Origin of the sequence: Streptomyces sp. H27-H1 (assembly GCF_026627445.1) — a bacterium.
Taxonomy (GTDB): Bacteria; Actinomycetota; Actinomycetes; order Streptomycetales; family Streptomycetaceae; genus Streptomyces.
In genome coordinates this window covers 1-53,467 of sequence record NZ_JAPNLJ010000025.1, presented here as the reverse complement: position 1 = coordinate 53,467, position 53,467 = coordinate 1, and the positions used below count along the sequence as shown (strand labels likewise).

The 53,467-nt window shown below is 68.9% G+C and carries 63 protein-coding genes, 1 tRNA gene and 2 pseudogenes (1 of these 66 cut by a window edge); 23 read left to right on the top strand and 43 right to left on the bottom strand.

Going from position 1 to position 53,467, the window contains the following annotated elements; translation table 11 throughout:
• Both OTB20_RS25275 and OTB20_RS25270 read left to right on the top strand, forming a co-directional pair.
• Window positions 1-1,391, top strand: the 3' portion of a protein-coding gene (locus OTB20_RS25275; RefSeq protein WP_267759038.1) for a GMC family oxidoreductase. It extends 310 nt beyond the left edge of the window; 1,391 of the gene's 1,701 nt are visible here — the last part of the coding sequence; the start codon falls outside the window, past its left edge; its stop codon occupies window positions 1,389-1,391.
• A 149-nt stretch (window positions 1,392-1,540) separates the two neighbouring features.
• Complete coding sequence (locus tag OTB20_RS25270; RefSeq protein WP_267759040.1) at window positions 1,541-2,197, top strand: histidine phosphatase family protein; 657 nt, start codon at window positions 1,541-1,543, stop codon at window positions 2,195-2,197.
• A 49-nt stretch (window positions 2,198-2,246) separates the two neighbouring features.
• Here the strand turns inward: OTB20_RS25270 and OTB20_RS25265 are convergent, their stop codons facing one another.
• The gene (locus tag OTB20_RS25265; RefSeq protein WP_267759042.1) at window positions 2,247-2,549 is read right to left on the bottom strand and encodes a hypothetical protein; all 303 of its coding nucleotides are present in this window, start codon (window positions 2,547-2,549) and stop codon (window positions 2,247-2,249) included.
• A 246-nt stretch (window positions 2,550-2,795) separates the two neighbouring features.
• Here OTB20_RS25265 and OTB20_RS25260 point away from each other — a divergent pair, with 246 nt between their 5' ends.
• Window positions 2,796-3,347, top strand: a complete 552-nt coding sequence (locus tag OTB20_RS25260) for a hypothetical protein (RefSeq protein ID WP_267759044.1) — start codon at window positions 2,796-2,798, stop codon at window positions 3,345-3,347.
• A 955-nt stretch (window positions 3,348-4,302) separates the two neighbouring features.
• On the top strand, window positions 4,303-5,217 hold the full coding sequence (locus OTB20_RS25255; RefSeq protein WP_267759046.1) for a hypothetical protein: 915 nt from the start codon (window positions 4,303-4,305) through the stop codon (window positions 5,215-5,217).
• 7 nt (window positions 5,218-5,224) lie between these two features.
• Here the strand turns inward: OTB20_RS25255 and OTB20_RS25250 are convergent, their stop codons facing one another.
• From OTB20_RS25250 to OTB20_RS25165, 18 genes are all read right to left on the bottom strand, one after another.
• Entirely contained in the window at window positions 5,225-7,198 is a 1,974-nt protein-coding gene (locus OTB20_RS25250) for an ABC transporter ATP-binding protein (protein WP_267759048.1), read from the bottom strand.
• 56 nt (window positions 7,199-7,254) lie between these two features.
• On the bottom strand, window positions 7,255-7,977 hold the full coding sequence (locus OTB20_RS25245) for a lasso peptide biosynthesis B2 protein (protein ID WP_267759049.1): 723 nt from the start codon (window positions 7,975-7,977) through the stop codon (window positions 7,255-7,257).
• The gene (locus OTB20_RS25240; protein ID WP_267820843.1) at window positions 7,974-9,833 is read right to left on the bottom strand and encodes an asparagine synthase-related protein; all 1,860 of its coding nucleotides are present in this window, start codon (window positions 9,831-9,833) and stop codon (window positions 7,974-7,976) included. The genes OTB20_RS25245 and OTB20_RS25240 overlap by 4 nt, the downstream gene beginning before the upstream one ends.
• A 123-nt stretch (window positions 9,834-9,956) precedes the next feature.
• Complete coding sequence (locus OTB20_RS25235; RefSeq protein ID WP_267759053.1) at window positions 9,957-10,079, bottom strand: hypothetical protein; 123 nt, start codon at window positions 10,077-10,079, stop codon at window positions 9,957-9,959.
• 189 nt (window positions 10,080-10,268) lie between these two features.
• The gene (locus OTB20_RS25230; RefSeq protein WP_267759055.1) at window positions 10,269-11,462 is read right to left on the bottom strand and encodes a M20 family metallopeptidase; all 1,194 of its coding nucleotides are present in this window, start codon (window positions 11,460-11,462) and stop codon (window positions 10,269-10,271) included.
• Window positions 11,463-11,473: 11 nt separating this feature from the next.
• Window positions 11,474-12,202, bottom strand: a complete 729-nt coding sequence (locus OTB20_RS25225; RefSeq protein WP_267759057.1) for an XRE family transcriptional regulator — start codon at window positions 12,200-12,202, stop codon at window positions 11,474-11,476.
• Between the two features lie 318 nt (window positions 12,203-12,520).
• Window positions 12,521-13,246: a hypothetical protein gene (locus OTB20_RS25220; protein ID WP_267759059.1), complete on the bottom strand. Its 726-nt coding sequence runs from the start codon at window positions 13,244-13,246 to the stop codon at window positions 12,521-12,523.
• Between the two features lie 238 nt (window positions 13,247-13,484).
• Window positions 13,485-13,736, bottom strand: coding sequence for a hypothetical protein (locus OTB20_RS25215; protein WP_267759061.1), 252 nt, complete (start codon window positions 13,734-13,736; stop codon window positions 13,485-13,487).
• Window positions 13,736-13,939: a hypothetical protein gene (locus OTB20_RS25210; protein ID WP_267759063.1), complete on the bottom strand. Its 204-nt coding sequence runs from the start codon at window positions 13,937-13,939 to the stop codon at window positions 13,736-13,738. The genes OTB20_RS25215 and OTB20_RS25210 overlap by 1 nt, the downstream gene beginning before the upstream one ends.
• A 132-nt stretch (window positions 13,940-14,071) precedes the next feature.
• Window positions 14,072-14,392, bottom strand: a complete 321-nt coding sequence (locus tag OTB20_RS25205) for a VRR-NUC domain-containing protein (protein WP_267759065.1) — start codon at window positions 14,390-14,392, stop codon at window positions 14,072-14,074.
• Window positions 14,389-14,643 carry a hypothetical protein gene (locus OTB20_RS25200; protein WP_267759067.1) on the bottom strand — a complete coding sequence of 85 codons (255 nt, stop codon included), beginning with the start codon at window positions 14,641-14,643 and terminating at the stop codon, window positions 14,389-14,391. The genes OTB20_RS25205 and OTB20_RS25200 overlap by 4 nt, the downstream gene beginning before the upstream one ends.
• A gap of 202 nt (window positions 14,644-14,845) precedes the next feature.
• Window positions 14,846-15,034 (bottom strand): hypothetical protein, encoded by a 189-nt coding sequence (locus tag OTB20_RS25195; RefSeq protein WP_267759069.1) that lies wholly within the window; start codon window positions 15,032-15,034, stop codon window positions 14,846-14,848.
• 3 nt (window positions 15,035-15,037) lie between these two features.
• Window positions 15,038-15,310: a hypothetical protein gene (locus OTB20_RS25190; RefSeq protein WP_267759070.1), complete on the bottom strand. Its 273-nt coding sequence runs from the start codon at window positions 15,308-15,310 to the stop codon at window positions 15,038-15,040.
• A 35-nt stretch (window positions 15,311-15,345) separates the two neighbouring features.
• The gene (locus OTB20_RS25185; protein WP_267759072.1) at window positions 15,346-15,588 is read right to left on the bottom strand and encodes a hypothetical protein; all 243 of its coding nucleotides are present in this window, start codon (window positions 15,586-15,588) and stop codon (window positions 15,346-15,348) included.
• Between the two features lie 98 nt (window positions 15,589-15,686).
• Window positions 15,687-16,550: a hypothetical protein gene (locus tag OTB20_RS25180; RefSeq protein WP_267759074.1), complete on the bottom strand. Its 864-nt coding sequence runs from the start codon at window positions 16,548-16,550 to the stop codon at window positions 15,687-15,689.
• Window positions 16,550-16,768, bottom strand: a complete 219-nt coding sequence (locus OTB20_RS25175) for a hypothetical protein (RefSeq protein WP_267759076.1) — start codon at window positions 16,766-16,768, stop codon at window positions 16,550-16,552. The genes OTB20_RS25180 and OTB20_RS25175 overlap by 1 nt, the downstream gene beginning before the upstream one ends.
• 74 nt (window positions 16,769-16,842) lie before the next feature.
• The gene (locus tag OTB20_RS25170; protein ID WP_267820842.1) at window positions 16,843-17,784 is read right to left on the bottom strand and encodes a ParB/RepB/Spo0J family partition protein; all 942 of its coding nucleotides are present in this window, start codon (window positions 17,782-17,784) and stop codon (window positions 16,843-16,845) included.
• A 193-nt stretch (window positions 17,785-17,977) separates the two neighbouring features.
• Window positions 17,978-18,301: a hypothetical protein gene (locus tag OTB20_RS25165; protein ID WP_267820841.1), complete on the bottom strand. Its 324-nt coding sequence runs from the start codon at window positions 18,299-18,301 to the stop codon at window positions 17,978-17,980.
• A gap of 404 nt (window positions 18,302-18,705) precedes the next feature.
• Between OTB20_RS25165 and OTB20_RS25160 the strand changes: the two genes are divergently transcribed.
• The 4 genes from OTB20_RS25160 (at window position 18,706) to OTB20_RS25145 (ending at window position 21,715) form a co-directional block, all read left to right on the top strand.
• Window positions 18,706-19,212, top strand: coding sequence for a helix-turn-helix domain-containing protein (locus tag OTB20_RS25160; protein ID WP_267759508.1), 507 nt, complete (start codon window positions 18,706-18,708; stop codon window positions 19,210-19,212).
• Between the two features lie 105 nt (window positions 19,213-19,317).
• On the top strand, window positions 19,318-19,977 hold the full coding sequence (locus OTB20_RS25155; protein ID WP_267759507.1) for a hypothetical protein: 660 nt from the start codon (window positions 19,318-19,320) through the stop codon (window positions 19,975-19,977).
• A gap of 5 nt (window positions 19,978-19,982) precedes the next feature.
• Window positions 19,983-21,116 carry an MAB_1171c family putative transporter gene (locus OTB20_RS25150; protein ID WP_267759505.1) on the top strand — a complete coding sequence of 378 codons (1,134 nt, stop codon included), beginning with the start codon at window positions 19,983-19,985 and terminating at the stop codon, window positions 21,114-21,116.
• Window positions 21,113-21,715 (top strand): hypothetical protein, encoded by a 603-nt coding sequence (locus OTB20_RS25145; protein ID WP_267759503.1) that lies wholly within the window; start codon window positions 21,113-21,115, stop codon window positions 21,713-21,715. Before OTB20_RS25150 ends, OTB20_RS25145 begins: the two co-directional genes overlap by 4 nt.
• Window positions 21,716-21,777: 62 nt before the next feature.
• Here OTB20_RS25145 and OTB20_RS25140 read toward each other — a convergent pair whose 3' ends face one another.
• On the bottom strand, window positions 21,778-22,911 hold the full coding sequence (locus OTB20_RS25140; protein ID WP_267759501.1) for an IS630 family transposase: 1,134 nt from the start codon (window positions 22,909-22,911) through the stop codon (window positions 21,778-21,780).
• 203 nt (window positions 22,912-23,114) lie between these two features.
• Here OTB20_RS25140 and OTB20_RS25135 point away from each other — a divergent pair, with 203 nt between their 5' ends.
• A complete protein-coding gene (locus OTB20_RS25135; protein ID WP_267759499.1) occupies window positions 23,115-23,303 on the top strand; it encodes a DUF6381 family protein in 189 nt (62 codons plus the stop codon).
• 117 nt (window positions 23,304-23,420) lie between these two features.
• Here OTB20_RS25135 and OTB20_RS25130 read toward each other — a convergent pair whose 3' ends face one another.
• The 4 genes from OTB20_RS25130 to OTB20_RS25115 all read right to left on the bottom strand — a co-directional run bounded on the left by OTB20_RS25130 (window position 23,421) and on the right by OTB20_RS25115 (window position 25,205).
• The gene (locus tag OTB20_RS25130; RefSeq protein ID WP_267759497.1) at window positions 23,421-23,930 is read right to left on the bottom strand and encodes a hypothetical protein; all 510 of its coding nucleotides are present in this window, start codon (window positions 23,928-23,930) and stop codon (window positions 23,421-23,423) included.
• Between the two features lie 49 nt (window positions 23,931-23,979).
• Window positions 23,980-24,531 (bottom strand): hypothetical protein, encoded by a 552-nt coding sequence (locus tag OTB20_RS25125; protein WP_267759495.1) that lies wholly within the window; start codon window positions 24,529-24,531, stop codon window positions 23,980-23,982.
• 211 nt (window positions 24,532-24,742) lie between these two features.
• Window positions 24,743-24,913, bottom strand: a complete 171-nt coding sequence (locus OTB20_RS25120) for a hypothetical protein (RefSeq protein WP_267759494.1) — start codon at window positions 24,911-24,913, stop codon at window positions 24,743-24,745.
• 136 nt (window positions 24,914-25,049) lie between these two features.
• Complete coding sequence (locus OTB20_RS25115; protein ID WP_267759492.1) at window positions 25,050-25,205, bottom strand: DUF6131 family protein; 156 nt, start codon at window positions 25,203-25,205, stop codon at window positions 25,050-25,052.
• 103 nt (window positions 25,206-25,308) lie between these two features.
• On the opposite strand from OTB20_RS25115, the gene OTB20_RS25110 reads away from it, so the two are divergent.
• The 4 genes and pseudogenes from OTB20_RS25110 to OTB20_RS42515 form a co-directional block, all read left to right on the top strand.
• A complete protein-coding gene (locus tag OTB20_RS25110) occupies window positions 25,309-25,752 on the top strand; it encodes a hypothetical protein (RefSeq protein ID WP_267759489.1) in 444 nt (147 codons plus the stop codon).
• A gap of 39 nt (window positions 25,753-25,791) precedes the next feature.
• Window positions 25,792-25,965, top strand: a complete 174-nt coding sequence (locus tag OTB20_RS25105; RefSeq protein ID WP_267759487.1) for a CsbD family protein — start codon at window positions 25,792-25,794, stop codon at window positions 25,963-25,965.
• A gap of 98 nt (window positions 25,966-26,063) precedes the next feature.
• Window positions 26,064-26,927, top strand: a complete 864-nt coding sequence (locus tag OTB20_RS25100; RefSeq protein WP_267759484.1) for a DUF1206 domain-containing protein — start codon at window positions 26,064-26,066, stop codon at window positions 26,925-26,927.
• A gap of 152 nt (window positions 26,928-27,079) precedes the next feature.
• A pseudogene (locus OTB20_RS42515) lies at window positions 27,080-27,199 on the top strand (Mobile element protein); the annotation flags it as partial.
• Window positions 27,200-27,206: 7 nt separating this feature from the next.
• Here OTB20_RS42515 and OTB20_RS25095 read toward each other — a convergent pair.
• Together OTB20_RS25095 and OTB20_RS25090 are read right to left on the bottom strand one after the other, a co-directional pair.
• Complete coding sequence (locus OTB20_RS25095; protein WP_267759482.1) at window positions 27,207-28,148, bottom strand: recombinase family protein; 942 nt, start codon at window positions 28,146-28,148, stop codon at window positions 27,207-27,209.
• Window positions 28,149-28,454: 306 nt separating this feature from the next.
• Window positions 28,455-28,643, bottom strand: coding sequence for a DNA-binding protein (locus tag OTB20_RS25090; RefSeq protein WP_267759480.1), 189 nt, complete (start codon window positions 28,641-28,643; stop codon window positions 28,455-28,457).
• Between the two features lie 187 nt (window positions 28,644-28,830).
• Here OTB20_RS25090 and OTB20_RS25085 point away from each other — a divergent pair, with 187 nt between their 5' ends.
• Complete coding sequence (locus OTB20_RS25085; RefSeq protein WP_267820839.1) at window positions 28,831-30,477, top strand: tyrosine-type recombinase/integrase; 1,647 nt, start codon at window positions 28,831-28,833, stop codon at window positions 30,475-30,477.
• A 104-nt stretch (window positions 30,478-30,581) separates the two neighbouring features.
• Here OTB20_RS25085 and OTB20_RS25080 read toward each other — a convergent pair.
• A tRNA-Arg gene (locus tag OTB20_RS25080) sits at window positions 30,582-30,654 on the bottom strand.
• Between the two features lie 469 nt (window positions 30,655-31,123).
• Between OTB20_RS25080 and OTB20_RS25075 the strand changes: the two genes are divergently transcribed.
• The 3 genes from OTB20_RS25075 to OTB20_RS25065 all read left to right on the top strand — a co-directional run bounded on the left by OTB20_RS25075 (window position 31,124) and on the right by OTB20_RS25065 (window position 32,437).
• Window positions 31,124-31,453, top strand: coding sequence for a hypothetical protein (locus OTB20_RS25075; RefSeq protein WP_267820837.1), 330 nt, complete (start codon window positions 31,124-31,126; stop codon window positions 31,451-31,453).
• A 177-nt stretch (window positions 31,454-31,630) separates the two neighbouring features.
• Complete coding sequence (locus OTB20_RS25070; protein ID WP_267820836.1) at window positions 31,631-32,143, top strand: hypothetical protein; 513 nt, start codon at window positions 31,631-31,633, stop codon at window positions 32,141-32,143.
• 102 nt (window positions 32,144-32,245) lie between these two features.
• Window positions 32,246-32,437: a hypothetical protein gene (locus OTB20_RS25065; protein WP_267820865.1), complete on the top strand. Its 192-nt coding sequence runs from the start codon at window positions 32,246-32,248 to the stop codon at window positions 32,435-32,437.
• A 220-nt stretch (window positions 32,438-32,657) separates the two neighbouring features.
• On the opposite strand, the gene OTB20_RS25060 is transcribed toward OTB20_RS25065, so the two are convergent.
• The 12 genes from OTB20_RS25060 to OTB20_RS25005 all read right to left on the bottom strand — a co-directional run bounded on the left by OTB20_RS25060 (window position 32,658) and on the right by OTB20_RS25005 (window position 41,696).
• A complete protein-coding gene (locus OTB20_RS25060; protein WP_267820863.1) occupies window positions 32,658-33,434 on the bottom strand; it encodes a sulfite exporter TauE/SafE family protein in 777 nt (258 codons plus the stop codon).
• A 50-nt stretch (window positions 33,435-33,484) separates the two neighbouring features.
• Window positions 33,485-33,652: a hypothetical protein gene (locus tag OTB20_RS25055; RefSeq protein WP_267820835.1), complete on the bottom strand. Its 168-nt coding sequence runs from the start codon at window positions 33,650-33,652 to the stop codon at window positions 33,485-33,487.
• Window positions 33,649-33,999 carry a hypothetical protein gene (locus OTB20_RS25050; RefSeq protein ID WP_267820834.1) on the bottom strand — a complete coding sequence of 117 codons (351 nt, stop codon included), beginning with the start codon at window positions 33,997-33,999 and terminating at the stop codon, window positions 33,649-33,651. Before OTB20_RS25050 ends, OTB20_RS25055 begins: the two co-directional genes overlap by 4 nt.
• A 116-nt stretch (window positions 34,000-34,115) precedes the next feature.
• Entirely contained in the window at window positions 34,116-34,844 is a 729-nt protein-coding gene (locus OTB20_RS25045; RefSeq protein ID WP_267820832.1) for a tyrosine-protein phosphatase, read from the bottom strand.
• Window positions 34,845-34,996: 152 nt separating this feature from the next.
• Window positions 34,997-35,197, bottom strand: a complete 201-nt coding sequence (locus OTB20_RS25040) for a hypothetical protein (RefSeq protein WP_420716483.1) — start codon at window positions 35,195-35,197, stop codon at window positions 34,997-34,999.
• A gap of 117 nt (window positions 35,198-35,314) precedes the next feature.
• Window positions 35,315-35,794 carry a RidA family protein gene (locus tag OTB20_RS25035; RefSeq protein ID WP_267820831.1) on the bottom strand — a complete coding sequence of 160 codons (480 nt, stop codon included), beginning with the start codon at window positions 35,792-35,794 and terminating at the stop codon, window positions 35,315-35,317.
• A gap of 136 nt (window positions 35,795-35,930) precedes the next feature.
• The gene (locus OTB20_RS25030) at window positions 35,931-37,097 is read right to left on the bottom strand and encodes a PLP-dependent cysteine synthase family protein (protein WP_267820830.1); all 1,167 of its coding nucleotides are present in this window, start codon (window positions 37,095-37,097) and stop codon (window positions 35,931-35,933) included.
• An 18-nt stretch (window positions 37,098-37,115) separates the two neighbouring features.
• Window positions 37,116-37,445 (bottom strand): AzlD domain-containing protein, encoded by a 330-nt coding sequence (locus OTB20_RS25025; RefSeq protein ID WP_267820828.1) that lies wholly within the window; start codon window positions 37,443-37,445, stop codon window positions 37,116-37,118.
• The gene (locus tag OTB20_RS25020) at window positions 37,442-38,206 is read right to left on the bottom strand and encodes an AzlC family ABC transporter permease (protein ID WP_267820827.1); all 765 of its coding nucleotides are present in this window, start codon (window positions 38,204-38,206) and stop codon (window positions 37,442-37,444) included. Before OTB20_RS25020 ends, OTB20_RS25025 begins: the two co-directional genes overlap by 4 nt.
• Before the next feature lie 173 nt (window positions 38,207-38,379).
• The gene (locus OTB20_RS25015; protein WP_267820826.1) at window positions 38,380-39,330 is read right to left on the bottom strand and encodes a LysR family transcriptional regulator; all 951 of its coding nucleotides are present in this window, start codon (window positions 39,328-39,330) and stop codon (window positions 38,380-38,382) included.
• The gene (locus tag OTB20_RS25010; RefSeq protein WP_267820825.1) at window positions 39,327-40,262 is read right to left on the bottom strand and encodes a zinc-binding dehydrogenase; all 936 of its coding nucleotides are present in this window, start codon (window positions 40,260-40,262) and stop codon (window positions 39,327-39,329) included. Before OTB20_RS25010 ends, OTB20_RS25015 begins: the two co-directional genes overlap by 4 nt.
• A gap of 153 nt (window positions 40,263-40,415) precedes the next feature.
• Window positions 40,416-41,696, bottom strand: coding sequence for a M6 family metalloprotease domain-containing protein (locus tag OTB20_RS25005; RefSeq protein WP_267820823.1), 1,281 nt, complete (start codon window positions 41,694-41,696; stop codon window positions 40,416-40,418).
• Window positions 41,697-41,964: 268 nt separating this feature from the next.
• Here OTB20_RS25005 and OTB20_RS25000 point away from each other — a divergent pair, with 268 nt between their 5' ends.
• The 3 genes from OTB20_RS25000 (at window position 41,965) to OTB20_RS24990 (ending at window position 45,314) form a co-directional block, all read left to right on the top strand.
• Entirely contained in the window at window positions 41,965-42,735 is a 771-nt protein-coding gene (locus tag OTB20_RS25000) for a TetR/AcrR family transcriptional regulator (RefSeq protein ID WP_267820822.1), read from the top strand.
• 84 nt (window positions 42,736-42,819) lie between these two features.
• Window positions 42,820-44,352 (top strand): MFS transporter, encoded by a 1,533-nt coding sequence (locus OTB20_RS24995; protein WP_267820820.1) that lies wholly within the window; start codon window positions 42,820-42,822, stop codon window positions 44,350-44,352.
• A gap of 200 nt (window positions 44,353-44,552) precedes the next feature.
• Window positions 44,553-45,314, top strand: a complete 762-nt coding sequence (locus OTB20_RS24990; protein WP_267820861.1) for a dioxygenase — start codon at window positions 44,553-44,555, stop codon at window positions 45,312-45,314.
• 73 nt (window positions 45,315-45,387) lie between these two features.
• On the opposite strand, the pseudogene OTB20_RS24985 reads toward OTB20_RS24990, so the two are convergent.
• Window positions 45,388-45,907, bottom strand: a pseudogene (locus OTB20_RS24985) (GNAT family N-acetyltransferase).
• Between the two features lie 177 nt (window positions 45,908-46,084).
• On the opposite strand from OTB20_RS24985, the gene OTB20_RS24980 reads away from it, so the two are divergent.
• The gene (locus OTB20_RS24980) at window positions 46,085-47,062 is read left to right on the top strand and encodes a sigma-70 family RNA polymerase sigma factor (protein ID WP_267759456.1); all 978 of its coding nucleotides are present in this window, start codon (window positions 46,085-46,087) and stop codon (window positions 47,060-47,062) included.
• Window positions 47,063-47,150: 88 nt separating this feature from the next.
• Here the strand turns inward: OTB20_RS24980 and OTB20_RS24975 are convergent, their stop codons facing one another.
• The 3 genes from OTB20_RS24975 to OTB20_RS24965 form a co-directional block, all read right to left on the bottom strand.
• Window positions 47,151-47,576 carry a hypothetical protein gene (locus OTB20_RS24975; RefSeq protein WP_267820818.1) on the bottom strand — a complete coding sequence of 142 codons (426 nt, stop codon included), beginning with the start codon at window positions 47,574-47,576 and terminating at the stop codon, window positions 47,151-47,153.
• Window positions 47,577-47,753: 177 nt separating this feature from the next.
• Window positions 47,754-48,266, bottom strand: coding sequence for a transposase family protein (locus tag OTB20_RS24970; protein WP_267820816.1), 513 nt, complete (start codon window positions 48,264-48,266; stop codon window positions 47,754-47,756).
• Between the two features lie 90 nt (window positions 48,267-48,356).
• Complete coding sequence (locus OTB20_RS24965) at window positions 48,357-48,485, bottom strand: hypothetical protein (protein ID WP_267820814.1); 129 nt, start codon at window positions 48,483-48,485, stop codon at window positions 48,357-48,359.
• Between the two features lie 707 nt (window positions 48,486-49,192).
• Between OTB20_RS24965 and OTB20_RS24960 the strand changes: the two genes are divergently transcribed.
• Both OTB20_RS24960 and OTB20_RS24955 read left to right on the top strand, forming a co-directional pair.
• Window positions 49,193-50,638 carry a non-reducing end alpha-L-arabinofuranosidase family hydrolase gene (locus tag OTB20_RS24960; RefSeq protein ID WP_267820812.1) on the top strand — a complete coding sequence of 482 codons (1,446 nt, stop codon included), beginning with the start codon at window positions 49,193-49,195 and terminating at the stop codon, window positions 50,636-50,638.
• Window positions 50,639-50,933: 295 nt separating this feature from the next.
• On the top strand, window positions 50,934-52,991 hold the full coding sequence (locus OTB20_RS24955; protein WP_267820809.1) for a family 43 glycosylhydrolase: 2,058 nt from the start codon (window positions 50,934-50,936) through the stop codon (window positions 52,989-52,991).
• The last annotated feature ends 476 nt before the right edge of the window (window positions 52,992-53,467 follow it).

Below are 53,467 nucleotides of genomic sequence, written 5' to 3'. Positions count from 1 at the left end.
GCTTCCAGCGAATGGTCGGCGGCAGCACCTGGGCCTGGCGCGGCAACAGCCCGCGATTCATGCCCCGCGACTTCCAGCTGAAGACGAACTACGGCGTCGGCGTGGACTGGCCGTTCTCCTACGCAGACCTCGAGCCGCACTACGCACGCGCCGAGGCCGAGCTGGGCGTGTCCGGCAACCGCAGCGAGTGGGACCCGGCGCTCACCCCGCGCAGTACCGACTTCCCCATGCCCGGCATCGCCGCCAGTTACGGCGACGAACTGGTCCGTACGGCGCTCGCGTCCATCGCGCCGATCGACGGCACGCCCGTGACCGTGCTCACCACGCCACAGGCCCGCAACTCGCAGCCGTATCAGGGCCGCCAAGCCTGTCAGGGCAACTCCAGCTGTATCCCCGTCTGCCCGTCCGGCGCGAAGTACGACGCCTCCGTCCACGTACGCCGGGCCCGCGATCAACTCGGTGTGGAAGTCCGCACCGGCTGTACGGTCACCCGCCTCATCACCAACCCGGGCACCGCCGCCCCCACCGTGGTCTTCCGCGACTGGACCACCCCCGACAGAGCCGAACAGCAGGTCACCGGCACACACGTGGTGCTGGCCCTGAACGCCATCGAGACCCCCAAACTGTGGCTGCTGTCCGCGCTCGACAACCGCAGCGACCAGGTCGGCCGAAACCTCATGGACCACCTCGCCGAAGAAGTCGTCGGCCTCTTCGGCCAGCCGGTCTTCCCCTTCCGCGGCCCCCAGTCCACCCTCAGCATCGAGACGTTCCGAGACGGCAACTTCCGCCGCAACACCGGCGCGTTCCGCATGACCATCGGCAACGACGGCTGGGGCCGCACCGAAACCCCCGCCGCCGCCCTCGACAAACTCATGTGGGATCCAGCCGCCAAAAAGATCAAACTCATCGGCCAGGAGTTGCAGGACAGGCTCGCGGAGCGGGTCACCCGCATGCTGCGTTTCGGCTACTCCACTGAACAACTACCCGACCCTGCCAACCGGGTCACCCTCTCCGACGAGAGGGACGGACTCGACACCCCCCGCCCCAAGATCACCTACAAGGTCGACGACTACTCCAAGCGGGCCCTCGCCTACGGCCACTCCGTCGCCCGCCGCATCTGGCAGCACCTGGAAAACACCGCCGGAGCCACCGAGATCGACCCCGTACAGCCACTGCTGAAGTTCAACGGCGCGGGCCACCTCATGGGCACCATGCGCATGGGCACCGACCGGACCACCTCTGTGGTCAACGCCGACGGACTCTCCCACGCCCACCCGAACCTGTGGGTGGTCGGCTCCTCCGTCTTCCCCACCGGCAGCACCGCCAACCCCACCCTGACCCTGGCAGCCCTCACCCTGCGCACTGCCGACAAGCTGGCCGCCACCCTGTAAAGACCCACCATGCCGGCGGCGGCCTGCCCGCCGCCGACATGACCACGCGCGGCTCACCATGGTCAGCCCGACCAGGTATCACGGGCGTAACCACCACGGCACGCCGGGTCCGTCCAGGGAGGGTTGCACCCCCGAACGGAGGCAAGCCCGTGACCATCACGACGAGGCTCGTGCTCACCCGGCACGGAGAAGCCCACTGCAACGTCAACGGACGGGTCGGCGGCGAGAAGACCTGTACCGGACTGACCGACCGCGGCCGCCGGCAGGTCGAACGCCTTGCCGCCCGCCTCGCCGCAGAACACCGCACCGGACCCGCCTTCGATGTCCTGTACGCCGGCCCACGACTCAGACTCCAGGAAAGCGGCCAGATCCTCGCCACAGCACTCGGCCTGCCGCTCATCACCGACCCCGGACTCGACGGCCCCCGCCACGGACAGGCCGACGGACGCCTCTGGCGCGACATCGAAGCCGACTTCCGTGGCCACCCATCCGCCCACCCCGACCTGCCCTACGCACAAGGCTCCGACACCTGGAACGGCTACCTGCTCCGCGCCGGCCTGGACCTCTCAGCCCTCCTGCAGCGACACCACGGCCAGAACATCCTGATCGCCGGCCACGGCGAAACCGTCCACGCCGCCTGCCACCTGCTCCTCGAACTCACCCCCCACTCCAGCTCCCGCGTGGCCTTCGGCACCGACCATGCCTGCCTCACCCGCCTCGAACTCCAGCGCGACCCTTACGACCGGCTTATCTGGAACCTCACCGCCCTCAACGACACCGCCCACCTCAAAGACCCAACATCGTGATCCGTGGGCCCGCCCCGATCGGCCAGTTACGGCATCCGCAGTCGATGGATCAGCCACCACCGAGCGGGATGGCATCGAGGTGTTCCCAGGTGACGGCCTTGGCCTTGCTGTCGACCGTTACGTCGACCAGGTGCACGGCGTCGATGCGAAGCGGCGCGTGGCTCGGCCGTACGCGGCGTAGGAGTCGCTGGGCATCATCGGAGGACGCTTCGCCGGTGACGTAGGAGATCGTCAGGTGCTGGACGCCCCAGGGATAGCGGACTGCTCCCTCGCCCCGGGTGGCGCGAATGGTCTCCCGGCCCTGGTGGTGGAGCGCGGCCAACTGCTCGTCGGGATGGCAGTCCGCGATCAAACCCGAGTGGTAGGACAGCATCGCTGGGGAGGACCGCTGTATAGATCGAGGCGGGGATCAGCACTGCGGCGAGTGAATGATCAGGCAGGAGTTGTCCTGTCGCAGTACGTCTGGCAGAGAGTGGGCTGCTGACCTGCCGGGTTGCCGTGTCGTTTGAGAACGCCACGCTTCGATGTTCTCAAACGACACGGCCTTCACGGAAGCCCGGTCCCGCAGACAACGTAGGGAATTTTGACCGGTATACCCATGGCCAGCGTGCTGCACAGCAACATCGAGGCTGGGGCTAACGCCTTAGCCATTCCGCGCTACTGCTATCCGTCTTATCGTCATGCCATGTCGTGGCTACCCCTCTTCGGGACCGTTATCGGAGCAGCTATCGCGCTCAGCTCTGCCCTCCTCGTTGAACGCCGCCGCGAGCGCAGGCAGGACCGTATCGATCGCCGCGCGGCCAAGCAGGATCTGTACGCGCGCTACCTCGCGGCTCATGCCCATATGCGCGCGCAACTGCGCATCCTCGCTGCAACCTCCGGCCTGTCGGATGAGGAGCGCGCGAATCGGGCCCGCACGGCCTACACCGGCTGCTTTGCCCCGCGTTCCGAACTTGAAGTGCTGGCCCCTCAATCGGTGCTGTCCCCGGCGCGGGACTTGGATTCGTGCGCGCGAGTTGTGCGAGACGTCATCATCGAGGGCACGAACATCCAGGTCCAGGGCACGGAGGCCATGAGCGAGTACTTGGACTCGATGACACTCGTACGCACTGCAATGAGGGCCGACCTGGGTGTGAACGACAGCGTCTGACGACTGTCGGCTCCCAGCGCGATCTACTTTGATCGCGATCTCGGTGCTGTCCACGACCCGAACTTGCCTGATGCCTGTCGGAGATCGTCTTCGTAGCAGTGCGGCGGAAGCGGGTAGCGGGGGCCACCGCCGCTCGGAAGGCGGTCCCATGAGAATCCGCCACCGTGGATGAGAACGCCTGAGAGTCTGCCAACCGGAGTGCGACAGGACAGCAGGCGCGTCAGCCCAAGCCGCGACTCGTAGACGACATGGGCACGCATGGTGGAAGACCAATGCGTGCCCGAGTAATGCTTCTGTCTGTAACGCCACCGGAGCGTACGCCACGGCATCGAGGGCTCGAAGACATCGACGGCCGTCGCCGACCAGACCAGATCCTCGTCGATCTTCCCGTCCGTACGACGGAGGCTCATCAAGACTTCGCAGGCCACAGGCGACACACCCCACCCCCGAGCAGCAAGGACGGGAGCAGCTCCCGGTCCCGACCAGCTGAGACGTCTCCACGATCAGGCTGGGGAGGACCGCTGTATAGATCGAGACGGGGATCAGCACTGCGACGAGTGAACGATCAGACAGGAGTGCGTCTCACCGCGCTGTCCTTTGGGCCGGACAAGGGCCATCGTCAACGAGAAAGGGACAGGCGAAATGCGAACCTACAGGAGTAGGGGGCAATGAGGGTGCTCGCCTCCGCCGGCGTCGGCAGCACGTGCCAGTGAAGATCACGGCGGCCCGCCGGCCATATCGAACTCACCCGGTCGAAGAAGCTTTCCAATTGGTCCCCCTGGCCCGGTCTGCGACGACGCACCGTCGGGAGACGCGGCTCGTAAGTGCCACGCCTCGCCCTCACTGTAGATCGACGGCCGTCTCGGAGCAGGGTGTTGTCGCAGATCGGCCCCGCCCGTGGGCGGGCGCCTGAAAGACTGCGGCTCACGCCCGTCAGGATGAAAGGCCCCGCCCCGTGACCCGCTTCCCGCCGACACGCTCGCTGCGCCTGGCCGCCGGCCTTCTCCTGGCATCCACGGCACCAGATGCGTGGGCGTTCGCCGTCCGCGAGGCCGCCAGAGTCCTGGCCCCGTCCTGGACCGAGCCCGCAGCGGACCGGGAACTGCGGGCGCTGGCACTCCTGCTGTACGCACGAACATGGAACGGCCACCGAACCCCGGCGGACGTGAGCATGGACGAGCTCCGCACGGCCGTCGACGTGACCGGCATGCTCACCTCCCACGGAGACCTCGCCGAGGAGCCGGCACTGACCGCTGAGATCCAGGAGGCGGTGCGTACAGCAGGGCACGAGCCAACATTCTCGGGACTGCGGGCTCCTGCGGTCCGCGACGTCAGCCAGATCTGGATGCTGTCCCACGACCTGTGCAGCCGGTACTCGGGTGTCGACGCCATCGACGACGAGTTCGGTCCCGGGCCGTCCGCCCTGCGTCGATGCGTGCCCATCCTGGCCGAGGCCCTCGAGGGCGTGACCGAGGAAGACCGCCGCAACCTCGACCCGGTGCAGGTGACCACAGACGTACTGCGCATCGCGACGCCCAGGGTCATGCTCACCCGCCGGGGCTCCTGGATGTCCGTAGGGTGCGGCACCTATGGCTGCCGGGCCGCCGATGCGCAAGAGCCCGGCGTGCTGACCGTCGACGGACTCGTGGTCGTCTGGACCTGTTCTGAGGGCCATGAGACGCCGATGCATGATCGCGCCCAGAAGCTGGCCGCATCCCGAGTGCGCCTAGCCTTGCGGCACCTCGGACACGACCAGCTCATCCGCGGGACGCTGACGATCAACCCTCACCTGGACGTCACCGACGAGGCCTTCGCCGAGCACACGAAACCCGGACTCCCCAGAGCGGTGCCCTGGCCCTCGGTCTCATGAAGGCCGGTCAGGCGAGCTGATCGCTGTAAGTCCTGGCCTGCTTCTCCCACATGACGGCGTATTCGGAACCGTCCAGGGCAAGGAGCGACTCGTGTGTCCCCTCCTCAAGCACTCGCCCGGAGTCGAGGACGATGATGCGGTCCGCGTGGCGTGTTGAGCCGAGCCGGTGCGTGATCAGGATGACGGTGCGGCCGGCGGACAGGGCGCGGATCCGCTCGTACATCGCTTCCTCTGCGCGCGGGTCGAGCGCGGAGGTCGGTTCGTCGCAGACCAGGAGCGGGGCCTCGGCTCGGTAGAACGCGCGTGCGGCGGCGAGCCGCTGCCACTGACCGCCGGAGAGGTCCACCCCGCCCCACTGCGACGGTGCCAGGTTGGTGTCGAGGCCGTCGGGGAGCCGTTCGAGTACCGCGTCGGCGCTGGCCGCTACCGCTGCTGCGAGGACGGCGGCGTCGTCGCCCTTGCCCTGACCGAGGGTGATGTTGGCGCGGGCGGAGGTCTGCCACCGGGCGATGTCCTGGGGGAGCATGGCGAGACGCTGCCAGATTTGCTCTGGCTCGACGTCGACCAGGTTCGTGCCGTCCCAGGTCACGGCGCCCTGGTTGGGGGCGTACAGCCCACAGAGCACTTTGGCTAGGGTGGACTTGCCCGAGCCGTTCGCGCCCACGATCGCAAGGACTTCGCCGCGCCGTACGCTCACGGACACATCCGAGAGGGCGGGTACGGTCCGGCCGGGGTAGGTGAAGGAGACGTTCTGGGCTCGGATGATGCTGGGCTCGGCGGGGATGGTGGCCGCCGGGCGGGGGATACGGGTCCGGGTGTCGGCGTCCTTGAGGAAGCTGGCCCAGTCCTGGAGGTAGAGGCCGACCTTGTAGGTGGTGTGCATGCCGGCGACCAGGCCGCTCAGTAGGATGCGGCTGGTCTGCACGGCGATCACGGCCGTGCCGGCGGAGGCGATCGGCACGGTCCCGCCGGTGACCAGCCACGCCAGGGCGGCGTAGACCAGGAGCATCGCGCCGCCGGCGAGCGCGTCCCCGAGCAGCTGATAGCGGGCGGTGCTGCGACCGACCTGTTCGGCGTGGTCTTCAAGGCGTCGGGCGACGGCGCCGAACTCCGCGAGGAGCCAAGGACGCATCGTGCTCGCGCGGACGTCGAGCGCGGTCGCGCGGCCGGAGGTGTGGTACATCAGCGTGTGCCGCAACCGCCGGTCCGCGAGCGTGTGGCGCTCGGCGCGATGGGCGGCCCGCGCCCCGTAGATGGCCGCAGCTCCCTTGGGGAGGACGGCGAGGAGCAGCAGGGGCACGAGCGCAGGGTGAAGCGTGGCGAGGATCCCGAGAGCAGCCAGGATTCCGAGCGCGGAGGCGGTCACCGAGGCGAGGGCCTCGATCATGAGGTGGGTGTCCTTCGAGGCCCTGTTCGCGGCTTCGCTGTGATCGCACCACACCGAGTCGTCGTAGGTGGCGAGCGGGACGCGGGTTGCGGCGTCAAGGTAGCGGAGTTCGGCCATGCCGTCGACGCGGGGGCCGATGCGGGCCGTCACGCTCACCGCCATCGCGGAGGCCAGAGACCGGGCGACGGCCGCGCCGGTGATCAGCGCGAGGGACGGCAGGGCCTGCTGCAGCCGGTCGGTGGCCGCCCCGGACGCGACCAGCGGGATGAGCGCACCGCGGGTGGCGTACAGGCCGACCGCGGTCAGCACCCCGCCGACGAGCTGGAGCACGGACAGCCACAGGACGGCCCGCTGGTCGGCGGCCCAGGCCAGGCGCAGCGCGGTGGCAGCGAGGGCGGGCAGGCGTCGGAGCATGGTGGGAAGCGAGTCGGCGAGTGCGTCTTCGTGGCGCTCGGCGCTCACCTTGTACTGCGGCAGGACATCACCGGCCGCCGGAGTTCGGCTCCGGCGGCGAGCGGGCCGCGCGGGGGCGTCACTGGAGGGTGCGGGAGTGGCGTCGGCCGTGCCGCTGATGTGGGGTTGTGTGTCTGTCACGCATGGAGCAACGCGTCACCCATACGGGTGGTTGTGGTGGCGAGGGGTGGCGAATTTCAGTTCGAGCGTTCCACCTGAAGGGCGGGTGCGTACGGCCAGACGCGGTCTGCTTCGGCTTGCCCGATGACGACTCCCTCGGCCTCGATCCACGCGTGTGCACCGTGGGGTGCGAACCGTGCGCCGAGGACCCAGCGGACCCGGTGGCCGGTGAGTGCGGCGGCGAGGTAGGCGGCGAGGGACTCTTCCAAGCAGGCGGCCCGTCCGGGCCAGCCGCGGGCTGCTCTGCGAACGGCGGCGTGCGCGACGGCAGCCTCGTCGGCGGTCGCTGCCCGCCCCGGGAGCCGGGTCACGGCGCGGGCGACGGCGACAGCACAGCGCACGGGCAGGCACCGCAGCAGCACGAGCGCGAACGCTAGCCCGGCCTGACCGGCGATCTGCTGGCGCAGCGGGACGGCGCCGGGTGAGGCGAAGCGGACCGTAGGCACGGTCACGCCAGCCGTGGGCGGCTGCTCAACGCCGGTGAGCAGTCGGGCGGCCTCAAGGTCGTCGGCAACCGCGCGCAGGTCTGCGCGTACCGTGTCCGGGTCGATGCCCCGGCTCGACCAGTAGGCGGCCAGCTCCTCGATCGTCTCGGCCACCGCCGTGCCCGTGGTGGTCTTCCTCCACAGCTGGGCGCCGACCGGGTCGAGGAACCGCCACTGTCCGCGCCCGCGGCGGATGTCCATCAAGGCGACACCGGCACCAGTTCGGGCGGCGTGAACACCGCTGGCCCGCTTCACGCCGCTTCCTTGGCGGCCGGTGCCTGCTCCCAGAACAGCTCGCGCCGGATGGGGACGGCGGCCCTCCATCGCTCGATGGCGATCAGGCTGTGCAGCCCGGCCAGCGGGGCGGGTTCTCCGCGTACGGCTGCCTCAAGGGCGGCAACGGCCCGGACCGGGTCGATCAGACCGGCCTGCGCCAGAGCCGAGGACTTGATGATCGTGGTAAGGGCAGAGGAGTTGGCCCGCAGGCCGGCGTAGACGCTCTGCGTGTGCGCCGTCTTCGTGCGCCGGTTCAGGGCGTACGCGGGCATCACCGCGCTGAACGCCGCACGGGCCAGGGGCTTGAAGTCTCCGGGCCGCGACCGTTCCCAGCCGGGGACCGCGTGGCAGGCGTCGACGACGAGGCTGTCCAGGTAGGGGGCGTGGACCGGCAGGCCCCACCGCTGGCGGGCGATGTCATCGAACGTCGCGTGTTCCTCCCCCATCCGTTCCAGGGCGAGACGCTCATGGAGCACTCCTGGCCGGATGTCCGGGTCGGCACGCCGGGCCGCGTGGTCTAGCAGAGCGGCCACGGCGGACCGCCCTCCGGCGGTGAGCCATGCTGCGGCAGCCGTAGCCCCGCACCAAGCCATCGGTCCCGGCCGCAGAGCCAGCGGCGAACGGCGCTCCAATTCTTCGGCCAGCCGGGTCAAGGCCTGCGGGTACGTCGTGCGCGCGGTGCGGGCAGCCTCCGTAAGGACGGAGAGGACAGAGCGTTGCCGCGCGCGGGCGAACGCGCAGGTATCGCGGGCGCCGGCAGACCGGTGCCCACTGTGGAAGAGGTCGATGTTCGTGGTCGGGACCGCGTCCAGGACATCGTCTCCGCCGCGCCCGGTCAGGTGGGCGCGGGAGCCGTACGCGAGCGCGGGCTCCAGGTGAGCGGCCTTGATGGCCAGAACCCCCAGGCTCAGCGACGGGCTGTCGGTTAAGGGCAGCTTTGTGACGCTGTCGAGCCGGTCGAAGTGCTTCACTCCCAGCGCGGATCCGTCCACCACCGCATGCTGGATTCCCGGCAGGTCACCGGCGAGGCGCCGCGCGTACAGCAGGTCGTCCTCTGCGGCCATCTGCCGGTCGGTGTAGGTGATGGCGAGGACCGGTGCTCGATTCGACGCCACGGCGGTCACCACGCTGCTGTCGATACCCCCGGACACGTCGGTGGACGTCTTGCCGTACAGGGCCATGCGGCGCACCACCGCCGTCGCCACCCGGTCCGCCAGGGCCTCGGCGCCTTCCTCGAAGCTGAGCAGGCCGGACACGGAAGGCGTGACCGGTTCCGTGCGCGGGAGTCGGCCGGGCTCCAGCACCAGGGCCCTGCCCGGGGGGACCCTGCTGACTCCGTCGAAGTACGAATGGCGGCCGCCGAGCGGGTCGACCCGGTGGACGGTGAACGAAGTGAGGAGCCGGTCCAGGGATGGCGACGACCCCGCGTACGCCGCCAGCACCAGCGCCGAGGTCGACCACAGGACCTCGTCCCCGTCCACGATCCAGAACACGGTGACCGTCCCCGCTCGGTCACCGGTCACCCGCACCACGTCCCCGGTGCGGACCACGCTCAGGTAGGCCCCCGGCAGCCGTGCGGCGAGAGACGTGTTCCTGCGCTCCGCCGCATCCCGGGCCTCGCGCAATTCCGACGCCGTGGCCAGGCACGAGCCGATCGCGACCACCTCGGCGGTGCCGCCCAGCGCGGGACTGCTGCGGACCTCCGTCTCGCTGTAGTTCGCGTACCAGATGCGGCCCGGCCCCTCCATGGCTATCTCGCGCCGTGCGCACGGCCGCCACCTGCTGCCCGGCGCCCTGCCGCGCCCGGTGTCGTACATCCCCGCCACGAACCTCATCGCCCCGCCCTCCTGCGTCTGTGAACCGGACCCTTGCCACCGCAGCGCAAGCGCCCGGGACGACCCGTCAGGTCGGCGTCCCGGGCGCACGCTCAGCTAGTCACCCCCTGCGGGGCGGGCTGCTTACTCGAAGTACTGGGTGTCGTCCGCGTTGTTGTTGCCGGCCGAGCCGAGGGTGGCGCCGGTGACCGTGCCGAGGGTGGACACGGCCGGGGTGACGTACTCGGGGGTCTCGATGAGCTCCATTGCATCCTCCACAGAATGCTCGGGGGGTTAGGGACTGTCCGTCGGCCTGCCCGGTCTGGTCTCGCCCCGGTCGGCCCTTCGAACACTTCTATGACACCCCGGCTCAACATCCTTCATAAGAGGCGTAGTTGGGCCCTTACTGGGATGTCTCCTGGGAGGAACCTGGTATCCGGTTGGGACGTGCCGAGGTCAGGGCGCCTTCAGTAGATCGAGAACGGCCTGGTGGTAGATCGCGTAGACGCGGGGCAGTTCGGAGAGGTCCGCCCGCTCGTCGATGCCGTGCAGCCCTTCGTAGGGGAGTCCGAACCCGGCGGTGGCGGGGATGCCGTGTAGGGCCAGCAGATTCCCGATGTTCGATGGCCCGGCTGTCTTGGGCCGGACCGGCGTGCCCAGGCGGTGTGCGGCGGACATGAGGGCCGCGGCGGGCTGTTCGTCGGCCCCGAGTTGGAACGGCGGCCAGCTCGCCACGACCTCGATGTCCGTGGGCTGCGGTCCGGGAACCTCCGCGTCGAACTCGGCGACCGTCTTGCGGACCAGGTTCTCGGCATCCGCCGAGTCGAAGTCGGGGGTGGTGCGCACGTCGATGTTGATGTCGCACCGCTGCGGCACCACGGAGAAGCCCTGTCCACCGTGGAAGGAGGTCACGGACAGCTTGGGTGGCAGAGGGAACCGGGCGCCGGTCGCCGGGGCCTGCGGGAGTTGCGCCGCGTCCAGGAGTTGCACGAGGGCGGCGGCGCGGGAGATCGCGCCGACGACGGTGCGGCTGGACCCGGAGTGCCCCGACGGGGCGTGCACGGAGATCGTCGCCCGCCACAGCCCGCGTCCGCCCACCACTACCTCGTCCATGCCGGGGTAGCCGATCATCACGCCTGCGGGAATGGAGGTGTCGGGGTCCGCGAGGTAGGCCAGCGCGCCACCGAAACCTCCGGTGTGTTCATCCACGTCGAGCAGCACCGCGAGCCCGCCAGCCAGCTCGTGCGCGCGTTCGTGGACCTCCGCTGCGATGTGGCAGAACGCGGAGGCCGCCAGCTTTGAGTCGGCTGCTCCCCGGCCCCGCAGCCAGCCCTCGTGGACATCGGCGACGGTCGGCGGGAAGCTCCATGACCGGTCGTCGCCGAAGTCGGCGGTGTCGACGCAGGCGTCCAGTGTCCACCACGGTCCGGGGCGCCCACCCGCGATCTCCACCAGGAGGCCGACGAGGTGACCGTCCCCGTCGCGGAGGCGCCGGTGGGGGAGAGACCGGCGGGTCAGCCACGCCTCCAGCGTTCCGAGCACCGGACCGTAGTCATCGACTCCGCCACGGCTGGGCTGCCGGATCAGATCTTGGGCCAGCTCCACCACGGACTCCACCTGATGGGCTGCAGCTGCCACGGTCTCGTTCACGCTTCTCCCTGTCACAGCGCCCCGCCCTGCCGGTGCGGCAGCGCGCGTACAGCCGCCATCGTCTCCAACGGCCGTGCGGACGCGCACGCTTCTTTTCCATGCTGGAGAAGCCCCACGGCGGCCTCCCGGCTCAGCAGGACCCCGCAGTCGAAGCCCTCCGCCCCGTGGAAACTCGGGAGCGGCACCACCGCGGCGGTCTCCGAAGCGACGAAGAACCGTTCCATCGCCGACGAAGGCTCCACCATCCCGATGTGCAGGGTCTTCTGCCCGTTCCGGCGCTCCCCGGGATCACGTAACTCCAGCAGCCGCACCAAGTGCGCGGTCAAGGCCTCGTGCCTGGGTGGCCCGTACAGCACCCGGAAGTGCACCAGGTCCGGCTGCTGCGCCACCGCCGTCTCGATCGCCGCCAGGTAGGACTTCTCCCGGGACCGCGACCCCGTCACCACCAGCTGCTCGCGGGCTCCGGCCGCAACCTCGACCATGGCCTCCAAAAGATCGGAGTACCGGTTCAGGACGCGTACCACCACGGAGGTGCCGCTCGCCTCGAGGGCGCTCGCGTTCTCTGCGCCGTCCTGATGGGCGAAGAGGATCTCCCCCCGCTCCCGGTACAGCTGGCACAGGCCCCGCCGGTTCTTGATTCCCGTCCGCTTACGGCCGGACTCCCACGCGCTGAGCAGGCTCGCGTCCGTTGAACCGCCGGTGATGCCGTTCAGGGCATCGGACGCCTCCTCCAGCGTCATGTGCCGCGCTTGACGAGCGCGCTTGAGCCCCGAATCGGAATGTACGGAGGCGCTCATGAATCCCCCAAGGCAGAGGTGGCGGGCGGGATGGTGGACGGTGCCGGCGGTTGCGCAGGAATACAACACCGCGCAGCATCATGCGCGGTGCGGCAACAGGTAGGCAGGGCGCACACCGCATCGAGGCTGATTTCCGGCCTGCAACTGGCCTGGGGGTCCCGGGCTGGGGTCTCTGTCCGAGCTGGGACATGAGTGTGCCCCGCCGACGGGGGATGCAGCGAGGCGCAGGTGATCGTATTGGGTGAGCGGCGTAGGGAGCCGTCACAGCCTGCTTGAGCCCCTGGCTTCGGCGCCGGGAGCCGCTCCCGTTCTCTGTTCGCTGTGCGTCGGATTCAAGCGGAGCCAAGCCGCCAGCGCGGCTTGGAGGTCCGCGATCTCGCGAGGGGTGAGGTCTTCGCCGCTGGGGCCGACATGAAGACGTACGCCGTCGGCGGTGATCCTCCAGCCAACGGTGCGGCGCGCGGGTGAAGTGATGGCGGAGCCGCTGGTAAGAACTCGCAGTGCGCTGCTGGCTCGGGGAGGGAGAGGCGTCGGCACCTGTCGGGGTGGGATCGGATGCTTGGGGCGTGAGGAAATGCCGATGGCCGTGTAGAAGGCACGGACCGCCTCATCAAGGGAGCGCGGGCCGGACGGTGCAAGGCCGACGAACTCCTCCACCAGCTCCGGGTGCGGTGGTGGAGCGTCAGGCCCGTACGGATGTTCATGAAGCGGGTGCTCGGAGATCTCCAGCCGCACGCAGGCAGGCGGGATCAGCGCGCGGGTGTAGCCCTTGCTGGTGAGGTCGGCATGGATCTTCCGCAGCTTCGCGGCCTGCCGGGGTACCGGATGAGGGTCCACGGAAGGGGGTACGCCGGGTTTGGCGGGCTTTGCGGCCAATCCCATCGGGCCGTTGCAGCGGTGCAGGACGCCGGCCTCGGTCAGTACGACGGTTACCTGACGGCCCCGTTCGTCGCAGCCGAGACGGAACCCCATCACGGTTGTTGGCACGTGACCTCCCTGCGCGGTGCTGGCGACCACGCTAGCGGGATCCGAGGAGGCTTCGGAGAGAATTGCTCGACATTGCCGTGGGCGCACCGTGCTCAACGGGGGCGAGCTGCTGCGGCCCGAGGGCCTGGGGTGAGTGCCCGCCCCGGGGTTCGAACCCGGATCTCTGTGGCCTTCATCCGGGCTGAGCCGGTGACCACGCACCTCTACCGGTTGGGTCAGGCGGGCGTGAGTGCTGGGCCTAGGCGGCCGTGGCGCGTGGGCCGACGTATCGCGCCCAGACGTCGGTGCCTTGGGACCGGGCCTCGTACGCACCGGCGGGCCGGAATGAGGTGTGCCGGCCGCTGCGGATCCGGTAGGCAAGGTTCGCAGCCTGGTTGGTCGAGTCGCGCGCGTCTACGTGTGCCCACTCACCGTGGCGGTCGCGCAGTGACGCGGCGGCGGTGTCGGCGTCCGAGTTCCGGGACGGCAGGGGCTCGAAGCGGGCGTGCATCAGGGGGTGGCTCCGTTCATGTGGGATGCCTCGGCGAGGTGGCGGATGCGGGCGGCTGTGGACCACTGGCTGTCGGCGAGCTCCTCGCACAGCTGGTTGGCGAGCTCGACGATCTCGGCAAGGGCCTGCTCGACGGTGAGCGGGAGGACAAGGGCGGAGCGGGTGGGGATCGAGCCCCGGTGGGCCGCAGGGGTGTAGGGCACGGCGTTCACCATCAGCGGTTGTTGCAGCGGCAGGTGTTGGTGATGACGTTGAACCAGCTGTCGCAGGAGTTACACCAGATCGAGCCGGGGGCCGGTGCGGAGTCGGGATCGTGGGCCATGGTGTCTTCCTCGTCAGAATGTGCTGGGGAGGGTGGAGCGTGGGCCGTTGGGCGCGAGGGTGGCGACGATGAGTGCGAGGTCGCGTGGCCGCCACAGGGCGGCCTCGAAGCCGCAGGCCGCCAAGTGGGTGAGCCACTCGCGTTGAGCGGGGCGCACCTTGCCGGTGTCAGTCTTCAGCTCAACGAACAAGGTGCGGCGGGTCAGCGGGTGCCCGTACACCTCGTCGGGCCATCCTGCGTCGCTGCGCTGCGAGTTGTGCGTGTGGTAGGCGAGGGTCCAGCCGCGGAGCAGGGCCAGTTGCCTCACGTGGCGGCGGAACTGCTCCTCGGTCACTGCGTGTTCGCGGAGGGCCGGTAGGTCCAGCCCGCTATCGCTGCCTCAAGGACGGCGCAGTGCTCGGCGGCCTTCGGGTCCGGCTGCGGCGTGTAGACCAGCGCCGGCGGCCGGGGGTTCGCTCGGCGGTGCCGGTCGCGGAGGACGTCGTCGATCGAGTACCGCTCGCTGGTGAGTTCGGCGAGGGGGTGCCCGTACTGCTCCATGGCCTGTGCCTCTTCGAGGTCGTCATGGGTCGTGGTCGTAGGCATCTGTTTCTCCATGGGTGGGCCGGGACCCGCAGTGGGGGCGGGTCCCGGCCGGAGGGGGTGGCTCGTATCTGACGAGCCGGTCCGGGCGGGCTGGGCGCGGGGTGTCGCTGCCCGTCCGGAGGTGGGTGGGTATCGGGCCGTGCCTCTGGCCTGATGTGCAGGACCGTAACACGGATTTGTGTGGTGGCCTATTTCTTGCCTGTTAGTCGAGTTCAATCACGTCGTTGAGGTCGTAGAGCTGCGGCTTGCGCAAGCCGCTCCAGGTCACGGCCACCAGTCGGTCACCGGTGAATGGGTCCGTCGCGTAGCCGGAGACCTCACCGAGGATGTGGATGTGGCGGCTGGGGCCGGTGCTATTCGGGGTGACGGCGGTGCCGACTTCGTACTCCATGGTTCAGCCCTTCTGGGTTCGGGTGGTGGCAATGAGTTCCAGGCCGCGGCCCCATTCGGGGGTGACGGGCTCATTGAAGGCGCAGCCGCTGGCCTGCCCTTCCAGGTCGGTCGCGATCCAGTCGCCGGGGCCGCCGGTGGCGGGGCGCTCGAAGTGCTGGACGCCTCCGCCGTCCAGAGTGATGGCGAGGCGGCGGCCGCCGGTGGCTGTGGCGGACACGGCAAAGCCGCTGCCGGTGGTGAGGGCTTCGTGGGTGAGGGCGTCGCCGAGATTCATTGCAGATCCTTCTATGAGTGATGGCCTATTTCTGGTCAGTAGAGGGCGCCGAAGCCGTCGCAGGTCTCGCACGTGTCATCGGTGGCGGGGCTCACGCCGTCCTCACAGTCCTTGCAGTCGATGCGGCGCCCGATGCCGTGGCACTCGGCGCACTCGCGCGTCTGCTCGTGCGGCCCGTGGAGGTAGACCTCCCATCCCAGTCCGTCGCAGCTCTCGCACTCGGGCGCCTCGAAGTCGAAAGTGTCGGTACAGATGACGGGGGAGTGGGTGAGCGACATTCGGGTCTCCTCTCGCAGTGAAGGCGACCACCGCCCCCCCTTATATCTAAATTCTACTATGCATTAGGGGGGTGTCCAGCCCCTCCGAAAACGCCGCCCTACACCCGCCCGTACTCCAGCAGCGCGGCAGCGACCCCTTGAATCTGCTCATCGGTCCACTGGGACCCCGTCAAGGACAGGCGCACCGGGTCTTCGTGGTCGCCCGAGATCGTCATCCCCGACCTTCCCCGCGCGGCCACGCGCCGGCCCGAACCGTCGCCGGGCAGCGCCAGCCTGCGCCCCCTCACCTGCGTGGGCTCGTCGTCCAGTACCTCGGGCACCTGATGGCCGATCGCGTTGAGCAGCCGCTCGTCGTGCCTGCACCCACCCGGACAGACCACCAGGCAGGCGCCCTGGCCCGTCACGAGGAGCACGTGTCGTACGGACGCCCCGGCCCGAGTCCGGATCTCGACGTGCGGGGCCGGAGCCCAGCTCGTGCGGTGCATCCAGAAGCCCTCACCGATCTCATCGCGCCGAGCGCGACCAAGATCCCAGCCCTGCAGCCGGGCCAGCCGACCCCAAGTCCACGGCTGCCCGCGCTGCCGGTAGTCGGGGTCAGCAGCATCGTCGGTCATCCACAGCGATGTGGTCCGGCCTCCGGAGAACGGGGCCCCCGCCTCGTACGCCGTCTCGACGCGGACCAGGACGAGCGGCGAGTTGAAGGACACCTGTTCAGCCGCAGCCGCCAGGCCCGTCCATAGCGGGCAGCGGGCGCAGGCGTACGGCTGAGTCTGGGTGCACGGGCCGAAGCCGCCCCACCGGGCGCGTCTGGTGTCGAAGCTCTCGCGCAGCGTGGCGTACGACCGCGGCCGCAGGGCGCATTGCGGACCTCCGGCGCCCATGTGCGCGTTGAGCGACAGGCGATTCCACCCCTCGCCGTCCACGGGGCGCGACGGCGAGGGTTCGGGAAGGAACACCGGCATCAGAACAGCCCCTCCTGGCCGGGGTCCGGGGTGGCCTGCTTGGTGCGCTCCTTCTTCGGTGGCGGGGTGTCGCCGAACAGGGCTTCCGTGCCGAAGGAGTCGGCGTTGGCGTAGATGCGTTTTGGGCCGGAGCTGAAGGGGAGCACGGCTGGGGCGTTGGCGTCGAAGTCGCTGTACGGCATCGCGGTCCAGGCGGGGCCGGCGGGCGGCTGGGTCATGGGCATCTCCTGTGCGAGGGCGGAGTAGGGGGCGAGGCGGGGCGGGGCGCATGGTGCGCCCCGCCCCCGCAGCGTCAGGCCGCGACCGGCTCGCCCTTGTGCTCCTCGGCCTCGGCCTCCGGGTTGACGATCAGCTCAGCGGCCTCGGCGTGCGCCTTGGCCTGCTTGAGCTGCCACCGCGCCTTGGTCAGGGAGTCGGCCACCCGGTCCAGCTGCTCCAGGCGAGACCCGACCTGACCTTCGAGGGCCTGCGCCAGCTTGACCGGGTCCGTCTTGGCGATCTCGTCGAGCATGGCGCGGATCTGCTCGACGCGGTCGAGCGTTCCCCTGGCCTTCTTCTGGGTTGCGGCGCGCTCCTCGCGCTGCTGCTCGCTCATGTCCTCGACGACCATCAGGACGGCCTGGTCCTGCTGCTGCTTCATGGCGAAGGCGAAGTGCACGATCTCGTTGTCGGCCTTGAACTCCCCGCGAGCGAACTTGCCGAGCAGTGCGCCCTGGTTGGCGAGGCTGAGTGAGGCGATCTGAACAGCGGCCGCCGTGCCGATCGCACCGTCCTGTACGAGCTTCTGGAACTCGATGCGCAGGTCCAGCAGCGCGAGACGGAGCTTCACGTAGGCGGTGGTCTTGCCGAAGTCGGCGGCCACGCTGGCGACCGTGGCGCCGTCCTCCTCGTCCAGGATCCGCTGGTAGCCGTGGGCCTCCTCGAACGGGGTCATGTCCTCGCGGTTGACGTTCTCCGACATGGACCGCTTGAACCGCTTCAGTTCGTCCTGCTCCGAGATGATGGAGACCTTCACGGTCGTCTTCTCCAGGAGCGTCAGGGCGCGGTAGCGGCGCTCGCCGGAGACGATCTCGTAGCCGCCCTTCTCGTTGTCCGGGGCTACCTCGATCGGCGCGATCTGCCCGTACTGCTTGATGGAGGCGGCCAGCTCCTTGATCGCGTCCTCGTTGAAGTAGTCGCGGGGCTGGTTCGGGTTCGGGCGGACCTGGCTCATCTTCACGGTGCGGTAGGTCATTTCAGGCTCCAAGAGGTGTTTGGCTTTGGGTTTCTCTGCCCCTGCTTATACCTGAATTCTACTATGCATGAGGGGGGTGTCCAGCCCCCGGAGATGAGGGCAACGTGACCTAGGCCACAACAGGGCGAGGTTGCGGGCTGGGGAAACGTCGAGGGGCGCCGGATCTCTCCGGCGCCCCTCGACGTCCCCCCGCTCATGCCGCGAGCGCGCGACCCCCGTCCACGCGCTCGCGCCACTGCTGAACCTCGGTCGGCGCGCCCGTCAAGAGCGCGACCGAGCAGTCGATTGCCAGAGGGCATGCGGCGCACAGGCTCCCTGGCGCGCTGAACTTCCGGGAGCGCCGGTCGGCGCTGCGGCACGCCGCCTCGCTCCAGGCGATGGGGCGGGCGAGGGGACTCGTTTCGTGACCCAGGTCGCCGAGCGTCTGGAGCGCGGGCGAGCGGTCACCCATCGGCCCTTCGCCCGCCGACTGCCGCGGCTGCCTCGACAGCGCGATGATGCGCTGCACGTTAATCACAAGCCCCCCCATGATGTTCAGCCCCCCGTGGTGGGCTTGCGTTACGTCCCGCCTCGGCCGCTCTGCCAGGGTGCGGCCGAGTGGGTCGACCGAAAGGTCATCCAGGTCAGCGGCCTGGCCGTAGCTCGATCGACCCGAGGCGTAACTGTCCAGCTGAGTGCGGCAAGGTCTCTCCGTGGTCGCGCTTGCGCTGGAGCCGGCGTCGGTCGACGGCGCCTCCAGGCAGGGTGCGCCATCCCCAAGAATCGGGTGATCGTTGACGATGTGACCATATGTCAACTACTCCCCGTCATGTCAAACAGGGGAGGCACGCCTCACCCCCGCCGACCCGGCCCTGGAAAACAGATGAGACACTGAGGCGGTACAAGCCCTGTGCCCCGACGGTGGGCGAGAGAGAGGTGACCATGAGCGAGGAAGCCCCCGCCAGCCGGACGATCGGCGAGAAGCTCGACTACCTGATCAAGACGCTGCACCCGCAGGACCGAGGCCCGTACGCGAGCCGAGAGATCGAGGCGCTGATCAAGCAGAGGGCGGCCGACGGCGACCCCACGGTGACGCACGCCACGATCAGCAACATCCGAAGCGGCAAGATCACCAACCCCGGAGCTGACTCCCTCCGCGCCCTCGCCTCGTTCTTCGGCGTCCCCGTTGGCTACTTCTTCGACGATGCGGTGAGCGGGCCGATCGACGAGCGGATCCGCGAAATCAAGGGCGATGTGGATCGTGCCGCCGCCGGCGAAGATCTCGCAAATGCCCTAGAGGACAAGGAAGTTCGGGCCGTTCTATTCCGGCTCGGCGGTTTGTCGACAACTGCCCTGCGCGGCATCAAGGGCATGGTCGACACGTACCGGGCCGCCGAAGGGCTGCCAAGGGTGAATTCGAAGCCGGCCAAGGGTCGCAGCCCCGAGTAATCATGGGGAGACCCCGGTTCCACCTTCAACCATCCGGCGCATACAGTTGGTCAGCCACAGAGTGCTGATCTCTGGGGACGTACGCGATCACGGTGAGGGCGGGGAATGTTCTGGGCAAGGGGAAAGAAGTCTCTGACGGCCATCGTCGGCGGCCTCCATATTCCTGAGCCTTTTGACCTCCAAGATTTCTGCGATTCGATTGCGAACCTGCGGGGGAGGCCATTGATCCTGATCCCCGTAGAAGCCGGCCCCGCAACGGAACTCCCGTGTGGCCTCTGGCTGGGCCTGGACGACGCTGACCTCGTCTTCTACGACGCATCAGCCCCCGACTTCCTTCGAGCGCAGATCGTGCTCCATGAGGTATCGCACATGCTGCTCGGGCACACAGCGCCTGAGCTGGGGGACCCCGACCTCGACGGGGCGCACATCCTTGGCCAGGTGGTCGCGCAGCTGAACGGACCCACAGGCGATGAACCTGCGGCGTCGGCGTCAGAGGCACTGCGTTCAGAAGCGGCTCGTGTCCGCGCGTCGGCCGCCGAAGTGAAAGTCCTGGACAGCGAGATGGGGTTCTCCCCGGACCGCATCGCCAGCCTGCTCGCCCGGACGGGATTCCGCAGCAGGCAAGAACGAGATGCCGAAACTCTGGCGACTCTCATCCTGGAAAGGGCGAGCCGTCGGCCAGAGGTCAAAAGCAAAAGCAGAGAGGCAGGGGGTGTTGTGGGCCGTCTCAACGATGCGTTCGGGCACCCCGCACGACGCAAGTAATGAATATGATCAAGCTGACCACCGTCATCCTGCTATGGCTGGTGGTCCTGTGGCGGTTTCCCGCCGCCATGCGGAACCCGCGTCAGCGCGCCATGTGGCTGGCATTCCTAGGATTGTCCGCCGCAGCGACAACATCCGTCCCCGCCGCGGGACTCTTCATCGACGACATGCTGGGCGCGCACAACGCCTCAGTCCTGGTCAAGCACATAGTTGGGATCGTAGCCATCGCGGCCGTCCTCGAATTCGTGACGGCCATGTCCAACCCCCGCTTCCTCGAACGCTCCCGGCCGTACAACGTTGCAGGCGCTCTTGCCGTCGCAGCAGTCATGACCGGCCTCTTCATCGCCACTGAACAGCCGACGAGGGTCACCAACTTCTACGAGGCCTACCGGGACTCGCTGCCCGCCCTCGGCTACTCGCTGACATTCGTCATATACCTCGGTGCGGCCATGTTCTTCGCCTCGTGGATGTGCCTGTCCGCCGCAAGGCTCGCCGCCCGCAGCTGGCTGCGGGCGGGACTGCGCCTGCTGGGTATCGGAACAGGCCTCGGCATGATCTACGGACTGCTGCGCGCGACGCACCTCGGCTACCAGATGCTGGACAAGGACTTCCCCCTCGACGAAGCACAATTCCAGCCTCTGGCCGACGCGGTGCAGTACCTCGCGATCATTCTGATCATCCTCGGGAACGCGGTAGCCCCCGTAGATGTCCTGCGCAGCGCGCACCAGGACTGGACGGCAGTACGTCGCCTCCGCCCGCTGTGGCGTGACCTGACTACCGTGGTGCCGGAAGTGGTCCTGGCCGCGCCCCTGGGGCGCAACCCCCGTATCCAACTCCACCGTGTCGTCATCGAGATCCGCGACGCTGCTTCGGCACTCGTCCCCTACATCCCTGACGCCCTCCGCCAGGGGGGCGGCGGAGGCGACACGGCGATCCAGGCGTCGGGCCTGCACGCTGCTCGGCACGCCAAGATCCGGGGGCATCATCCTGCGGGCGCGGGAGCAGGCCAGTTCTCGATCAACGAGGCGGCGGCCGACCTGGATGAACTCGACTTCGACGCCGAGGTACAGCGTCTTACCGCCCTTGCTGATGCCTACAAGACGGCCGGCACCGCCAGCTCCACGAGGACCTCATCATGACCACACCGACCCTTACCGAGCCCAGCACCCGCACGGTGGTGGCCCAATGGGTCACTGATGCTCTCGAACCGAAGAACTGGCTGCTTGTGATCACCCTGGCGGTGGGCTGGCATGCGGCAGGTTGGTCTGGGGTGGCTTGGGGCGTCGTCGCTGGAATCTTCTCCGGTGTTCTTCCGATTCTGTGGATCAAGTGGGGTGAACGCCGCAAGCTGTGGGGGGACCGTCACGTCCGGCGGAGGCAGGACAGGCTTCTGGTCATCCCCGGGATCATGGTCTCCGTGGGAGCTGGCATCACCGTGATGGTTGCCTTCGACGCCCCGCGTGAACTGCTGGCCCTGGTTGCCGCCATGATGGCGGCCCTGGCCGTGTTCCTGCTTGTGACCACCGTCTGGAAGATCTCGTTCCACACAGCTGTGCCTGCCGGGGCCGTGGCAGTGGCCTCGCTCGCGTTCGGGTGGTGGGCTCTAGCCGCCGTGCCGCTCGTGGCGATAATCGGCTGGAGCCGCCTCGTGCTCTCCGCGCACACTTTCGCCCAGGTCGTTGCAGGCGCCGCCGCGGGAGCTGGAATCGCGGCCGCCGTATTCATGTGGCTGCGCTGACGCAGGGGCTCCGGCGCGTACCGCTGTGGCCGAGCCAGCCTCGCTGCCCGTCTAGTGCCGGATCAGGCAACGTTTGCCCTGTCGACGACGGCGCGTAGGCGCTGGTCGTCGGCGTGGCGGTTACGCCAGATGATGTAGCGGCGGATCATGCTGCCCTGTTCCTTGTGGGTGGTGTGGTCGGTGCCGTCGAGGGTGAAGTACCGCAGGGCGGTGAACTGGGCCTCGATGCGGTTCAGCCAGGAGCTGTTGGTCGGGGTGTAGGCGATCTCGACGTTGTTCGCGGCGGCCCAGTCGCCGACTCGCTGGCACCTCTTGGTGGTCAGGTGCGGGGCGAAGTTGTCACAGACGATCGCGATGCGCCCTGCGGCGGGGTAGAGCGTGCGCAGGTAGCGGCAGAACTCCAGGAACTGGGTGCGCTTCTTGGTCTTCTTGATGTGGCCGTAGAGCTTGTCCCTGGCCAGGTCGTAGGCGGCGAACAGGTGACGTACTCCGTCGTAGCGGTTGTAGGTCGCCCGGCGCCGACGGCGGGGCTCGCGGTCGGGGTCCTTGTGTTTGCCGCCGCGTTCGGCCCACTGCTTCCCGGGGTGGGGCATCAGGTTGAGTGGTCCGAACTCGTCCATGCAGAAGACGACTTCGGGCTCGCCGTCCTCGGGTATGACCTCGCCGTCGGCGATCGCGTAGAGGTGCTCCACCCTCGCCTTCTTGGCCGCGTAGTCGGGGTCGCGGGAGGTCTTCCAGGTCTTCAGGCGTTGAAAGGAGACGCCTTCCTCGCGGAGCAGGATGCGAAGGCCCTCGTGGCTGATGTCGTCGACCACCCCCTCGGCGACCAGGAAGTCTGCCAGCTTGGTCAGGCTCCAGGTCGAGAACGGCAGGTCGTGTTCGGTCGGCTTGGACTTGGCGATCTTCTTGATCTCGCGCCGTTCGGGCAGCGTGAAGGTCTTCGGCCGGTCGCCGGAGTACTTCGGATACAGGGAGGCAAAGCCGTCGGCGTTGAAGTTGTGGATCACATCCCGGACCCGGTCGTCGCTGGTGAAGGACACCTCGGCGATCTTCGCCGCCGGCATTCCCTGCGCTGACAGCAGGACCATCTGGGCCCGCCGCCAGGTCACCACCGATCCGGTGCCCCTGCGGATGATCCGCAGCAGCCGCCGACCCTCGTCATCATCGATCTCGCGTACACGTACTCGTTCCGCCACCCGGACAGGATGACGATCACGCGCCGCCCGGCATAGCCACCCGAACGGCGCGTCACATCACAACAGGGCAAACGTTGCCTGATCCGGCACTAGCACCTGGCCTGTGCTGCGGGGATAGCGGTGGGTGACCGTTCGGGATGCGCGGGAGTGGGGGCGCTGTTTCGCTGGTGGCATCCGCTCTCCCCCAGATCCCAGGAGTGATCATGAGCGTTGCAGGCGAGTCCGGCAGCCGTGCCCAGCAGATGCGGGCCAAGGCGCAGGAAATGGAGCAGGCTGCGGAGCGTGCCACCGACCCCGCGGAGCGACAGCGGCTGAAGGACAAGGCCCGCCGGATCTTGGATCAGAGCAAGAAGGAGAGCGAGCGGGGCCTCGGGGACGTCGACCCCATGTGACGGCCCTGCACCTGTACCGGCCGGTGCCTCCCCACACGATCCTCTTTGCGTGCGGGAGACACCGGCCGGTGCTTTGTTGCGAACCGCCGGGTATTCGTCGCGGGTTCGGGCCGGTGGTCAGGTGCTGAGCAGGCGGTCGAAGAAGGATCGGTACTGGCGCAGTGCCAGGCGCAGGTCCTCGGTGGCGACTTCCTCGCCGCGGTGCCACTGGCCTTCGAGTCCCTGCTTATGGTCGGCGAATGTCGTCGCGAGCAGCTGCATGACCTCGGCGACGAGCCCGTCTGCCGCGAGCACCGACTGCTTTGGGTCGTCGACGAATCCCTGCTGGATCTGCTGCCACCGGGTACGGAGGCCTTCTGCCTCCTGGGCCCCGAGGAGCGGGGCGGTTTCGGGTTCCTGCGTTGCCTCGTCCCGTTCGCCGGGCACAGCGTCCGGCTCGCCCCCGGCCTCGTCCGTGATTCTGGTCCTGGGTGCTGCCCCCTCGTCTTCGGGGGCTGCCGTCAGATCGTCGTCTGCGGCCTGCTCAGATGCTTCTGTCTGGGGGCGGGCGATGTCCTCAGTGGACAGCGTCTCTCCGGCGGGCTCGGCGTACTCGTCGTCGCGCCCGTATGGTCCTTCTCTCTGCATGTCCCTTCACCTCCATGGTGGCGAACGGCCGCTTGCGGCTGCCGGGCATTCAGCGGCGTTCTTCATCCGGCGAAGCGGTGTCGTCTTTCAGCAGTTCCTCGAACAGCGCCCGGTAGTGGACCATGGCGCCCCGGAGTTCTTCCGTCGTGGTGTCCCTGCCGCCGGCCCGCCCCTTGATCTCATGGGCGATGCGGTAGTGGTCCAGGGTCCGGGAGTGTTCGACCGAGAGGTCCCGCTTCTGCTGCTCGTAATTCTCGGTCGGGTAGCCGCGCTCGCTCATGAGCGTGGTCACGAGCCGGTCCGCTTCACCCACGGCCTGGTCGGGGCTGTCGACGAAGTGCTCTTGCACGCTGGCCCAGTCCCGGGCGTACCGGTCTCGGACGGTGGAGGGCAGCGGCCTGATCTCCAGCGCCTCATGCCGCTCCTCCCTCTCCTTGAGGTCGCGCTCGGCCGCTCCGCGGCTCTGCCCCGCCTCGACCGTGCGCTCGTATTCGGGACCGAACTGCTCCCGCAGGTGCCGGCGCCGGGTCATGGTCCGCATGGTCAGCGCGACGGCGGCCAAGACCACCACGGCGGCCACGATGATGACGATGGTCCACATCGCATCCTCCACTCGTTGACAGCTCACACAGGCAGCCAGAACCGGGGCGTACGAGCGTCACCGCCGCGGGTGCCGTCCCTTGGTGTGCCACATTCCAGAATTTCACATATCACCCGAAATGCACTATTGGGCGAGTGGTGGCGGTTCGGCGCGTGCAGGACAACGGACCGAGGACGGGGGAACGGTGGCGGACACGGTAGTGCCAGGCGGGTCAATGGGCCGGGCGGTGAGTGGTGCGCCACATGGAGCGCCCTGCGAGGTACAGCACGTCGGCGATGAGGAGGAGTACGCCGGCAGAGGTCAGGTACAGCATGCCTTCGACGGTCGCACCGACGACGATCAGAACGATCGCTGCGATCAGCAGGAGGTAGAAGAGGGTCATAGTGTGATGCCTCGGTTCGCGGGTGTGCGTGCCGGATGCGCGGCAGGGGCGTGGCGGCCGTGATGTACGCGTCCTCGGCGTCGAGGTCGGGGTCGTGCGGGAACGGGAGTGGTTCCCCGCGCGGGGTCAGGGGCGGCTACCAGTAGTGCCGTCGTCCGCCGACCTTGTGTCCGACGGATCCGAGGATCCACAGGATGATGCCGATGACGACCAGGATGATCCCGATGGTCCACAGGATGGCGATGCCGGCCACGTAGCCGACGACCAGCAGGATGATTCCGAGGACGATCATGATGTCCGCCGATCTCACGGGTGATGCAAAGCCCCTGTTCCCAGGGTAGATCTGCCCTCTGCTGGTGGCTTCCCGGGCAGGACAGTCCTACCGTGGAGAGACAGTGAGCAGACCTCTGGAGCGCGCCATGCTCGTCATCCTCGGACTCGTCCTCCTGATCGCCGCTCTGGTCGTCGGTGTGGCCGGCGTCGTTACCAACGACGGCAGCGCCCACGAGCTGACCGGCGGATTCTCCGTATTCGACTACGAGGTCACCGGCTCCACCGGCACCCTCTTCCTCTACGGCATCGCCGTCGGGGCCGTGGCGCTGCTCGGGCTGAGCCTCCTCCTGGCCGGTGCCCGCCGCACCTCTCGCCGCGGCCACAGCGCCGGCCCCGAAGGCGACACGTCGCGTCGGGGGACAGCCGCTGCCGGCAACGACCGTGCCGACGTCGTGGACCAGCGTGGCATCGCCCGCCCACAGGCGACGGGTGGGCGAGAGTCCAACCCGGGCGGAGAGCGCCGGAGGGGGTTCAACCCGTTCAAGCACCGATCGGAGCCCCGGTAGGTCTCCACATGCCGGCGCACTTACGAAGGGTGGCCACCGATGAGTATCGGCAAGAAGATCGGGCACAAGGCCGAAGCGGTCAAGGGCGGCGCCAAGAAGACCGTAGGCCGTGTCACCGGTAGCTGGCACCTGCGGGCCGAAGGCCGCGGTGACCAGTTCAAGGGCAACGCCAAGCAGGCCGGGGCGAAGATCAAGGACGCCTTCAAGCACTGACCACTGCGCCCGCCCTGCCGTCCTCACGGAAGGGCCCGGAGGTGCCACGTATGGCCATCAAGAAGGATGCCGCCCACGCCAGATCCCAGGGGCGGCGTATGTCCAACAGCCGCGCCATGGAGGTCCTGTCCAGGGTCGGACTTTCCGCGCGGGGTGTGATCTACGTACTGGTGGGGCTGCTGGCCGTGCAGATGGGTTTCGGCGGCGACAGTGGCAAGGAGGCCGACCGGTCCGGTGCGGTGCGGACCATCGGTGAGCAGCCGTTCGGCCGGGTGCTGCTGTGGGCGCTGGTGGTGGGGCTGGCGGCGATGGCGCTGTGGCGGCTGTCCGAGGCCGCATTCGGGCAGGCGGTGACGGGCGGGGACAAGTGGACCCGGCGCCTGGGCTCTCTGGGGCTGGCGGTGTTCTACACCGTGATCTGTATCGGTGTGGTCCAGACCGCCCTGGTCGGCGGGTCCGCCGGGGGCCGGCCCGGCGATGAGACGTCGAAGGATTACACCGCGAAGGTGCTGAACTTGCCTCTCGGGCGGGTCTTCGTCGGTGTGTTCGGGGCCGTCCTGGTCGTCGTGGGCGTGGTAATCGTGGTCCGGAGCCTGATGCGGAAGTTCGAGGAGAATCTCCGAACGGACGAGATGAGCCCGACGACGCGGCGCATCGTCGCGGGGCTGGGCATCGTCGGCGGCGTGGCGTGCGGCGTGGTCGCGGCGGTGGCCGGGCTGTTCGTCCTCCTGGCCGCCGTGCAGTTCGATCCCGGCCGGGCCAAGGGCATGGACGAGACGCTGCGGTCGTTCGCCGCCACACCCGCCGGACCCGTGCTGCTGATCGCCGCGGCGGTGGGCCTCCTGGTGTTCGGCCTCTATTCGTTCTGCGAAGCCCGCTGGCGCAAAGCTCCTGAGCACGGCGCCTCGGCAGAGCAGCCGGCCGAGGCCCCGGGCTCGGAGACGCGCCCAAGTGCGCCCTAGAAGGCTGCTGAAAATCTTGTTGTGGGGCTGTCCGGCCGGAGGCCGGGCGGCCCCTTGCTTATGCGGTTGCCGGGGTGAGACGCCAGGTGGTGCTGGTCCGGGTGAGTCCGAGGTTGATGAGTCGGCGGAGGTTGAGGGCGGCGGCGCGGTGGACCGACCACACCACCCACAAGGAACAGGGCAGCATGATCCGCCGCTACATCATCTGGCGTAACCGCCACGCCGACGACCAGCGCCTACGCGCCGTCGTCGACAGGGCAAACGTTGCCTGATCCGGCACTAGACGGGCAGCGAGGCTCTCCAGTCGATCCGGATGCGGCCGTGCGGATCGTGTCCTCGACCGCCACCAGATGCCTTGATGTGGACCTTCGTCACAGCCAGCAGCACCAGACCACGCTGGGAGGCGCGAGGCGCAGACATCCACCAGGCCACGATGTCGTGTACGTCGGCAAGGGGGACGCCGGCGATCTGCTCAAGGAAGCGGACGCGCGTCCGGCAGGCCTTCAGGTCGTCCTTGGTGGCTTTCTCCGCCGCCTTGTATGCATCAAGGATCATGGACTTCCGCATGGACTTGAGGACTGCGAAGCGATCCTCCGCACCCTCGATGTGGGTGCGCAGCCGCTCGACTTCCTCGGCAGCGTCCTTCTGGAGCTGCAACAGCTTCTCGTGGACTCCTGGGCGCAGGAGATCTGCGAGGACCTGCTCAGCCACGGCCGGCTCCAGACGGTCTGCGTTCATGCGGACCTTGCCGCAGGACTTACGCGTCTGGGTGGGGGGCAGGCATCGGTATCCCGGACCCGCGTCGGCGTTGACTCTCGAGCCGGACACGTCGTAGCCGCACTCATCGCAGTCTGCGATCCCCTGAGTCAGCAGATACTCGAACGCCTCGCGAGGAGGCGCAGCGGAAGTCCGTTCCAGGCGGTTCTGCTTCAGTTTGCTGTACTCGGCCGGTGTCAGGACGGTTTCTCCGAAGCCCTCGAGCGGTTCCCCGTTCGCGTCGAGGCCTGCCATCTTCGGGTTCGTGAGCGTCCGAAGGAGTGTCTCTCCGCGCCACAGGCCGCCGCGCACAGTGCGGTGCCCTTCGTCGTTCAGCCAGTTCGCAACGGCGTTTGCAGACTCCTGCGGGTCGGTCACGAAGAGTCTGGAAGCCGCCCGCCGGAGGAACGCTGCCTCGCGGGAGTTGAGGCCCCCGCCGTTGGCATAGCCGGACAGCCGTCCCATATGTCTTAATCCCTCGCGTGATGATCGCGTGCAGATGAGTAGCCGCTCACCTGTCTAATAGGCCAATGTACGTGTTAGGCAACGTTCGAACAGTCCGCCTACGGCCCCGCGCATGTGCGGTACGTGAAAGCCACTGGTCGGAGACTCGAAAGGTTGCCCCATTGTGACCCACCTCACAATATTTCACGGGCGTGAACGTACACGGGGTCAATTATTCGAACATGCTGGCCGGGGGCGTAGACGCCACGAAGCCCGCCACCTCGGCGGGAGGGGCGGGCTTCGGAGAAATAGGTCACCGTGCAGGCGTCACCGGCGGACCCCAAGCAGTTCCCACAGCGAGGCGGTCGCGACCTTCGAGGTCGACCCCAGTGGGATGACCTGCACAGGGAACTCCCCGGACTTGATCAGCTTGTACGCCGTGTCCTTGCCGATCGACAGAGCACGGGCCGCAGTGGTCACGTTCACCATCGGCGGCAGCTCCAACAGCTCCGCCATGGTCATCGCCCCGCGCCGCTCCCGGCCCCCCGGAAGCTCCTGCGTGACAGATGCAGATGAGGACATAGGTGGTCACATCCCTCTTCCCCGCGCCACCTGACCGGAAGCATACGGTGCCCAAGGAGGCGTCCCCTTCGCTACAGAAAGATCAGGACACGTAAGGACAGCCCAGCTCAGAGGGGGACGCGTGTTCAAGGGTTCGACCTACAAGCGGTGCAAGTGCACCGAGCCCAAGCTCAATGCCACCGGAGAGCCGATCTTCACGGCGAACGGCGAGCCCGCCACACGCGAGATGGGAGCCGACTGCCCCAACCTGAAGAAGAAGGATCACGGCTCCTGGTACTACTACGTCAACCTCTCCGACTTCCCCGGCACTGGCAACCGCCGGCCCCGTAAGGGCGGCTTCCTCACGAGCAAGGCCGCCGAGAAGGCCGCCCAGAAACTGTGGGACGAAGCCAGCAACGGCATAGACATCGAGTCCAAGGAGACCGCGCACCAGTTCCTGCTCCGTTGGCACGAGACCCGCGTCGACCTCAAGGAGAGCACCCGGGACGACCACCACGACTTCATCCACCGCCTCTACATCCCCGCCTTCGGGGACGTGCCCATGCGTGACCTGCGCACCAAGCACATCCAGGCGATGTTCAAGGAGATCTGGGCCTTCAACGAGATCAAGGAAGCCAACCGGGTAGCCGCAGTGCTGGCGAAGGCCGAGGTCGACCAAGCGCACCTGGCATGGAAGCAAGCCCCCAAGCCCCGCCCCCACCACCTGCGTGAGCGGTGGACGGCTGCCCGCGCAGCCCTCAAGGAGGCGAACGCGAAGCCCAGGCAGGACACCGGCCCCGGCCGGCAGGAGAAGTTCCTCCAGGCCCTCTCAGGCGCAATGGCGTTCGCCGTCCGAGAGAAGCTGATCACGGAGAACTGGTGCGACGCGGTCGTCATTCCCAAGTACGAGAAGCCCGACCCCCTCGTGTGGACGCCCGAACGTGTTGCCCGCTGGCGCGAGACCGGAGAGGTCCCCGGCCCCGTCATGGTCTGGACGCCCGAACTGACCGGCGAATTCCTCGACCTGGCCGTCGAGCACAGCATGTACGTCATGTGGCACTGGATGACCTTCCGCGGCCCCCGCCGAGGCGAAGCCACCGGCCTGCCCTGGACGGAAGTCGACCTCGACCAGGGATACGCCAACCTGGTCGAGACGCTGGCCGTCCGCTCCTCGTACGAGACCTACGCCGAGACGCCCAAGAGTCGGGCCAGCCGACGCACGGTCACCTTCGACTCCATCACCCTGACGCTCCTCGCCGCCTGGCGGGAAGTGCAGAAGGGCCAGCGAGAGCGGTGGGAACTCAAGCGCGCTCAGTGGATGGCAGATAACCCCGACAAGCCCCAGAAGTACGGCCCGTTCGTCAACTCGGGGAAGGTCTTCACCATGGAGGACGGCAGGCCCTGGAACCCCAAGCACGTGAGCCAGACCTTCGACCGCTTCCTTGAGCGCCACGGCCTCCCGCCGATCCGGCTGCACGACCTCCGCCACTGCGCCGCCTCCCTCTCGCTGATCGCCGGCCTGAGCATGAAGGCGATCCAGCTGCTCTTGGGGCACGCGAGCTTCAGCCTGACCGCGGACACGTACACCTCGCTGATGCCGCAGTTCGACAAGGCGAACGCTGACGCCACCGTGGCTGTCGTCCCGCGTGCCCAGGCGACAGCGTCCACGGATTCTGGCGGGGGACAGCCCGAGGCTGAGCCTGAGCCTGCGCCGACCCCTGACCCGGTGCCCCGGTTGGTGCTCATCAACAGCTCACCGGATGCAGAGAGCCAGGAGATCGCTGCCTAGCGCGCTGTCCCCCATCTGTCCCCCGGAAAGGCCGAAGGGCCCTTGGATCCAAGATCCAAGGGCCCTTCTCGGCACTCAAACGCCTGTGACCAGGCGATTCTCTGTGCCCTCGGCAGGATTCGAACCTGCGACACCCGCTTTAGGAGAGCGGTGCTCTATCCCCTGAGCTACGAAGGCGGGGGCCTGTCGGAAACCTTGCCGGAAACCCCAGAGGGATGACGCGAGCTGCCTCGACAAACATGCTGGTCAGGTGACGTGCACACACCCAGGTGGGGATGCCCTCGCGGACACTTTCCCGGGCACACGCCTGGTAGTCGTCTGACCGCTGACAGCCTAGCGGATCGTGCTGGGAGTGGTCGCATGGATTGCCGTGGGAGGGGGGCTGAGACGAAGGCAAGGTCGTGACCTGGGGTTTCTGAGCGTCTGGGGTGGCGGGTGGGGAGGCCGGGGCTGCTGTACGGCTGTGGGCAGGCTGCTGGAGCGTCCGTTCTGTTCCGCTTGCCCCGGAGGGGCCGTTAAGGGGGTCGAGGAAGCGGGTGCCGTCGTCGATGCGGATGCTCTCGGCGATGCGGCCTTGGTCGCACAAGAACTCATGGCCGCTCCGGTAGGGACTGATGCGCTCGTAGAAGACGGGGGCGACGGATCCGTGCTGCTTGAGGAAGCGCCGACGTTCCACGTCCGCCCGGCCGAGGCCGGTGACGTGTTCTCACCGACCGAGAACGACGCCAACATGGAGCGCCGCTACGGGCCCACCGACCGGGAGCCCTCGACCGCCGACGAGCTGGACCGGATCTCTGAGCTGAACGGCACCAGCTTCACCGAGTCGATGAAGACCCCCGCCGTCGTCGCCGCGTTCGCGGACTGGTCGGCCTGCATGACCGGCAAGGGCCATCCCGGCTTCAAGGACCCGTTCGAAGCCGCCCGCTCCGTCACCCACCCCGAGGGCGGGCGTACCCGCCGACCGGCCGGAGATTGATCTGGCCCTCGCGGAGATCGACTGCAAGGCTGAGACAGGCTTGGGCGGAATCTGGTTCTCTGAGGAATCCAGGATTCAAATGACGATCATCGATGAGCAGCGGCAGGTCCTCGATTCGTTCAAGACCAAGAACGAGGCCGCCGTCAGTGAGGCTGACAAGAGAATGGAAGGCTGATCGTGGCCCGTTACAAAAGCGTGGGAGCGTTTCTGCTCATCGGCGGCCTGGTCGTCGTCGGCACGGTGTGGGGCGGGGTGACGTTCGCCAAAAGCATGGAAGCCGAACTCGGCGACCCCCTCACGGTCGCCACCGCGGCGCCCGCCGAGCGGCCCGTCGGTGACATCCTCACCGATGCGCAGCGCGCCGACCTCGGGCCTGACGTCGCCACCGACCGCGAAGGCGGGGAGACGGTCGCCACCGCCCACGCGGCGGTTTGGGAGAACCAGGACATGCGCCTGGCGAAGATCCCTGTCGTGCTCACCAACCCCGGCGATGCGCAGCGCCGCGTCGAGACGCGCCTGAGTGTGTACTCCTCACGCGGCGAGGGGGCAACCCGGCTGTGGGAGGGAACGGTGGACTCCGGCGGTGAGATGGCCCCCGGCAAGTCGGTGGTGACCTACGTGAGTGTGCAGTCCGTTCGCGACCCGGCGGCGTTGAGGATCGAGCTCCGGCGGACGCCCGGAGAAGGCTGACCCCGCGATGCGTGTCGCGGGGCGCTCGGCAGGGCCCGAGGGTTGTACGCGGGTTCGCACACTTCCTTGTGAGAACCGACCCCACCGGTCTCCGTGATGGTCGTGGCCGACATTTCGCTGTGCCACCGCCGGGCCGGCGCACGCTGGGTGGACCTCGACCAGGAGCAGCAGCAGCTGATCCGGCAGTCCGTCGGGGTGAGGATGCCCGACGGCAGAGCGTGGAACCCGCTTGGCAAGGTCGTCAACCGCTTCGAACACGGCCCGCAGGAATCCATTCAGGAGCTCTATCCGTAGTTGCACGGCCGGACCCTGGTGCTCTGACCCGCCGCAGAGCTGGAATCTCAGCGGGAGGTTCGCTAGAGCCGCTGACCTGCGGTGATGGGCTGAAGGGGGGGTTGGGTGTTGCCTTCTGCGGTCCGGGTGCCGGTGTCGGCGCCGGAGCGCCCCGGTCGCGTCGAGAGTCGTCTCCGGGGGTGATCGCGGAGGCGGCGATCACGGTCTGGGTGGCCGGGATTCAGGCCTGCACCGCGTAGAGCAGGCCTACGGCGGCGGCCAGTGAGCCGAGGATGAGGCGTAGGAGGGTTTCGGGCAGGTGGGGCTGGAGGCGGGCGCCGAGGTAGCCGCCGATGAGGCCGCCGGCGCCGCACGACAGGCCGAGGAACCAGTCGGGGGCGATGTTTGCGGACCGGGTGAGGGAGAGCAGGGCGTACGTGGCCGCGCCGACTAGGGAGGTGGCGAAGGTGGAGGCCAGCGCCGCCGGGGCGACGCGTGCCACGGGCATGCCGCGGCCGACGAGGACGGGGCCGAGGAGGGAGCCGCCGCCGATGCCGTAGATCCCGCCGATGACGCCGACGGCGAGGGCCAGGCCGGTGATCGTGCGAGGGGAAGGCTCGGAAGCCGCCTTGTGGCGGACGGGCCACAGCGTGCGCGCGCACAGCCACAGGCCGAGCGGGAGCAGCAACGCTGCGACCAGCAGGCGGAAGACGGTGGGCCCGGGAAGGGCGAAGACCCGGATGGCGGCGCCGACGACGACTCCGGGCAGGGTGCCCAGGACGAGGCGGCGTACCAGGGGTCCGCGCAGGGTGCCGTGGCGGCGGTAGCGGAGCAGGGCGCCGGGGCCGGCCACCACGTTGAAGAGCAGGTTGGTCGGTGTGACCGAAGGGTTGGGGACGGCGAACACGCTCAGCTGCACCGGCAGCAGGAACACCGCACCCGACACCCCCACGGGCGCGGTCACCACCGCGATGAGCAGCCCCGCGGCCAGCCCGGCCAGACCCGTATGCCAGTCCATGGCCAGGTTCATGGCCAGGTCGATGTCCATGTTCATGTCCGAGGTCTGGCTCAGGCGGGTGCGATGTGGGCGGTGTTGGGCATCAGATGGGCGGTCGCCCGTACGCCGGCTTCGAGGGCCGGGTGGGTGGGGGAGCGGTCCGCGTCCGCCCGGCGGTGCGCCGGGTTGGCGCTGATGGCGAGCCGGTCGGCGGTCCGGCCGCGGGTGTAGGACTTCATGGGTCCTGAGCGTAGATCGCTTTCGGGGCGGCGGTCTGGTGGCGCCCGGACCGGCTGCATCGGGCAGCAGGGCGTAGACCGCCTCCAGCGGCGCGTACGCCGGGATCCCGCCGTACGGCGAGACCGCGTACGCCTTCCTCGCGCGTCTCCTGGGCCACGTCCTCGACGCACCGCCACAGGGCCGCCCTGATCCCCGGACCGTCCACTTCCGCGAGCCGTCCCAGCGCGAAAGCGGCCTGCTCGCGCACGTACGCCGTCTCGTCGCAGGTGAGCCGGACCAGAGCCGCGGGCACGGGGTCACCCGCCTCGCCGGACAGTGCTCCCGGCAGCTCGCCGGCCACCGGCACGGAGACCGGGATCCATGTGACCGGCTTGGGCGATGAGGGCAGCGATGTCTTCCGCGTTCACGCCCTGATCGTCCCGCAGCCCTGCCCGTCCGTCCGTCCGCCAGTCCGTCCGTCCGTCAACTGTTGAGGAAGCGCGTGCGCAAGCGCTCCGTCGTCTGCGCCGTGATGCCGACCCGGTCCGTGAGGTACGCGCCGACCGACCCGTAGCGGGCGCCGAGGTCGGCCAGGGTCAGGCGCAGGATCTCGGCGGGGGCCCGGCCGTACGAGGGCCAGCGCATGGTGCGGCCCGGGTTGGCGGTGTGCCAGTCGGCCGTCAGCCGGGCGGTGGCCAGCTCGGTCAGGGCGAAGTCCGCGAGGATCTGCTCCTCGTCCACACCGAGGAGGGTCAGGACGAGCGCGGCGATCAGGCCGGTGCGGTCCTTGCCCGAGGTGCAGTGGAAGACCGCCGGACCCGGGCCCTCGGCGAGCAGCTCGATCGCGGCGCGGATCTCGGCGACCCCGTCCTCGGCGACCTCGGCGAACCGGTCCGCGAGGAACCGCCACGGGTCGGTGTCCGGGTCGATCTCGGCCTGGTCGTACGGGCGGTGCTCGATGCTGAGGTTGGCGTACGTGAACCGCTCGGGCTCCGGTATCCGGCCCTTGGCGTCGATCTCCCAGGGGTAGCGCAGGTCGATGACCGTACGCACGCCGAGGCCCAGGAACTGGTCCCAGTCGGCGCCCGCGAGCTTGCCGAGCGAGTCCGCCCGGTAGAGGGCGCCCCACGCGACGGTGGCGCCGTCGGCCGTACGGTAGCCCCCGAGATCACGGAAGTTGTGCAGTCGCTCGAACTCGATGTGGCGGGTCATGCGCGGATCCCCCTGATGTCGTCCCGGGCCTTCTGGCCCTCCGGCTCTCCGGTGATCTTCCTGTGAACCGACCCGGCCCCACAAGATCCTCCGGGCGTACGGGAGTTCCCGCGCCCCGCCGCGCGCCGACGAGGGGCGCCCACCGGTCGCGATCACCCGGGAGCCTCCCCTTCGGCCAGCCCGGACAGCACCAGGTCCCCGGGGGACACGAACCGCCCGGGGTCGGGCAGGTCGATGGTCACCGTGCCCAGGACGGGCCGGTCGAGGTCCCGCTCGCCGCCGGGCAGGCGCAGCAGGCGGAGCTCGGAAGGTGCCTGCGCCTCTTCGGACGACAGCAGATCACGCAGCCTCATGGCCCCACCCTGCCATGTGCCACCAAGGCCCCGATCGTGACCTCTCCCCGCTGAACCGCAGGTCAGGGCCTTGCTCTGGGATGATTTCGGGCCCGCGCCGTGGTGCTTCGTCCGGAACTAGACGCCCATCGGAGCGTGCAGTTCCACAAGGATCTCCACCTCGACGGGGGCGTCCAGCGGCAGCACGCTCACGCCGACCGCGCTGCGGGCGTGGATGCCCGCGTCGCCGAAGGCGGTGCCCAGCAGTTCGCTCGCGCCGTTGATCACGCCGGGCTGCCCCGTGAAGTGCGGGTCGCTGGCCACGAATCCGACCACCTTGACCACGCGCTTGACGGCCGAAAGGTCCCCGGCGACGGAGGCGACGGCGGCCAGTGCGTTCAGCGCGCACTGCTGCGCCAGCTCCTTGGCCTGCTCCGGGGTCACCTCGGCGCCGACCTTCCCGGTGAGGGGGAGGGCGCCGTCGACCATCGGGAGCTGGCCGGAGGTGTACACGTAGTGCCCGCTCTGCACGGCGGGGACGTAGACGGCGACCGGCGAGGGGGTCGGCGGGAGCTTCAGGCCGGCGGCGGCGAGGCGCTCTTCGGGGGTGCTGGGCATGGTCGGATCTCCTTGTTGTCGCTGTCGCTGTCGCTGCTGCTGGTGCGGTCGTTGGTGCTGACGTCCCGGGCTACCGTCAGCGGTTCGGCCAGCGGTTCGGCCAGCGGTTCGGCCAGCGGTCAGGTCAATGGTTGGGTCAGCGGTTCAGTTCGCCGGTGAGCAGGAAGCGCTCCACCCGCTCCTGGTACGGAGCGATGTCGATGCCCTGCTCGGCCAGCCAGCCGTCCGAGTAGTACTTGTCGAGGTAGCGCTCGCCCGGGTCGCACAGCAGCGTCACGACGCTGCCGCGCTCACCACGGGCTTTCATCTCGGACACGAGTTTGAACGCCGCCCACACCCCCGTGCCGGTGGACGCACCGCACTTGCGGCCGAGAATCCCTTCGAGTACCCGGATGGTGGCGATGGACGCCGCGTCGGGCACCCGCATCATCCGGTCGACCGCACCGAGGATGAAGCTCGGCTCCACCCGCTGGCGGCCGATGCCTTCGATGCGCGAGCCGACGGTGGTGGTGACTGAGGGGTCCTGCCCCAGCCAGCCGCCGAAGAACGCGGAGTTCTCGGGGTCGGCCACACAGATGCCGGTGGCGCGCTGGGTGTAGTGGACGTACCGGGCGAGCGTGGCGGAGGTGCCGCCGGTGCCCGCGGCGGCCACGATCCAGGCCGGTTCGGGGTGCGGCTCCCGCTCCAGCTGGCGGAAGATCGAGTCGGCGATGTTGTTGTTGCCGCGCCAGTCTGTGGCCCGCTCGGCGTACGTGAACTGGTCCATGTAGTGCCCGCCGGTCTCGGCGGCGAGCCGCGCGGAGACCTCGTAGACCTCGCACGGGTTGTCCACGAGGTGGCAGGTGCCGCCGTGGAACTCGATCAGGTCGATCTTCGAACGGGCGGTGGTCCGCGCCATGACGGCGACGAAGGGGACTCCGATCAGCTTGGCGAAGTAGGCCTCGGAGACCGCGGTGGAGCCGGAGGAGGCCTCGATGACCGGACGGCCGGGGCGGACCCAGCCGTTGCACAGCGCGTACAGGAACAGCGAGCGGGCCAGGCGGTGCTTGAGCGAGCCGGTGGGGTGGGTGGACTCGTCCTTCAGGTACAGGTCGATGCCCCATTCCGCGGGCAGCGGCACGGTCAGCAGGTGGGTGTCGGCGGACCGGTTCCCGTCGGCCTGGACCTTGCGGACGGCCTCGCGGAGCCAGCCGCGGTACGCGGGGTCGCGGCGGTCGACGTCCAGCTCGGAGTCGGAGCCGGAGCCGGAGCCGAGGGTGAGGGCGGAGACGGACTCGGAGGAGGTGAGGGGTGCGGTGGTCATGATGCGTTCCTTCGGAGGTCAGAGCCCGGCGAGCCGGAGCAGGGCGACGCAAGCGCAGCCGACGAGGACGGTGGCGTACATGTTCTTGGTCTTCCAGGCGACGAGGACCGTCGGCAGGGCGGCCAGGAGCAGCGGATTGGTGGCGCCGAACTCCAGGGCGCGGCCGTGCGGGTTGAGGACGGCCGGGGCGATCAGCGCTGCCAGCACGGCCGGCGGGATGAACCGCATCCAGCGCAGGGTGTTCCGGGGGATGGTGACCCGGCCGGCGAGGAAGAGGGGGACCGCCCGGCAGGCGTAGGTCACGGCGGCCATTCCGGCGATGACGATCAGCAGGGTGGTGGTGCTCATGCCTCCGTCGCCTCCTTCGTCGTCTCGTTCTTCCCGGTCCTGTTCTCCAGGAACAGCCCGGCGCTCGCGGCGATCACGGTCGGTGCGATCACCGACCAGAGCGGGAGTCCGGCGGTGGTCAGTACGACGGCCAGGACGCCCGACAGTGCGGCGACGGCGAACTCCAGGCGGCGGGAGCAGAGCATCACCAGCAGGGCGAGGAACATGGCGGTCTGCGCGAAGTCCAGGCCCAGGGCCCCGCTGTCGGGGATCAGCGAGGCGGCCACGGTGCCGAGCGCGGTGGAGCCCGCCCACGACAAATGGATCAGCAGATTGAATTTTCCGCATTCACCGGCCGGGCGGGTGCGCTTCGCGAATTCGGCGGAGTGAACGGCGAATGCCTCGTCGGTGAGCTGCCAGGCGAATCCCAGCTTCTGGCGCTGCTTCCAGTCCTTGACCTCGGGGGCCATGGAAAGGGAGTAGAGGGAGTGGCGGAGATTGATGAGGAACGTGGTGAAGATGATCGAGACCGGTGACATTCCGGCCTGGAGCGGGCCGAGCGCCGCGAACTGCGAGGAGCCCGCGAAGACGACCGCCGACATCGCGATGGCGGCCCAGGCGGGCACTCCGAAGGTGGGGGCCAGGACGCCGAAGGCGAAGGAGACGGGCAGATAGCCCAGCATCACCGGGCCGGCCGCGGAGGCGGCGGCCTTCCAGTCGCGGGGGCCCGGCCGGGTTGCGGCCCCGGCGCGCCCGCCGATCGGTGTGATGGTCGTAGCCATGATGTCCCCAACTTCTCCGTCGGTTCGACTTGCTGCCCTTTCAGGCTAGGAGCCGGACGGAAAGAGGAGATGCGGCGAAGGTCCCGAGGTGTGAAGGGGTCTGGCAGGGGGGTGTCAAACTTCCCGTAATAGGTCCTAGGTCCCTAAGGAGTTCCACCCCACAAGCGATGCCGCTATTCGCCGAAAGCGATGCTTGAGGCCTTCTTCAGCAGTTCGATCACCGCTTTCACGGCCGGTACGGAGTCCAGGCCCGGCAGTGTCACCGCCGTCACCCGGCGCTCCATCGGCGGCTCGACGGCGCACACCTTCACCCCGGCGGGCACCCCGCCGAGGACGGTCAGCCGCGGCACCAGCGCCACGCCGAGCCCCTCGGCGACCAGCCCGGCCGCGGCGGGGGAGTCGTCGGTGGCGTAGTCGATGTCGGGGTGGAAGCCGGCCTGTTTGCAGGCGTCGACCAGGTGGCCCCGGCACTGCGGGCAGCCCGCTATCCAGCTCTCCCGGGCCAGCTCCGCCAGCCGTACGGGTTCGGTGCGCGCGCTGCCCGACAGCCGGTGGCCGGGCGGCAGGAGCAGGCTCAGCGGCTCCGTGAACAGGGTGTGGACGCTCAGGTCGGCGACATCGGCAACGTCGGCGACTTCGCCGGTGTCTGCCTGATCGGCGCCGCCGCGGTCGGGATGGTCGAAGGCGACGGCGACCTCGCAGTCCCCCGCGCGCAGCATCCCCACGGCCTCCGGCGGCTCCGCCTCGACCAGGGTGACCCGCAGGTCGGGGTGGGCCTTGCGGGTGAGCGCGATGGCCTTGGGGACCAGTGCGGAACAGGCGCTGGGGAAGGCCACCACCCGGACCCGGCCCGCTTTGAGTCCGGCGATGGCCTGGATCTCGGCCTGCGCGGTGTTGATGACGCCGAGGATGGTCACGGCGTGCCGGCAGAGCGCCTCCCCGGCCTCGGTCAGCTGGAGCCGGCGGGCCGAGCGGACCACGAGCGGGGTGCCGAGCGTGCGCTCCATGGCCTTGATCTGCTGGCTGACGGCGGGCTGCGTGTAGCCGAGCTGCCGGGCGGCGGCCGAGAAGGACCCGCTCCGGGCGACGGCCCGGAAGATGACCAGCTGCCGCATCTCGATCACGGGGTGCTGCCGCCGGCGAGGACGGGGAGGGAGGGGGCTGCGGGGGAGGAGGAGGCCGGCCGCGGGAAGAGGATGACCGGCTTGATCATGCCCGGCTCCTTGGCGGCGAGCCGGCCGAAGGCCTCCCCGACCCGGTGGAACGGGAACTGGTGGGTGGTGATCACCGTCGGGTTCACGAGCCCGCCCTCGATCAGGTCCAGTGCCCGCGCGAGCCGCGCCCCGCTGCTCTGCGGCGGCCGGCAGCGGGCGTAGGTGATCCGCCCGCTCGCGGAGAGTCCCGCGCGGGCCGCCGTCGCGGCGGCGGGGGCGGCCGTCGCCATGATCGCGCGGTCGGCGCCGGCGCCGCCGGTCAGCTCCAGGATCCGCTCGGTGGTGTCCTCGTAGGCCGGGTCGATGACCACATCGGCCCCGAACCGCAGAGCGAGGCGCTGGCGTTTCATCTCCGGCTCGACGGCGATGACGCGGGCCCCGCGCAGCCGGCCGGCGGCGATGGTCGCGCCGAGCCCGACCGCGCCCTGGCCGAAGACGACGACGCTCCCGCCCGGGGGCGGCCCGGACTCCTCGGCGGCGGCGAAGCCGGTGGGCAGCGCGCCCGCCGCGTAGAGGGCCTGGTGGTCGCTGATGGTGTCGGGGAGCGGGACCAGCCCGGCCCCGGCGGCCGGGGCGCGGAAGAACTCGGCGAGCCGCCCGTGGCCCTCGACGCCGACGCGCCGGCCGACGTAGGACGGGCAGACCCCGGGGCCGACGGCCTCGACGACACCGACGGCCTCGTGGCCCAGGCCGGTGGGCGCCCCGGCGGCGGTGTGCCCGTCCCAGGCGCAGATGAGCGCGGCCGTGGTGCGTACGAGGACCTCGCCCGTCCCCGGGTGGGGCACGGGCAGTTCCAGCACGGCGGGCGGCTCGCCGCTCCGGCGCAGCGCGAAGGCCTTCACGCGTCTCCCTACTTCGTCGCTACGTCGTCACACGGCTCGTCTTCAACCATGGGGGCACGCACCCGGCCGCGTGGGGGGCCGTAGGTCGGAAACCGGCGGGCCGACCGGCCGCACTTGTCGCGCTGCCGGTCCCGAATCCGACCCTTCGCGGACTCACGGCCGGGTGACCCGGACCTGGTAGCTGCCGTTGCGCAGTTCGCCCACGACCGAGACGCTGATGCCCGACTTGTCGTCGGTGAAGGTCTCGCCCGGGCGGAACGGCGCGTCCGAGAGCTCCGCGTGCACGTTGGACCGCCGGGTGCAGCCGCCGCTGGCGTGGGAACTGTCGGAGACGGTGACGGGCCCGCGGCCGGTGTCCACCTCGGAGTCCACCCTGTAGATGAGCACCCCGGGCTTGCAGACGGCCTCGTCGTTCCCGGCGTGGGTGCGCACCTCCACCGCGTATCCGGCGCTCTCCGAGACGGGGACGAAGGCCAGCTTGGTGCCGCCCGCGACGGCGAGCGGGCTCAGTACGTGGTCGCTGACCCCGGACTTCCCGGCGCAGCTGATCTGCGCACTGTCGAGCCAGCCCAGCTTCCACTTGTGCCAGCCCAGCAGGTCGTTGTTGGCGCCCCAGTCCTCGCTCATGATGTCCCAGTGCCCCACCGTGCCGCCGCCGTCGGCGGTGTAGAGGTCGGGCAGGCCGAAGACGTGCCCGTTCTCGTGGGGGAGCACCCGGTAGCCGGTCTCCCGGTAGGAGCCGGAGCCGTCGTCCTGGCGGCTGTAGACGAAGGACGTGTTGGCGAGCGGGACCCCGTCGGCCATCGGTGCCTCGCCGTTGCCGGAGAAGGTGACGGAGAGGACGGTGTCGAGTGCTGAGGGGCCGGCGTTCGGGGTGACCAGGATATTTATCAGGTCGTACCGGGAGAAATCGACCTCGGCGTCGGAGGCTTTGACGATGTGCTCGACGAGCTGGCGATAGCCGGGCTCGTACGCGGAACCCCGCTCGATCCCGTACGCCGCGAACGGCATCGGCATCCGCAGCCAGTTCTTTATCGGCGCCTCGGCCCGGTAGGTCAGCCGCCCGTATGAGCTGATGCGGAACCAGTCGGACGTCTGCGGGAAGAACTCCGCCAACCGGTCGGCCGCCGTGCCCTCGCCCTTGGCGTCGGGGAAGTCGATCATCAGGTTCAGCGCCCGGACCTCGCCGGTCGAGCGCGAGTACCCCGGAGAGGTCGGCAGTCCCTCGGACATCTGCACGCCCATCGCGCCGGCGATCCGGCAGGGCGCGAGCAGCGACTCGGCGGTGTTCGCGGCCACCGCTCCGGCCGCCGAATGGCCGCGGCTCGATATGCCCGCGCTCGCCGTCGCCGTGATGCCGAGGGCCAGCGCGGTGATGCCGATGTAGGCACTGGTGCGGCTTGGCTTGCGTATCCGGTGGCGCGTCTGCGGCATGGAGATCGGCCTTCGGGTCCGCGGCAGCCGGCCGGGTCCGGACTGCGCTCTGTGGGCTCACCCTCCGACGGCTGGGGCGGGCTCGCGCGCCGGAAGAGGCCAAACGGGATCAGGGAGCCCGGGGTGATGTGACCCGGGTCACACGGGAGAGTGAAATAACCGGGGAGGTCTTCCCCGTTTGAACCAGAGTCCCCATGAACCGGGGATCCGCTCCCCGTTTCGGGAGGATCGAGCGGACCTACGCGTCACCCGTGCCAGGGAGCCAGTCATGAAGAGCCCCGCCACCACCGATCCGGCGGCCCTGCCCGTGCCGGGCCCGGAGGCCGGCCTCGACCTCACGGCGCCGGCCGCGGCGGGCCCGGATGCCGGCGGTGTCGTGGGTACCACGGTTTCCGGCGCGGGCAGGGGCAAGAGCAAGGTCCCGCGTCCGCGCGCCGACGCCGTCCGCAACCGGGAGCGCATCCTCACCGCCGCCCGCGACGCACTCGTGGAGTTCGGCCCCGCCGCCCCCCTCGACGAGATCGCCCGCCGGGCCGGCGTGGGCAACGCCACGCTCTACCGGCACTTCCCCGACCGGCCGACCCTGATCCACCACGTCGTGCTCTTCGGCCTGGACCGGGTGACGGCGCTGGCCGTCGACTCCCTCGCCGAGGAGCCGGACGCCTTCGCCGCCCTGTGCCGGTTCACGCACGCGGCGGCCGATGAGCGGATCGGCGCCCTGTGCCCCGTACTCTCCAGCGACTTCGACCACGACCACCCCGAACTGATGGCCTCCCGCGAGGTTTTGGGGGAGGCGGTCGAGGCCCTGCTCGCCGCCGGCCACAGCTCCGGGCTGCTGCGCCCGGACATCGGTGTCGGCGACCTGCTGATCGCGCTGTCGCAGCTCAGCCGCCCCCTTCCGGGCAGTCCCTGCTTCGACGCGAACGTCTTCGTCCACCGTCATCTCCAGCTGTTCCTGGACGGTTTGAGGGCCCCGGCCCGCTCCGAACTGCCGGGCTCGGCGGCCACGCTGGCGGACCTGAGGCGGAAGGCCATGTGACGTTCCCGGGCGCGCCCATGAGCGTCGTAAGCCCGTCCTGATTTTCCTTTTTCAGTCATCTCGCACCATGAAGTGGGTACCCCCATGTCAAAAACAGCCGCGAATCCGCCGCTGGCTGCCGGCGCCGACCCCAGTCGCTGGAAGGCCCTGGTCTTCATAGCGCTGGCGCAGCTGATGGTCGTCCTCGACGCCACCATCGTGAACATCGCCCTGCCGTCCGCGCAGACCGACCTCGGCATCTCGGACGGCAACCGCCAGTGGGTCATCACCGCGTACGCGCTGGCCTTCGGCGGACTGCTCCTCCTCGGCGGCCGCATCGCCGACAAGTGGGGCCGTAAGAACGCCTTCATCGTCGGCCTCACCGGCTTCGCCCTGGCCTCCGCGCTGGGCGGCGCCGCACAGGGCGAGGCCATGATGCTGGGCGCCCGCGCCCTCCAGGGCGCCTTCGGCGCACTGCTCGCGCCCGCCGCACTCTCGCTGCTGGCCGTCATGTTCACCGACGCCAAGGAGCGCGCCAAGGCCTTCGGCATCTACGGTGCGATCGCCGGTGGCGGTGGCGCCGTGGGCCTGATCCTCGGCGGCTTCCTCACCGAGTACCTGAACTGGCGCTGGACGTTCTTCGTCAACATCCCGTTCGCGATCGTCGCCGCCGTCGGCGCCTGGATGATCATCCGCGAGCCGGCCGGCGGCCGTAACCGCGCCGCGCTCGACATGCCCGGTGTGCTGCTGTCCACGACCGGTCTGGTCGCCCTCGTCTACGGATTCACCCGCGCCGAGTCGGCCGGCTGGTCGGACGGCCTGACCGTCGGCATGTTCATCGCCTCCGCGGTACTGCTCACCGCGTTCGTCTTCGTCGAGTCCCGTACGGCCCACCCGCTGCTTCCGCTGCGCGTCCTGCTGGAGCGCAACCGCGGCGGCGTCTACCTCTCGCTGGGCCTCGCCGTCATCGCGATGTTCGGCCTGTTCCTCTTCCTCACCTACTACCTGCAGGTCGTGAAGGGCTTCTCGCCCGTCCAGACCGGCTTCGCCTTCCTCCCGATGATCGTCGGCATGATCGCCGGCTCCACGCAGATCGGCGCCCGTCTCATGACGCGGGTCCCGCCGCGCCTGCTGATGGGCCCCGGCTTCATGGTCGCCGCCAGCGGCATGCTGCTGCTGACGCAGCTGGAGGTCGGCTCCTCGTACCCGGCGCTGATCATGCCGGCGCAGCTGCTGCTGGGCCTCGGCATGGGTACGGCCTTCATGCCCGCCATGTCCCTGGCCACGTACGGGGTGAACCCGGCCGACGCCGGTGTCGCCTCCGCGATGGTCAACACCTCGCAGCAGGTGGGCGGCGCGATCGGCACCGCCCTGCTGAACACGATCGCCGCCTCCGCGACGACCGCCTACCTGACCGACCACGCGGCCGAGGCCGCGGCGGGCGGCCCGGCGGCGAAGCTGATCCAGGCCCAGGCCATGGTGGAGGGCTACTCCTCCGCGATCTGGTGGGCGGTCGGCATCCTGGTCGCCAGCTCGCTCATCGCCCTGACCCTCATCACCACGGGCCGGCCCGGCGCGGGCGACCCGGTCGCCGAGGGCGCGGACGCCGAGGTGAAGATCCCGGTGATCGCCCACTGACCCGGGAGGGCCCCGGTTCCGGGGTGCGGGAATGACTGATGACCCCGCATCGTTCAAATTTGAACGATGCGGGGTCAGTCTTTTGTCCGGCGGCCCGCGCTGACGATTCGACGACGTGACGATTCGACGACGTGACGATTCGGCCGTGACGATTCCTGGAGCCCCTGATGACGACCTCTGAAGCCGCGCCCCCCACCCGGATGCCGGCGCTGTACCTGAGCCACGGAGCCCCGCCCCTCGCCGACGACCCCGTCTGGCCCGGCGAACTGGCCGCCTGGTCCGCCGGCCTGCCCCGCCCCCGGGCGATCCTGATGGTCTCCGCCCACTGGGAAGAGGCCCCGCTCGCCCTCGGCGCCACCGAGCGGGTCCCGCTCGTCTACGACTTCTGGGGCTTCCCCGAGCACTACTACCAGGTCCGCTACGGGGCACCCGGTGCCCCCGAACTGGCCGCGGCGGTACGAAAGCTCCTGAAGGCCCCCGGCACCCCCGTCCAGGACATCCCCGACCGGGGCCTGGACCACGGCGCCTACGTCCCCCTGGTGGAGATGCTCCCGGCGGCCGACATCCCGGTGCTCCAGATATCCATGCCCACGCTCGACCCGCGCCGCCTCATGGAGATCGGCCGCAAACTGGCCCCGCTGCGCGACGAGGGCGTCCTCATCGTGGGCAGCGGCTTCTTCACCCACAACCTGGCCGCCCTGCGCCACACCGGCCCCGGGGTCCCCGCCTGGTCGGCGGAGTTCGACGCCTGGGGCCACGAGGCGCTGGCCGCCTCCGACGTCGACGCCCTGCTCGACTTCGAAGCGAAGTCCCCGGCGGGCCGCCTGGCCCACCCGCGCACGGAGCACTTCGCGCCCCTGTTCGTCACCCTGGGCGCCGCGGAATCCGACCTCTCGACGGCGTCCACCCCGGTCTCGGGCTTCTGGATGGGCCTCTCGAAGCGCTCCCTGCAGTTCGGCTAGCCGAGACGGATCCGGCCCCGGGCCCGGTGGCTCCCGGCGGCCGAGGCCCTGGCCGGACTCCCGCCCACGGCACTCAGTCCGCCAGTGACTTCTCGTACCAGCGGACGTCCCAGTACCGGTCGAACTTGCGGCCCGCCGCGGAGGACTCGCCCACGCGCCGGAATCCGAAGGGCTCGTGCAGCCGCACCGAGGCCTCGTTCGGGAGGGCGATGCCGGCGAAGGCCCGGTGGACGGGCTCATCGGCCAGGGCGGCGAAGAGGGCCCCGTACAGCCGGCCGCCGATTCCCCGGCCCACCGCGCGCGGGGCGAGGTAGACGCTGGGCCTCCACCGAGGTGCCGTAGGCCGCTTTGGGGCGTAATGCACTGCTTGTGGCGTATCCGGCGATTCGATCGCCAGTCCAGGCAACCAGAAGCCGGTGCGGGCCGTCTTCAGGGTGGGAGTGCAGCCAGGGGCGGCGCTGTTCCGGGGTGAAGGCGGCCGTGTCGAATGTGACGGCGGTCTCACGGACGTAGTGGTTGTAGAGGTCCGTGAGGGCCTCCAGGTCAGCCTCCACTCCGGGCCTGACCTGCACCTCTTCGAGCTCTGACGGCATCGCGGATCCTCTCGGATCGGGGGATGGCGAGGCAGGATACTGCAAGATCTCGAAAAAGAGGGGGCAACGTGGGAATTCTGTCCCGATTCCAGTCGTTGTTTCCTTCGGAAGCGGGCACTCGGAAGAGTGTCCAGGCAGCCGCACCGCCGCGACCGAACTCATCGCAAAGGAGCACGCATGGCAACCCGCGCCGTCGCCCGTCGTCAGTCCACGAGCAGCGCTCGCGCTGTGGGCGGGGAGATCGCAGACCGTGACCTGGTCGGCATGTACCTGGACGAGATCGCGCGTACCCCGTTGCTCGACGCCGCCAAGGAAGTGGAGCTCTCGCAGATCATCGAGGCGGGCGTGTACGCCCAGCAGATCCTCGACGGTGCGATAGAGCGCAAGGGCAAGAAGCCCTCCCAGGAGGAGCTCGAAGCCCTGGCTGCCGAAGGCGAGCGCGCCAAGGAAGTCTTCATCCGCTCCAACCTCCGCCTGGTCGTCGCCGTGGCCCGCCGCTACCCGCGCAGCGGGCTGCCGCTCCTCGACCTCATCCAGGAGGGCAACGCCGGCCTGGTCCGCGCGGTCGAGAAGTTCGACTACGCCAAGGGCTTCAAGTTCTCCACGTACGCCACGTGGTGGATCCGCCAGGCGATCACCCGCTCCATCGCCGACCAGTCCCGCACCATCCGCCTGCCCGTCCACCTGGTGGAGGAGCTCGGCCGGATCCGACGGGTCCAGCGCGAGTTCAACCGCGAGAACGGCCGGGACCCGGAGCACGCGGAGATCGCCGCCGAGCTCGACTCGACGGAGAAGCGCGTCGGCGACGTCCTGGACTGGGCGCGCGACCCGGTCAGCCTCAACATGGGCGTGGACGAGGACGGCGACACGCAATTCGGCGACCTGCTGGAAGACACCTCGGCGATCTCCCCCGAGCAGTCCGTCCTCTCCCTGCTGCGCAGCGAGGAGCTGGAAGACCTCCTGGGCAAGCTGGACCAGCGCACGGCGTCGATCATCAAGATGCGCTACGGCATCGAGGACGGCCGCGAGCGGACGCTGACGGAGGTCGGCAAGCAGCACGGCCTGACCCGGGAGCGGATCCGCCAGATCGAGAAGCACGCGCTCCTCGAACTGAAGAAAATGGCCCGCGACACCGGCTTCGACGCAGTCGCGTAACCCCCCAGAACGAGCCCCCGGCGCCTATCCCCCCCAGGCGCCGGGGGCTCCCCTTTTCCGGCTCTGTCGCTGATCTTGTGATCGGGGGTCAGGAACTCCAGGGGCTGGATAGTCCGGCGATGACGGCGTTCTGGTCCCGTCGCAGGCCGTTGACCAGGGAGTGCAACGCGGGCAGGGGGTCCTGTTCGACGCGCTCCATCCACTGGGGCAGTCGGTAGCCGGTCAAGTCGCGCATCATCTCGGCGAAATAGCGGACGTGGTCGGTGACCGCGTCGAGTTCGGGGCAGCCGGCGCGGATCTCTTTGAGGGCCAGGGCGTCCTCGTCGGTGAGGTCGCTCTGGATGTCCCCGGTGAAGCCGAGGACGGTGATCTCGCGGTGCAGCTGGGCGGTGTCGTGGCAGCCCTCGTTCCATTGTTGGTGCAGGTGGGGCCGGTACGCGTCCAGCATTGTGGTGCGGTTGACCGCTTTGATCAGGAGCTCGTCGATGCAGGTCGCGCGGGCGAAGCGGCGCACGGTGGACGGTCCAGCTGCAGTCGCCGACAGATCGACTCCAGCGAGGCGCCATCCCGCAGCGGTTCCTGGACCAGGGCGAACCGTTCCCGGGTCCGGGTCACCAGGCGGCGCTCGCGCCCATAGACGTCCAGGGTCCCGATTGGGGCCACGGCCGGCGCCCCGACGCTGTCGGGCACATCAATGGGGCCGGCGACCGGTGGCTTCTCGAACGTGGCCCGCACGCATGCGTAGTGGGTGCCGACCGTCTTCTCGACCGCCTCCCCGAGGTTCTTCCACCTGGCCGATCGGTTCCTCGGGGAAGGCCCTGAGCAGGCGTAACAGAGTGTCCTTCGCCGCCGGGGCTCCGAGAGCGACGGCGAGTCGGCTGCCCGCTCGTCCGGCCGGCGCCAGGGCGATCGACGTCAGCGTCTGGCGCATCAGCGGGGTGTAGCGGGCATACGGGCTCGTCAGCCCGGCGACCTGTTCGGCGAAGGTCACCGTGAGGCAGGTGTCGTTGAGACAGCGGAACCGGCGTACCAGCAGCTCGATGACCACCCGGGTGCCGCTGGCTGCGGCATCGGACAAGCGCCGCAGATACCGACCATGCACCTGCGCTGATCTGAACTGACAGCGCGAGCACCGCGCATCGATCGCACGGACACGAGCATGAATCGTGATCTCGTCGGTCGATCGCTCGACCAACTCCGCCACAACACCGGACAGATGAGGAACAAGCGCCTCGAAGCCTTGCGAAGTGCACCAGGGGCACGATGGCAGGCACCACCGACAGCAGTCCCCCGATCACAAGACCAGCGACAGAGCCCCAATTTCCTCCCGCTCGGCCTGGACCTCCGGCAACTGCTTGGCCAACTCCTCGGCGAGCGCGTCCAGTTCACTCCGGCGAGCCGTGATCCGCTCCAGCTCCCGCATTCCCAGGCCCTCCCACGCTCTCCCGGCGTTCCGGCCCGGTGACGGATCGTAAAAGCGGCAAGGCGGTCCGCGCAGCAGAACCCAAGAACAGCTCCGACCGACAAGTCAGACGATCTTCACCGTGGACACTGGCCGACGACCAGCGCGAGTAGCCTTCCCGCCCCGCACACCAGACCCGCGACCAGCAACTTCACGATGCACACCGCTCACTGGGCCCAGCCCGGCCGGCCCGGGGGAGCGCCGTACCGCGCTGCCCGGGTCAGGCGTTCGCGGCACGCAATGGGGCCAGCACAATGACCTCGACCATCAAGATCACCGACAGAGTCGAGCTAACCGCCGCCCGCGCCGAAGAGTGTGAGCGCTCACGTCAGTCGCGTCAACACCTCTGCCAGGACGAGATTCTGATGACGCCCCAGTAACGGACAGGTTGCGGCACGGTACTTGACGGCCTCTCATGCCCCATGGTTTTCTCCCTGCAACACGCCGGATGTTCGACTTTCAAGTTGTTAGCGTTAACAGCATGCCGAGGGTCCGGTCTCCCCCCAACCCCGCAGAGGTCACGTCTTGCCGCCGCCTCGGACGTGTCGTGCCCGGTCCGCACGCACCGAGAAGGACCGACCGCTGCTTAAGTCGCCCCTAGGAGGGTGCGGATGAACGCTCTCGGTACAGCTCCACGAACCTCGACACGGCGAGGATGGCGGCCGCGGATGGCCGCCCTGCTCTCGATGGTCTTCATGGCCGGCTTCCTGGCCATGGTGAACCCGTCATCCGCCTCGGCCGCCTCGGTCGACACCGCCAAGTGGTACGTGCTGGTCAACCGCAACAGCGGCAAGGCCCTCGACGACTACAACTTCGCCACCGCCGACGGTTCGCCCGTCGTTCAGTGGACCCGCTCCAGCAACGAAGCCCAGCAGTGGCGCTTCCTGGACTCCGGCAGCGGCTACTACCGCCTGCAGAACCGGAACTCCGGCAAAGTGCTCGACGACTACAACTGGTCCTCGGCCGACGGCACCGACGTCGTTCAGTGGAGCGACCTCAACGCGACCAACCAGCAGTTCCGCCTCGCCGATTCCGCCGGAGGCTACGTCCGCCTCCTGAACCGCCACAGCAGCAAGGCCCTCGAGGTCCAGAGCTCCTCCACCGCCGACGGCGGCAAGATCGTCCAGTACGCCGACTGGGGCGGCAGCAACCAGCAGTGGCAGCTTGTCCCCGTCGCCGACGTCAGCACCGGCACGTGCGCTCTTCCGTCGACCTACCGCTGGACATCGACCGGCCCGCTGGCGGAGCCGGCGAACGGGCAGGTCGCACTGAAGGACTTCAGCACCACCACGTACAACGGCAAACACCTGGTCTACGGGACCACCTCGAACGGAACGTCGTGGGGCTCGACGGCGTTCAGTCCCTTCACGAACTGGTCGGACATGGCGACGGCCACCCAGACCGGGATGAACGACCCCGCGGTGGCGCCCGAAGTGTTCTACTTCGCGCCCAAGAACGTCTGGGTGATGGTGTCCCAGTGGAGTCAGTGGCCGCTCTACTACCGCACGTCCAGCGACCCCACCAACCCCAACGGCTGGTCCGCCTCGCAGCCGCTGTTCACCGGCAGCCTCCCCGTAGGCCCCCAGGGCCAGAAGGACGCCCCGATCGACCCGACCATGATCGCCGACGACCAGAACATGTACCTGTTCTTCGCCGCTGACAACGGCAAGATCTACCGGGCGAGCATGCCGCTCGGGAACTTCCCCAGCAGCTTCGGCTCCTCGTACACGACGGTCATGAGCGACACAACGGACCTTCTGTTCGAGGCGCCGGAGGTCTACAAGGTCAAGGGCCAGAACCAGTACCTCATGATCGTCGAGGCGCAGGGTACGAACCGCTACTTCCGCTCGTTCACCGCCTCCAGCCTGAACGGTCCGTGGACCGTCCAGGCGGGCAGCGAGAGCAGCCCCTTCGCGGGCCAGGCCAACAGTGGTTCCACCTGGGCCCAGGGCGTCAGCCACGGTGACCTGGTCCGCAACAACCCCGACCAGACCAAGACCATCGATCCCTGCAACCTGCAGTTCCTCTACCAGGGCCTCCCAAAAAACATACCGGCGGGCACCAACTACCTGAGCCTGCCGTACCGGCCGGGACTGCTCACCCTGCAGCGCTGACCCGCCTGACCGCGGTGATCGCGATGTGATGCGGTCCGCCGACGCGCAGACGAGCTGTCTACGGCGTGGGCAACTCCACCTGCTGACCGATACCCACCGCACCGAGGAACCCCAGCCGCGCATCGGCTGGGGTTCCTCATCCTGTGTGCAAGTGGTTCCGGGGCCCCCGGCTGGGAGCCTGGACTGTCTGCCGTGACGGACATCTCTTGTGCTCCTCGCCCGCGCGGCCTGTCGGCACCGCGACGCCCGCGCCGGCGCGGACCGCGCCGACCCTCGACTAACGAAAGGAACCACCATGTCCTGGCTCGAATTCCCCATGAGCCGCAGGCGGATGCTCATCCGCGGAGCCGGCGTGCTCGCCGGGGCCGCCGCCGCTACCGGCCTCGACCCGTTCACCCAAGCCGAAGCCCAGGAGTCGACTTACGCGAACCCCGTCATCTGGCAGGACTTCGCCGACGTCGAGGTCATCCGCGTCGGCGCGGACTTCTACATGACCGCGTCCACGATGCACTACTCGCCCGGAGCCCCGGTCCTGCATTCCCGGGACCTCGTCAACTGGGAGTTCATCGGCCACTCCGTGCCGAGGCTCGACTTCAGCGACTGGTATGACCTGAACGGCGGCCACCGCTACGTGGGCGGCATCTGGGCCTCCTCGATCACCCACCGCGCCAGCGAGAACCGCTTCTACTGGCTCGGGCAGATCGACTTTTACCGCTCGTTCATGTACACCGCCACCGACGCCGCCGGACCCTGGACCCGCCACGCCGAGTTCCCCCGCTCCTACTACGACGCAGGCATGCTCGTCGACACCGACGACACCATCTACGTCGCCTACGGCGCCACCAAGATCTCCGTCGCGCAGCTCTCGGCCGACGGCAAGACCGAAGTCCGCAACCAGCAGGTCTTCTCCACTCCGTCGGACATCGGCGTCCTGGAGGGCTCCCGGTTCTACAAGATCAACGGCAACTACTACATCTTCGCCACCCGGCCCCCCAACGGCCAGTACATTCTCAAGTCCTCGTCGCCTTGGGGACCGTACGAAGTCCGGGAGGTGCTGCTCGACATGCCCGGCCCGATTGCCGGCGGCGGCGTCCCGCACCAGGGCGGCCTCGTCTCGACCCCGAACGGCGCCTGGTACTACATGGGGTTCGTCGACGCCTACCCCGGCGGGCGAATGCCCGCGCTCGCGCCGATCACCTGGACCTCCGACGGCTGGCCGGAGGTCACCACCGTCAACGGCGCCTGGGGCCAGACCTACCCGTTCCCGAGCCTCACCCCGCACCTGGTTCCGCCGCTCACCGGCGCCGACACGTTCACCACCGCGACCCTGGCCGCCAAGTGGGAATGGAACCACAACCCCGACAACACCAAGTGGTCCACCGGGAACGGCCTCAAGCTCCAGACCGCCACGGTCACGAACGACCTGTACGCGGCCCGCAACACCCTCACCCACCGCATCCAGGGCCCTTCCTCCACCGCCACGGTCGAACTCGACCCGTCTGCGATGGCGAACGGCGACCGGGCCGGACTCGCGATGCTCCGCAACGCCTCCGCCTGGATCGGCCTGCGCCGCGACAACGGCGTCACCCGCCTGTCCATGACCGACGGCCTCACCATGGACTCGAGCTTTAACACCAGCGGCACCGGCACCGAACGCGCGAGTGCCGAACTGTCCGCCACGGTCGACCCCACTGCCTGGTACGTGCTGCTGAACCGCAACAGTGGCAAGGCCCTGGACGTCAGCGGCGTGTCCACCGCCGACGGAGCCCGACTCCACCAGTGGACCCGCACGAACGCCAACAACCAGCAGTTCCAGTTCGTGGACGCCGGCGGCGGCTACTACAAGCTGCGCGTGCGGCACTCCGGCAAGGTCGTCGACGTCCTCGGCGGGGCCACCGCCGACGGCGCTTCCGTGGTGCAGTGGACCGACGTCGGAGGCAGCAACCAGCAGTTCCGTCTCGACTCCACTGACGGGTATGTTCGCCTGGTCAATCGGAACAGCAACAAGGTTCTCGAGGTGGCAGGCCTGTCGACCGCCGACGGCGCCGCCGTGCAGCAATGGGGCAGCTGGAACGGCAGCAACCAGCAGTGGCAGCTCGTCCGGGTCGACGGCGGGATCGGCGGCAGCCGAGTCTGGCTGCGCGTCACCGCCGATATTCGACCTGACTCCGGACGCCAGGCGACCTTCTCCTACAGCACCGACGGCACGACCTTCACGCCGCTCGGACCCGCGTTCACGCTCGACAATCGCCCGAATTTCTTCATGGGCTACCGGTTTGCGATCTTCAACTACGCCACTGCCGCCCTCGGCGGGGCCGTCGCCGTCAATCGGTTCTCCCTCACCACACCCTGATCGATTCTCGACTTCAGCAGTAAGGAGCCGGAACGCTCAACGAAGGCGGCAGCACCTGCCGATACGACTGACGCGATGAGAGGTGTGCATCGCTGGTCGCTGGTCGCGGGTCTGGCGTGCGGGGCGGGAAGGCTCCTCGCGCTGGTCGTCGGCCAGTGTCCACGGTGAAGATCGTCGGGCCTTGACCCCGGTTTTTGAACACGTCTATGCGGCTCGGGTCGCGGTGTCTGGTGCGGTGCATCGCAAGGCGGAGGACCACGACCCGTACTGGACGTACCGGCGTGGTCCGACAACGCCGCGAGGTGCCGTGCCGGGCGCCGCGACACGGTGAACCTTTCCGGTCACAGCACTAGGTCCTGTCTGGAGATCGGATTATGAATGTGGTGCGATGCTGCGGAGCCAGAGCATCGCACCGCACAGATGCAGGCCGGCCTCGTAGCTTTCTGGCGTCTTGTCAAAGCGGAACGCGATGCCGC

What these genes read in the sequence shown, in the direction of transcription:
- OTB20_RS25095 (WP_267759482.1), bottom strand. Translation starts at nt 28,148, where the DNA reads ATGGGACGGCTGTCCGGCTATGCCAACGGCGGGGGCCTCAACTCCCGC.
- OTB20_RS25045 (WP_267820832.1), bottom strand. Translation starts at nt 34,844, where the DNA reads ATGACCCGCCACATCGAGTTCGAGCGACTGCACAACTTCCGTGATCTC.
- OTB20_RS24995 (WP_267820820.1), top strand. Translation starts at nt 42,820, where the DNA reads ATGTCAAAAACAGCCGCGAATCCGCCGCTGGCTGCCGGCGCCGACCCC.
- OTB20_RS25145 (WP_267759503.1), top strand. Translation starts at nt 21,113, where the DNA reads ATGACCACACCGACCCTTACCGAGCCCAGCACCCGCACGGTGGTGGCC.
- OTB20_RS25020 (WP_267820827.1), bottom strand. Translation starts at nt 38,206, where the DNA reads ATGGCTACGACCATCACACCGATCGGCGGGCGCGCCGGGGCCGCAACC.
- OTB20_RS25150 (WP_267759505.1), top strand. Translation starts at nt 19,983, where the DNA reads ATGATCAAGCTGACCACCGTCATCCTGCTATGGCTGGTGGTCCTGTGG.
- OTB20_RS24980 (WP_267759456.1), top strand. Translation starts at nt 46,085, where the DNA reads ATGGCAACCCGCGCCGTCGCCCGTCGTCAGTCCACGAGCAGCGCTCGC.
- OTB20_RS25105 (WP_267759487.1), top strand. Translation starts at nt 25,792, where the DNA reads ATGAGTATCGGCAAGAAGATCGGGCACAAGGCCGAAGCGGTCAAGGGC.
- OTB20_RS24955 (WP_267820809.1), top strand. Translation starts at nt 50,934, where the DNA reads ATGTCCTGGCTCGAATTCCCCATGAGCCGCAGGCGGATGCTCATCCGC.
- OTB20_RS25060 (WP_267820863.1), bottom strand. Translation starts at nt 33,434, where the DNA reads ATGGACTGGCATACGGGTCTGGCCGGGCTGGCCGCGGGGCTGCTCATC.
- OTB20_RS24960 (WP_267820812.1), top strand. Translation starts at nt 49,193, where the DNA reads ATGGCCGCCCTGCTCTCGATGGTCTTCATGGCCGGCTTCCTGGCCATG.
- OTB20_RS25005 (WP_267820823.1), bottom strand. Translation starts at nt 41,696, where the DNA reads ATGCCGCAGACGCGCCACCGGATACGCAAGCCAAGCCGCACCAGTGCC.
- OTB20_RS25035 (WP_267820831.1), bottom strand. Translation starts at nt 35,794, where the DNA reads ATGCCCAGCACCCCCGAAGAGCGCCTCGCCGCCGCCGGCCTGAAGCTC.
- OTB20_RS25000 (WP_267820822.1), top strand. Translation starts at nt 41,965, where the DNA reads ATGAAGAGCCCCGCCACCACCGATCCGGCGGCCCTGCCCGTGCCGGGC.
- OTB20_RS25120 (WP_267759494.1), bottom strand. Translation starts at nt 24,913, where the DNA reads ATGACCCTCTTCTACCTCCTGCTGATCGCAGCGATCGTTCTGATCGTC.
- OTB20_RS25135 (WP_267759499.1), top strand. Translation starts at nt 23,115, where the DNA reads ATGAGCGTTGCAGGCGAGTCCGGCAGCCGTGCCCAGCAGATGCGGGCC.
- OTB20_RS25170 (WP_267820842.1), bottom strand. Translation starts at nt 17,784, where the DNA reads ATGACCTACCGCACCGTGAAGATGAGCCAGGTCCGCCCGAACCCGAAC.
- OTB20_RS25160 (WP_267759508.1), top strand. Translation starts at nt 18,706, where the DNA reads ATGAGCGAGGAAGCCCCCGCCAGCCGGACGATCGGCGAGAAGCTCGAC.
- OTB20_RS25100 (WP_267759484.1), top strand. Translation starts at nt 26,064, where the DNA reads ATGTCCAACAGCCGCGCCATGGAGGTCCTGTCCAGGGTCGGACTTTCC.
- OTB20_RS25090 (WP_267759480.1), bottom strand. Translation starts at nt 28,643, where the DNA reads ATGGCGGAGCTGTTGGAGCTGCCGCCGATGGTGAACGTGACCACTGCG.
- OTB20_RS25040 (WP_420716483.1), bottom strand. Translation starts at nt 35,197, where the DNA reads ATGAGGCTGCGTGATCTGCTGTCGTCCGAAGAGGCGCAGGCACCTTCC.
- OTB20_RS25195 (WP_267759069.1), bottom strand. Translation starts at nt 15,034, where the DNA reads ATGGAGTACGAAGTCGGCACCGCCGTCACCCCGAATAGCACCGGCCCC.
- OTB20_RS25025 (WP_267820828.1), bottom strand. Translation starts at nt 37,445, where the DNA reads ATGAGCACCACCACCCTGCTGATCGTCATCGCCGGAATGGCCGCCGTG.
- OTB20_RS25215 (WP_267759061.1), bottom strand. Translation starts at nt 13,736, where the DNA reads ATGCACGCCCGCTTCGAGCCCCTGCCGTCCCGGAACTCGGACGCCGAC.
- OTB20_RS25260 (WP_267759044.1), top strand. Translation starts at nt 2,796, where the DNA reads ATGGCCAGCGTGCTGCACAGCAACATCGAGGCTGGGGCTAACGCCTTA.
- OTB20_RS25030 (WP_267820830.1), bottom strand. Translation starts at nt 37,097, where the DNA reads ATGACCACCGCACCCCTCACCTCCTCCGAGTCCGTCTCCGCCCTCACC.
- OTB20_RS24990 (WP_267820861.1), top strand. Translation starts at nt 44,553, where the DNA reads ATGCCGGCGCTGTACCTGAGCCACGGAGCCCCGCCCCTCGCCGACGAC.
- OTB20_RS25175 (WP_267759076.1), bottom strand. Translation starts at nt 16,768, where the DNA reads ATGACCCAGCCGCCCGCCGGCCCCGCCTGGACCGCGATGCCGTACAGC.
- OTB20_RS25190 (WP_267759070.1), bottom strand. Translation starts at nt 15,310, where the DNA reads ATGAATCTCGGCGACGCCCTCACCCACGAAGCCCTCACCACCGGCAGC.
- OTB20_RS25180 (WP_267759074.1), bottom strand. Translation starts at nt 16,550, where the DNA reads ATGCCGGTGTTCCTTCCCGAACCCTCGCCGTCGCGCCCCGTGGACGGC.
- OTB20_RS25155 (WP_267759507.1), top strand. Translation starts at nt 19,318, where the DNA reads ATGTTCTGGGCAAGGGGAAAGAAGTCTCTGACGGCCATCGTCGGCGGC.
- OTB20_RS25185 (WP_267759072.1), bottom strand. Translation starts at nt 15,588, where the DNA reads ATGTCGCTCACCCACTCCCCCGTCATCTGTACCGACACTTTCGACTTC.
- OTB20_RS25225 (WP_267759057.1), bottom strand. Translation starts at nt 12,202, where the DNA reads ATGACGCTGGAGGAGGCGTCCGATGCCCTGAACGGCATCACCGGCGGT.
- OTB20_RS25240 (WP_267820843.1), bottom strand. Translation starts at nt 9,833, where the DNA reads ATGAGGTTCGTGGCGGGGATGTACGACACCGGGCGCGGCAGGGCGCCG.
- OTB20_RS25200 (WP_267759067.1), bottom strand. Translation starts at nt 14,643, where the DNA reads ATGCCTACGACCACGACCCATGACGACCTCGAAGAGGCACAGGCCATG.
- OTB20_RS25115 (WP_267759492.1), bottom strand. Translation starts at nt 25,205, where the DNA reads ATGATCGTCCTCGGAATCATCCTGCTGGTCGTCGGCTACGTGGCCGGC.
- OTB20_RS25055 (WP_267820835.1), bottom strand. Translation starts at nt 33,652, where the DNA reads ATGAAGTCCTACACCCGCGGCCGGACCGCCGACCGGCTCGCCATCAGC.
- OTB20_RS25235 (WP_267759053.1), bottom strand. Translation starts at nt 10,079, where the DNA reads ATGGAGCTCATCGAGACCCCCGAGTACGTCACCCCGGCCGTGTCCACC.
- OTB20_RS25125 (WP_267759495.1), bottom strand. Translation starts at nt 24,531, where the DNA reads ATGTGGACCATCGTCATCATCGTGGCCGCCGTGGTGGTCTTGGCCGCC.
- OTB20_RS25130 (WP_267759497.1), bottom strand. Translation starts at nt 23,930, where the DNA reads ATGCAGAGAGAAGGACCATACGGGCGCGACGACGAGTACGCCGAGCCC.
- OTB20_RS24965 (WP_267820814.1), bottom strand. Translation starts at nt 48,485, where the DNA reads ATGCGGGAGCTGGAGCGGATCACGGCTCGCCGGAGTGAACTGGACGCG.